General features: G+C 44.8%; 42 protein-coding genes, 2 pseudogenes and 1 riboswitch. Of the genes and pseudogenes, 15 read left to right on the top strand and 29 right to left on the bottom strand.

The genetic code is table 11. The annotated features are described in order from the left end of the window. The 11 genes and pseudogenes from AB4384_RS09085 to AB4384_RS09035 form a co-directional block, all read right to left on the bottom strand. A pseudogene (locus AB4384_RS09085) lies at positions 1–110 on the bottom strand (transposase); the annotation flags it as partial. Further along, positions 110–751: pseudogene (locus tag AB4384_RS09080) on the bottom strand (YegS/Rv2252/BmrU family lipid kinase); the annotation flags it as partial. The pseudogenes AB4384_RS09085 and AB4384_RS09080, both read right to left, overlap by 1 nt. Positions 752–770: 19 nt before the next feature. After that, positions 771–1,676, bottom strand: a complete 906-nt coding sequence (locus AB4384_RS09075; RefSeq protein ID WP_372083682.1) for a LysR family transcriptional regulator — start codon at positions 1,674–1,676, stop codon at positions 771–773. Positions 1,677–1,754: 78 nt separating this feature from the next. Continuing rightward, complete coding sequence (locus AB4384_RS09070) at positions 1,755–3,137, bottom strand: BatD family protein (RefSeq protein WP_372104188.1); 1,383 nt, start codon at positions 3,135–3,137, stop codon at positions 1,755–1,757. Further along, positions 3,134–4,846, bottom strand: coding sequence for a VWA domain-containing protein (locus AB4384_RS09065; RefSeq protein ID WP_372104185.1), 1,713 nt, complete (start codon positions 4,844–4,846; stop codon positions 3,134–3,136). The genes AB4384_RS09070 and AB4384_RS09065 overlap by 4 nt, the downstream gene beginning before the upstream one ends. Continuing rightward, a complete protein-coding gene (locus tag AB4384_RS09060) occupies positions 4,839–5,918 on the bottom strand; it encodes a VWA domain-containing protein (protein WP_372104183.1) in 1,080 nt (359 codons plus the stop codon). The genes AB4384_RS09065 and AB4384_RS09060 overlap by 8 nt, the downstream gene beginning before the upstream one ends. After that, positions 5,911–6,453, bottom strand: a complete 543-nt coding sequence (locus AB4384_RS09055) for a DUF4381 domain-containing protein (RefSeq protein ID WP_017066901.1) — start codon at positions 6,451–6,453, stop codon at positions 5,911–5,913. Before AB4384_RS09055 ends, AB4384_RS09060 begins: the two co-directional genes overlap by 8 nt. Beyond that, positions 6,454–7,416: a DUF58 domain-containing protein gene (locus tag AB4384_RS09050; RefSeq protein ID WP_372123008.1), complete on the bottom strand. Its 963-nt coding sequence runs from the start codon at positions 7,414–7,416 to the stop codon at positions 6,454–6,456. A 12-nt stretch (positions 7,417–7,428) separates the two neighbouring features. Continuing rightward, on the bottom strand, positions 7,429–8,412 hold the full coding sequence (locus AB4384_RS09045) for a MoxR family ATPase (protein ID WP_017060007.1): 984 nt from the start codon (positions 8,410–8,412) through the stop codon (positions 7,429–7,431). 149 nt (positions 8,413–8,561) lie between these two features. Then, positions 8,562–10,970 (bottom strand): tetratricopeptide repeat protein, encoded by a 2,409-nt coding sequence (locus AB4384_RS09040; RefSeq protein WP_372129356.1) that lies wholly within the window; start codon positions 10,968–10,970, stop codon positions 8,562–8,564. A 192-nt stretch (positions 10,971–11,162) separates the two neighbouring features. Beyond that, positions 11,163–12,710: an arylsulfatase gene (locus AB4384_RS09035; protein ID WP_017060009.1), complete on the bottom strand. Its 1,548-nt coding sequence runs from the start codon at positions 12,708–12,710 to the stop codon at positions 11,163–11,165. A gap of 346 nt (positions 12,711–13,056) precedes the next feature. On the opposite strand from AB4384_RS09035, the gene AB4384_RS09030 reads away from it, so the two are divergent. From AB4384_RS09030 to AB4384_RS09010, 5 genes are all read left to right on the top strand, one after another. Further along, positions 13,057–14,619, top strand: a complete 1,563-nt coding sequence (locus tag AB4384_RS09030) for an arylsulfatase (RefSeq protein ID WP_017064704.1) — start codon at positions 13,057–13,059, stop codon at positions 14,617–14,619. 350 nt (positions 14,620–14,969) lie between these two features. Further along, entirely contained in the window at positions 14,970–16,064 is a 1,095-nt protein-coding gene (locus AB4384_RS09025; RefSeq protein WP_372129355.1) for a cytochrome-c peroxidase, read from the top strand. After that, positions 16,057–18,444: an ATP-binding protein gene (locus AB4384_RS09020; RefSeq protein WP_372129354.1), complete on the top strand. Its 2,388-nt coding sequence runs from the start codon at positions 16,057–16,059 to the stop codon at positions 18,442–18,444. Before AB4384_RS09025 ends, AB4384_RS09020 begins: the two co-directional genes overlap by 8 nt. Before the next feature lie 13 nt (positions 18,445–18,457). Beyond that, complete coding sequence (locus AB4384_RS09015) at positions 18,458–18,883, top strand: hypothetical protein (RefSeq protein ID WP_372129353.1); 426 nt, start codon at positions 18,458–18,460, stop codon at positions 18,881–18,883. 106 nt (positions 18,884–18,989) lie between these two features. After that, positions 18,990–19,655, top strand: coding sequence for a DUF2057 family protein (locus AB4384_RS09010; protein ID WP_372129352.1), 666 nt, complete (start codon positions 18,990–18,992; stop codon positions 19,653–19,655). Positions 19,656–19,834: 179 nt separating this feature from the next. On the opposite strand, the gene AB4384_RS09005 is transcribed toward AB4384_RS09010, so the two are convergent. The 3 genes from AB4384_RS09005 to AB4384_RS08995 all read right to left on the bottom strand — a co-directional run bounded on the left by AB4384_RS09005 (position 19,835) and on the right by AB4384_RS08995 (position 22,767). Beyond that, positions 19,835–20,857: an adenosine deaminase gene (locus AB4384_RS09005; protein ID WP_017060015.1), complete on the bottom strand. Its 1,023-nt coding sequence runs from the start codon at positions 20,855–20,857 to the stop codon at positions 19,835–19,837. A 90-nt stretch (positions 20,858–20,947) separates the two neighbouring features. Next, positions 20,948–21,047: riboswitch (purine riboswitch) on the bottom strand. 75 nt (positions 21,048–21,122) lie between these two features. Further along, the gene (locus AB4384_RS09000) at positions 21,123–21,617 is read right to left on the bottom strand and encodes a GNAT family N-acetyltransferase (protein WP_017060016.1); all 495 of its coding nucleotides are present in this window, start codon (positions 21,615–21,617) and stop codon (positions 21,123–21,125) included. A 166-nt stretch (positions 21,618–21,783) separates the two neighbouring features. After that, on the bottom strand, positions 21,784–22,767 hold the full coding sequence (locus tag AB4384_RS08995; RefSeq protein WP_017071335.1) for a DUF2860 family protein: 984 nt from the start codon (positions 22,765–22,767) through the stop codon (positions 21,784–21,786). Between the two features lie 204 nt (positions 22,768–22,971). Here AB4384_RS08995 and AB4384_RS08990 point away from each other — a divergent pair, with 204 nt between their 5' ends. Continuing rightward, positions 22,972–23,469, top strand: coding sequence for a fasciclin domain-containing protein (locus AB4384_RS08990; RefSeq protein ID WP_372129350.1), 498 nt, complete (start codon positions 22,972–22,974; stop codon positions 23,467–23,469). A 127-nt stretch (positions 23,470–23,596) separates the two neighbouring features. Here the strand turns inward: AB4384_RS08990 and AB4384_RS08985 are convergent, their stop codons facing one another. The 6 genes from AB4384_RS08985 to AB4384_RS08960 all read right to left on the bottom strand — a co-directional run bounded on the left by AB4384_RS08985 (position 23,597) and on the right by AB4384_RS08960 (position 26,831). Continuing rightward, the gene (locus tag AB4384_RS08985; protein WP_017064710.1) at positions 23,597–23,893 is read right to left on the bottom strand and encodes a hypothetical protein; all 297 of its coding nucleotides are present in this window, start codon (positions 23,891–23,893) and stop codon (positions 23,597–23,599) included. 131 nt (positions 23,894–24,024) lie between these two features. Then, positions 24,025–24,282, bottom strand: coding sequence for a hypothetical protein (locus AB4384_RS08980; protein ID WP_048611086.1), 258 nt, complete (start codon positions 24,280–24,282; stop codon positions 24,025–24,027). Positions 24,283–24,447: 165 nt separating this feature from the next. Continuing rightward, positions 24,448–24,930, bottom strand: coding sequence for a GNAT family N-acetyltransferase (locus tag AB4384_RS08975; RefSeq protein WP_017069854.1), 483 nt, complete (start codon positions 24,928–24,930; stop codon positions 24,448–24,450). 98 nt (positions 24,931–25,028) lie between these two features. Next, positions 25,029–25,343 (bottom strand): cupin domain-containing protein, encoded by a 315-nt coding sequence (locus AB4384_RS08970; RefSeq protein ID WP_102393766.1) that lies wholly within the window; start codon positions 25,341–25,343, stop codon positions 25,029–25,031. A gap of 60 nt (positions 25,344–25,403) precedes the next feature. Further along, positions 25,404–25,907: a YgjV family protein gene (locus tag AB4384_RS08965; protein WP_372129348.1), complete on the bottom strand. Its 504-nt coding sequence runs from the start codon at positions 25,905–25,907 to the stop codon at positions 25,404–25,406. A gap of 123 nt (positions 25,908–26,030) precedes the next feature. Continuing rightward, positions 26,031–26,831: a PhzF family phenazine biosynthesis protein gene (locus AB4384_RS08960; RefSeq protein WP_372129347.1), complete on the bottom strand. Its 801-nt coding sequence runs from the start codon at positions 26,829–26,831 to the stop codon at positions 26,031–26,033. Between the two features lie 575 nt (positions 26,832–27,406). Between AB4384_RS08960 and AB4384_RS08955 the strand changes: the two genes are divergently transcribed. Both AB4384_RS08955 and AB4384_RS08950 read left to right on the top strand, forming a co-directional pair. Further along, positions 27,407–28,438 carry a PotD/PotF family extracellular solute-binding protein gene (locus tag AB4384_RS08955; RefSeq protein WP_017060025.1) on the top strand — a complete coding sequence of 344 codons (1,032 nt, stop codon included), beginning with the start codon at positions 27,407–27,409 and terminating at the stop codon, positions 28,436–28,438. A gap of 3 nt (positions 28,439–28,441) precedes the next feature. After that, positions 28,442–30,874: a bifunctional diguanylate cyclase/phosphodiesterase gene (locus AB4384_RS08950; RefSeq protein WP_029235424.1), complete on the top strand. Its 2,433-nt coding sequence runs from the start codon at positions 28,442–28,444 to the stop codon at positions 30,872–30,874. A gap of 224 nt (positions 30,875–31,098) precedes the next feature. Here the strand turns inward: AB4384_RS08950 and AB4384_RS08945 are convergent, their stop codons facing one another. Further along, complete coding sequence (locus AB4384_RS08945) at positions 31,099–32,124, bottom strand: GGDEF domain-containing protein (RefSeq protein ID WP_372129345.1); 1,026 nt, start codon at positions 32,122–32,124, stop codon at positions 31,099–31,101. A gap of 9 nt (positions 32,125–32,133) precedes the next feature. Then, a complete protein-coding gene (locus AB4384_RS08940) occupies positions 32,134–32,589 on the bottom strand; it encodes a hypothetical protein (protein WP_137000976.1) in 456 nt (151 codons plus the stop codon). Positions 32,590–33,051: 462 nt separating this feature from the next. Here AB4384_RS08940 and AB4384_RS08935 point away from each other — a divergent pair, with 462 nt between their 5' ends. From AB4384_RS08935 to AB4384_RS08910, 6 genes are all read left to right on the top strand, one after another. Beyond that, the gene (locus AB4384_RS08935) at positions 33,052–33,426 is read left to right on the top strand and encodes a cytochrome c (RefSeq protein WP_059018733.1); all 375 of its coding nucleotides are present in this window, start codon (positions 33,052–33,054) and stop codon (positions 33,424–33,426) included. Positions 33,427–33,463: 37 nt separating this feature from the next. Next, entirely contained in the window at positions 33,464–34,888 is a 1,425-nt protein-coding gene (gene ccoN, locus AB4384_RS08930; protein ID WP_017060031.1) for a cytochrome-c oxidase, cbb3-type subunit I, read from the top strand. Continuing rightward, positions 34,889–35,503, top strand: coding sequence for a cbb3-type cytochrome c oxidase subunit II (locus tag AB4384_RS08925; RefSeq protein WP_017064719.1), 615 nt, complete (start codon positions 34,889–34,891; stop codon positions 35,501–35,503). After that, on the top strand, positions 35,500–37,656 hold the full coding sequence (locus tag AB4384_RS08920) for a cytochrome c (protein ID WP_102393760.1): 2,157 nt from the start codon (positions 35,500–35,502) through the stop codon (positions 37,654–37,656). Before AB4384_RS08925 ends, AB4384_RS08920 begins: the two co-directional genes overlap by 4 nt. A 265-nt stretch (positions 37,657–37,921) precedes the next feature. Continuing rightward, positions 37,922–38,149: a PAS factor family protein gene (locus tag AB4384_RS08915; protein WP_004730426.1), complete on the top strand. Its 228-nt coding sequence runs from the start codon at positions 37,922–37,924 to the stop codon at positions 38,147–38,149. Positions 38,150–38,412: 263 nt separating this feature from the next. Next, a complete protein-coding gene (locus AB4384_RS08910; protein ID WP_004730424.1) occupies positions 38,413–38,595 on the top strand; it encodes a hypothetical protein in 183 nt (60 codons plus the stop codon). A 171-nt stretch (positions 38,596–38,766) separates the two neighbouring features. On the opposite strand, the gene AB4384_RS08905 is transcribed toward AB4384_RS08910, so the two are convergent. The 7 genes from AB4384_RS08905 to AB4384_RS08875 all read right to left on the bottom strand — a co-directional run bounded on the left by AB4384_RS08905 (position 38,767) and on the right by AB4384_RS08875 (position 48,351). Further along, a complete protein-coding gene (locus AB4384_RS08905; protein WP_372129344.1) occupies positions 38,767–40,059 on the bottom strand; it encodes an alpha/beta fold hydrolase in 1,293 nt (430 codons plus the stop codon). A gap of 396 nt (positions 40,060–40,455) precedes the next feature. Then, entirely contained in the window at positions 40,456–41,193 is a 738-nt protein-coding gene (locus AB4384_RS08900) for a DUF3726 domain-containing protein (protein WP_017066505.1), read from the bottom strand. Next, positions 41,190–43,001 (bottom strand): hypothetical protein, encoded by a 1,812-nt coding sequence (locus AB4384_RS08895; RefSeq protein ID WP_372129343.1) that lies wholly within the window; start codon positions 42,999–43,001, stop codon positions 41,190–41,192. Before AB4384_RS08895 ends, AB4384_RS08900 begins: the two co-directional genes overlap by 4 nt. A 263-nt stretch (positions 43,002–43,264) precedes the next feature. Next, positions 43,265–44,872 (bottom strand): BCCT family transporter, encoded by a 1,608-nt coding sequence (locus AB4384_RS08890; protein WP_017066850.1) that lies wholly within the window; start codon positions 44,870–44,872, stop codon positions 43,265–43,267. Positions 44,873–45,102: 230 nt separating this feature from the next. Next, positions 45,103–46,098, bottom strand: coding sequence for a membrane dipeptidase (locus AB4384_RS08885; protein ID WP_371714437.1), 996 nt, complete (start codon positions 46,096–46,098; stop codon positions 45,103–45,105). A 206-nt stretch (positions 46,099–46,304) separates the two neighbouring features. Continuing rightward, positions 46,305–47,765, bottom strand: coding sequence for an aldehyde dehydrogenase family protein (locus AB4384_RS08880; RefSeq protein ID WP_372129342.1), 1,461 nt, complete (start codon positions 47,763–47,765; stop codon positions 46,305–46,307). A 187-nt stretch (positions 47,766–47,952) separates the two neighbouring features. Continuing rightward, positions 47,953–48,351 (bottom strand): RidA family protein, encoded by a 399-nt coding sequence (locus tag AB4384_RS08875; RefSeq protein ID WP_017060835.1) that lies wholly within the window; start codon positions 48,349–48,351, stop codon positions 47,953–47,955. 157 nt (positions 48,352–48,508) lie between these two features. On the opposite strand from AB4384_RS08875, the gene AB4384_RS08870 reads away from it, so the two are divergent. Beyond that, positions 48,509–49,393, top strand: a complete 885-nt coding sequence (locus AB4384_RS08870) for a LysR family transcriptional regulator (protein WP_017060836.1) — start codon at positions 48,509–48,511, stop codon at positions 49,391–49,393. Positions 49,394–49,543 lie beyond the last annotated feature (150 nt).

Here is a 49,543-nt window from a genome sequence, read left to right as displayed (position 1 = left end):
AGGTTCTCCTTCAAGGCCGCATACAGCGGGGCGAACTTCTCACTGACTTGGATAACCCACCTTGCCATGGTGGTGCGTGATAGCTCGATACCCGACTGGGTAAACAGCGATCATCAATCAATGCATTGGGTGCTAACTCTTGTCCTCCACCCGCTAAGCGACCATTACAAAAAGCACCCACAAGGATCTCGCCGGTAAAGCTGCCTTTGTCTATGGGCAACGTGCCACTGTAGGGCTTAAAGCCAAGTGCTTTCACCACACCTGTTAGTGTATACGCACCGCCACCGAGAAAATCTTTAAGCTCGACTGGCATTTCAGCTGTGACTTCAGCACCAAAACCCGCCGCAGCGACATTCATAAAATAGCGGTCATTCGCACGCACGCTATCCACCGCAAACGCCTTGCCTTCCACCGCTAGTTCAAAAGCACCCGAAATATCGTTAGATATTCCCGTTGCGGTAGCAAAATCATTCGCAGTGCCCATTGGGACAAGCGCCAGTTGTGGTCTTTCACTGGCACGGAACAGGTTGAGCGCGTTAACGGCTTCATTCACCGTTCCATCGCCACCGACAACAATCAGACGCTTAACACCGTCGCATATTGCCTCGCTTACCAAACGAAACATGTCCGACGATTCCCAAGTCACTCTAACTTGCAGGTCAATATCATTGTCCCTCGCCGCAAAGATGGCTTGCCTTAATTCCGGGATATTGGCTTTCTTTCCGTTTAAAATCACGCGAATGCTGTCCATGGCTATGTCCTTGTATAGGCTAACTTGATAACTCTTTTGCTGCCGCTTTGATCTTAGCTCGTAACCACTTATGGCTTGGTTCATTAGTACGGCTTGGATGCCAAATCATACACATATCGAGGTCTTCCAACTCGAAGGGTAATGGTAGTGTTTTTACCGCGTACTTTTCAGCAAAACAACGCACTGATGAAATAGGCATTACTCCGATGTACTCAGAGCCTTCGATAACAGGAAGCATCTCTACAACGCCCGCTGCGCGATACACGATTCTACGTTTCTCAAGGTCACTATAGTGCTCAGAGCTTAATAAGCTTTTGCGCGCATGCCACCTAGAGACCACCACATGCTCGAGTGCTAAGAACTGTTCCATATCGATGGTATCGCCAACCGTAGGATGATCACTACTACACACCACGACCAGCTCTTCTGTAGAAATCACCTCGTACTTAAGCATGGTTCTTCCTTTAGGCGTCATATCAACAATCACGTCGTGTCTTTGCAGCCTTAAATCAGACTCATAGTCTTCGGTAAACAGAGGATGAACCTCTAACGCGATACCTGGTGCGACTTGGCTGATTAACCGCATGACTTTTGGCATCATTTCGTAGCTCGCCGCCGAGACGCAGGCAATGGAAAACACGCGGCCTGAGGTTTTAGGATCGAAGTCTCTTGATGCGGATAAGGTAGAAGTAAAGTTTTTAAGTGCAGCGGCCATTGCAGGATAGATATCAATAGCGAATGTGGTTGGCTCTACGCCTGATGTGGTGCGATGAAACAGTGGCTCATCATAGATATCTCTCAACCTTGCAAGTGCTTTACTCACTGCTGGTTGGCTTATATCCATGCGATTAGCAGCTCTAGATAAGTTCTGCTCTTCATAAATAGCGACAAATATAGGAATTAGATTTAGTTCGGTACTTTTCATACAGTTCCATATTAAAGAAACAGGTTCTCCATAGTAGAGAACCTGTCGATTATGTTCGATGCGAATGACTAAAGTTTGCTACTTAGTTCTATCTTTTAAGTCTGGCAAGGCTTTAGGGATTTTCAAGCGAGCAGCAATTGAACGAGAATTGCTTGAGTTTGATGTGTCACTGGGCAAGTTACGTAACCCTTTCCATAAACGAGTGAATACGTTTTTATCTTCACATCCTTGTTGAAGGGCTTCGCTATCTTCTAGCCAACGCTTTTGTCCATTTGATTTACCATGTTGCGCTTTATCCAGTTGCACTTTATTCAGTTCTAACTGAGAGGTTTGGTTTCGCAATTGACGGTAGATAAAGGTTCTTAATGCAGCCCAATTACCTTGCTTAACTAAACGACGTAGTACCAGCCAACTCGGTGTTGGGCGGTTTGCGTAGTAACGCTTAACCGAAACAATCAACGCAATGCAGACTAACAACACCAAACCAACACTAATAAACACCGACATGTAGGCCTTGATGAAAGATTGGACTGTGTGTTTGGCTTCAAACACTTCGCCTTTTATCACCACGTTTTCAAGGCGTTGATTCCTGCTGTCCCACCACTGAAATGAAAACTCTGGCAACGTAAATTCACCGCCCTGCTGAATAACATAAACCGTCTCCTCAATTCGACTGGAACGGTAGTTACCACGATCTTGAGTATCATCTAAACGATTAGGTTGCGGGTAAGCTTGGTACTGCTGGGTCGATTCATTGTTCAACACATCCGGCAGTAATACAGACAAACTGTCTTTGGCCTTGATGGTTACCGTTCGAGTAATGGCATCGCCTACTTTTAAGTTTTCACTCGAGCGTTGCCATTGTTGCTCTGTATCTACTTCTGTTGCAGAAAACCAAGGCGATTCATTATCAAGTAAACCTGAAGGCAACGAAGCTTCAAACTTAATTGGCTGCGTGTAAAGCGTGCCGCCAACGTTAGAACCATCAGGAGCAGAAACTTGAACGCGAACCGGCACGGTTGGAATAACAAACTCGCCAGAAGTCATCGGATAGAGCATCACTTCCCATCGTTGACGCGACCATGTAGTGCCATTGACCCGTTCCGTGTAATTAGTCGCGAGTTGGTTACGTTGCTTAGCGATCACGTTAGGGATTTCGATACTGCCGATTCGAGTCCCTCCTGTTAACCAGCGCGGCGTCGCCACCTCAATATTTAGAATTACCTGCTCATTAACGCTCACTTTAGTCGGCGTTATCTTATCGCCTGACTTTGGCTTTTCCCCTACCCAAGCGATAAGCTCAACGTCACCACTTTTTTGGAGATCGAAGATATCGGCAGCAGAAGCAACAGAAGGAGAAAACCAACTCAATATAAGAGTCATCGACAGTAACCACTTATGGGTTCTGAATCGCACTCTCTTTGATTGAATGGCTTCAAGAGCTAAATGATATCGACTCATTGGGTTTGCTCCTGTTTTGACGCTTGTTCGATGGAAGGTGCAGGGTCTCTTAATTGAATTTGGAACTTGGACTTTAAGAAGAACTTAGGGTCCGCTTCGACTCGTTTTAACCACTTATCGGCAAGCTCTTGGCTACCCAAAATTTCATTGGCATTAAGTGTTTCCTTCAACATAACTTCGGCTACCGTTTGTTCTTCTGCGCCGTCCCCCGTGCGTGGCTGGTCATCAGCTAATTCTATGGACTCCTCAAGCCCATCAGATACCGAAGAAGATGCTTGGCTTTCACTGGTGCGATTAACCTCTTCAACAATGCCGCTTAGAACCGCCAAATTGTTTTCTATATCGGCTTTCAGTTCTGGTGACAGATCGGGCTTTTCACTCAGTGATTTGAGTAGATCGCGAGCAGCAAGGTACTCTCGCTGTCGAGCTAAAGCACTGGCTGCGCTATACAAACCATAATCGGTCTTGGTTTGCAAAAAGGCACTGTGAGCTAACTTAAAATCACGAGCATAGTAATAAGCTGCGCCCTTTCTCATGGGATCCTTAAAGTGCTTTGCCGCTTCAAGGTATTCTTTCTGATTCAACAGGCGTTGACCTTGCTGGTCGGGCGTTAACCATAAGTCCCACCACCATTGAGCTGTTTTGTCCCAAGCCGTAACCGACTCCACCACAACTGGTTTCTCAGCGGTTAAGTTGACTGTTTTCGCCAAAGTGTCTGGTGAATACATGCTGCTTGTGATCATAAAACCAACGACACACCACTGCACCAGCCACCCTTTTCTGAACCACAACAACATGATGATCGCCATTGGAATGAGCAAACCATAGCCCATGTCTTTCCAAGGCATTGAAGATTCGCCGTTGAGCTGCATGTTTCTTTCAACCGCTCTGTTCAGTTGTTGGATATCCGAATCATCAACGGTCACCTCAATCACTCGTCCACCCGTCTTACTCGCTAAGTTACGCAGTGAATCTAGGTCGACTGGGTTATCGCTCACCACATTACTGTTTCCTGCGGCTAGAATGAGCAACTGATACGGATTGTCGTTAAAGAAACTCTCGTACGCCCTAATGGTGCTTGGGTTTACACCATCTGATACCAACAGTACAGAAGAGCCTAACTCACCAGACAGTTGCTGATTAATCAATGGCAGTGCTTCTTCTGCTGACTTACCTGATACCGGCATGATATCGGGTGTGATAGCCGCTAGAAACGGTTCGAATACCTTGCTGTCTTGAGTGACGGGCATCGCGACGTGTGCGCTGCCTGCGTAAACCACTAAGCCCGTATTACCGCCTTTCCGAGCCGCTAATAAGTCTCTAATCTTCTGCTTAGATCGTTCCAAGCGACTCGGTGGTAAGTCTTTAGCGAGCATAGATTCACTGTTATCAAGCACAACCAACATCGACGCTTTGTCTTCACCAAAAGGCGAAGCCTCACGCTGCCATGTTGGGCCAGAACAGATAATGATGGCGATAGTTACAATCACCACCAATAGCTTCAATGGCAGCTGCTTACGCCAGCCTGTTTCGCCAATCGTCAATGCATCACGTAAGTGTGCAGGTAGAATGTCTTTCCACGTTGGTTTGGTCTCTTCTCTCCAACGAACCCATAGCAGGAAGAACATCGGAATAAAGGCCAACAACCACAAAGGTCGGATAAAATGAAACTGGGTAAAGAACTGTTGCAGAGTGAGAGAATCAGGCATCATCCTCTCCTTTCAATTTTTTAGTTTTAGAAGCCAAAAGCGACCTTCTACGTAAAGTCGCCAGACTAAAGGCAGTCAGATACATCACAACAACAATCGCCATTAAGTAATGGTGCAGCCCCTGTTTAGGACGATAAGTGGTACTTTCATATAACTGTGGTTCTAGTTCACCGATTTGAGCGTAGGCTTTGGTCAGTTCGTCGCGGTTAAGCGCCTCAAAGGCTTCGCCACCAGACTCTTGAGCCACTCGCTTGATGGTTTCCATATCCAGAGCCACTTCACCAACGGTTTGCGGATCGCCCATCGCAATAACGTGAATTCGAACGCCCTTAGCCTTAGCAACTTTTGCGGCATCGATAGGCTCAACAAAGCTTCCGGTGTCATTGCCATCAGTTAGCACAATCACAACTTTCTCTTTCACGTTCGCATCAATACTTGAATCTTGAACCGCAGCACTTTGCTTTTCGCTTTGTTCAAACACCTTAATCGCCAAGCCAATTGCATCACCTAAGTGCGTGCTTTGTCCTGCCATCGCCACATCGGTTTGATTAAGCAGTTCAAGCCACACATCTTGGTCAGCTGTAAACGGTGTTTGTACAAACGCTGCATCACCAAAAAGAATCAAACCGAGTCGGTCCCCTTTTCGGGTAGTCGCAAAATCAGCCAACACTTCTTTGGTCGCGTCCAAACGAGATATTTTATCGCCCCGCTTAGAGGTAAAGTCTTGTTCTGCCATTGAGCCAGATAAATCGACCACTACCATCACATCACGACCTAATTGTTCGCGAACTTGCGGCTCACCAAGAATGGTTGGTTTAGCGAGCGCACACACCACTAATGCCCAAGTAATAATCAACGTGGTTCGTTGCCACCAGCTTGGTGTTAGCTGGCTTGCCCCTTCAGACGGCGCTTCACCAATCGCTTCAACCAATTCACTGAAAAATGGCACCTTGATGGCCATTTGCTTGGTTCGATAAGCTGGCACAGCGAAGTAGACCAACAAAGGCAGAGGTAACGCAATAAACCACAGCGGATGCGCAAATTCAAAGCTGGAAGATAAAACATCAAACATTGTCTTGCCCCTCAACCGTTACCTGTACATTCGGCTTGTGAAGTTTTAGCCACATCATCGCGGTTTGAATTACCTCTAAACGCTGTTCAAAGCTCAAACGCACATTAGGGTCAATTAGGCTTTGCATCCATAATTCCGAAACTTCATCGGCAAAGAACGCATTGCTGTTTTCACTCGTGTTGGCGCTAACAGGCAGATAAGCGTTCAAACGGTTCACATAAGCTTGGCCAAACAACTTGGCATTACTGCTGTCTAGGTAACGAAGCACCACTTTGAGGACTTTAAAGGTTCGTTCGGTTGAGTTCTTGTCTCTTGCATCCAGTACCATGAGTTCTTGAAGCGCTTCTTTGCGATAACGGTTATTCCACCACCTTAACGCCAAGCGATAAGCCAGATAGATAGCGACCAATAACAGAATAACGCCAAGGATCTTCCAGCCGATCGTTTGAGGAGCCCAGCTCACACTGTCAGGAATGGCGACATCATGTAGGTCGCGAAGGATATAAGTACTTGGAGGCGTATGTTCAACAGCCATTTAGCGCCCTCCCACTAGTTTCTGCAGCTGTGATATGTGATTGCCCGACGTGTCTAATTCTATATAAGGGAGGTTTTTCATCGCCATCAATTTAGCAAGGGACAGTTTCTGAAGTGCCGCTTTTTGGGCAAGGCTTTTACTTGCGAGGTTAACCTTAGATTGGCTATCCAGATTAAGTTGAAAGCGACCATCACCCACCACCCAGTTTGCGCTTGCCAGATCTTGAGGCAATGATTGTTCTAATGGATCGGTGACCATAATGGCTAAGATGTCGTTGTGTTGTTGCAGTTGCTTTAGTCGGTCAAGATGTTGCTCTTGGCAATCTCGCCAATCACTAATAAAGATTAAGGTCGATTGCTTTAATCTCATTCGTTTTATCAGTTCAATCCACTGGCTAAATCCAACACCTTCGCTATCGCTCACACTGACACCTAAGCTTTGATTAGCCTTGGTAAGATGTTTTAGCTGAGCCAACAAATCAGATTGAGAACGTTGAGCTTTGGTATGAAACAGTTTTTGGTGCGAGGCCAAAACGAAGCCGACACGATCACCATCTTTCAGCACTCGCCATCCACACAATGCCGCCACTTCGGCAGCCACAACAGATTTCATGGTGTTTTGAGACGCAAAGAACATCGAACTGCGCTGATCGACACAGATCATCACATTACGGTCTTTCTCTTCGGTATAGCTACGAACATGAGGCTTACCCGTTCGCATCGTAACTTTCCAATCGAGATTACGGATATCATCACCCAATTGGTAATGACGTAATTCTTCGAAGTTCAAACCACGACCACGGAACAAAGAGTTATGTCTGCCCGAAAGTACGCTGCCCGCTTTTAAATGAGGTAACAGTGAAAACGACTCAGCTTGAGCCTGAATTCGCACTAACCTTGAATAATCACAATACAGTCGTGGATCAAGGCCTTGCGATTTGGGAGCTTGTGTTGGCTTCGCCATGACGCCCCCTAATTATCCGATCTCAACATTATCAAGCAGTTCTTCAACCACTCTTTGATGGTCAACGCCATCGGCCAATGCATCATAAGAAAGTGAGAATCTGTGGCCTAATACGGTAGGTAGCATCGCTCGCACATCATCTAACGTGACATGGTCACGCCCTTGTAACCACGCATAAGCGCGTGCACATTTATCCAACGCAATGGAAGCACGCGGGCTTGAGCCAATCTCAATCCATTTAGACAAGTTTGATTCTGGGTAACGCTCTGGCTTACGAGTTGCCATGACCAAGGCCACAATGTAGTTCTCAACTAAATCGGAAACGGCAATGTCTGGAAGTTGTCGGCGTGCCTCAAGTACCAACTCAGGTTCAATATGTTGTGGAGTGACTAATTCTGAACTGGTTTCGCTACCCAACTCCTCACTGCGCACCAGTCGAATGATGTCACGTTCCGCTTCGTCTTCTGGGTAGTCGACCGTCACTTTCATAATGAAACGGTCCATTTGCGCCTCAGGTAGCGGATAAGTACCTTCTTGTTCAACTGGGTTTTGAGTGGCCAATACCATGAACAAGTCAGGAAGGATGTGAGTTTGGCCGCCCACGGTTATCGTGCCTTCCGCCATAGCTTCAAGCAGAGCCGCTTGTACCTTTGCAGGCGCACGGTTCACTTCATCGGCTAAAACAATGCTGTTGAAAATAGGACCCGGTTGGAAATGCAGTTGCGGCTTGCCATCAAGCTCTTGATACACCTCCGTACCCGTCACATCTGACGGCAGCAGGTCAGGAGTAAACTGAATTCGACCAAAACTGGTGTTCAGTAGATTCGCCAGCGATTTTACTGAGCGAGTTTTCGCAGTACCGGGAAGCCCCTCAAGAAGCACATGTCCATTAGTCAATAACCCTATCACCAGAGCCCGAACGACGTGGCTCTGACCGATAACACTTTTTTCTGTTTGTTCAATCAGTTGGTTTATTGCTTGTTGCGCATGGTTCATAGGTCTTCCCTTAATTCAATCTGGCTGCGTACATCCTACTCACAAGCCCCATAACTATTAGTTATACACATGATAAACAGTTATAAACGTGATAATTGGTTACAAGCGGAATAAGCAGCAAGCACGATAGCCAAGCTCACCTCATCGCTTTATTTAAACCTAGCTTTCAATTGGTTAATGGCTTCCGGCGGTGCTACTTTGCTCAATGATGAAATACACTGCTCAAACGCCTTTGGTACACCCGGTATATGGCTGTTTCGTGCCAACACTTCACACTGGGCATACAGGTGCTGTGGGTTGCGGCTAAATTGGTAAGCCTTGTGCAGTGATTGACTTGCCGCAAGCACATCAGATTTCTCCAAAGCCAATCCGTACACATACCAATATTGTGGGTCGGTTTGTGCAGTTTCAGCAGCTTGTTTAAGGTACTCCGTTGCTTGTTCGTAATCTTTCACACGAAGCAGAGATAATCCCGTGCTGTATGGTAATACACTCGATTTCGGCTGAGCTTCAATACCTTGCTTCAAGGTCGATAACGCTTTTGCTTCGTTACCTTGCGCTCGATACAAATCCGCCAAGTTGGCGTAGCTGTTTTCGAAGTAAGGCTCAATCTCGATAGCACCTTGATAGAACTCAATCGCTTTATCGTGCTGACCTAAATCTCGGTAAACGTTGCCTAGGTTAGTACGTCCAAATCCTCTATCGGCATTAAATTGCTGTATTTCAATGTACTCTTCCAATGCAGGCTTGATTTGGTCTTTCTGCAGAGGATTCATTTCTCCCCAATAACGTACCAATGCACCTGCGGTTTCTGAACGAATCGACAATACAGGGTCTTTCAGTAGCGGCTCTAGAATTTGCCAACGGTCAGTGAATAGGAAACCAGACGAGCCTTGCACAACGCCCAAACGAATCATTTCATCATCATGTTTCACCGCTCTTGCTAGCGAGATAAGCGTATTCTTACCCGTATTACCGCCCAAACGTTCTAAGCTCGATGCACGAATGATATTGCTTAAGCTAGAGTCCTGAGCCGAGTATGCCAACGCATCCTCTGCACCTCTGTGCCCTATCGAGTCAGCATAAAAGGCAACGGCAAAGTGCTGCTGATTACGATACTTAGAATCTGGGAACCACTCACCGATTTGCTTATCTGCCCACTGATCGGTTTGATCTTCATGACAGCTAGTGCAGACGTTCGGCGTTTTAATGTGTTGGCTAATATCAGGACGTGGGATATGCCAACTGTGGTCACGCCTTGGATCCACCTCCATGTAAGTCGTCTCTGGCATGTGACAAGTCGTGCATTGTGAGGCTTCGGTATTGGCTTCGTGGAATGTGTGCTTCTCAGGCGTGTATTCCGATGCAATGTGACATTGGCTACACACGGCTTCTTCCGCAATTTTTAGTTCAGCGGTATGGGGATCGTGGCAGTTAGTACATGTAACGCCTTTTTCCGCCATCACGGATTGAAGGAAAGATCCGTAAACGTAATCCTCATCGTAGATTTGACCATCGTTATGGTAAAGCTCAGGGGTAATCAAGCTCAGGCGATACTTATCAAAGAATGACCCGTTCACGTGGTCACCTGTTTCATTCAACTGAGTACGTCGGCTGTGGCATTGAGCACAGGTTTGAACTTGGTTGGTATGGATGATGTCTTTTGGTTGCAGGGTTGAATTACCCTCTTGATAGATCCACTCTTTGACCGACTTCGACAAGTCGCGATCAAAACCATAATGCGCCGAGACTGGAGCATCCTTTCTGCCGTTAGCTTTGGCTAGCTTGGCCTGCTCAACGTGCTCGCTTGCAGGGCCATGACACGCTTCACAACCGACATTAATCTCAGACCAAGTAGTGTTGTAAGTATTGCTCGCGCTGTCGTAGTTTTTCTCTAGATTCGTAGAGTGGCAATCAGCACACATGAAGTTCCAGTTTTGACCGCTATTGGTCCAGTAGAATTCATCAGTGTTGGTGGTATCCGGGTAGAGGTTAAACCAGCGTTGACCGCCTTCGCCTTCAGTGCGAGAGTCCCAAGCGAATGGAATCAACTGTACACGGCCATCTTCAAATTCAATCATGTATTGTTGTAGTGGTTCAAAGGCAAAAGTATAGCTGATTTTGTAATCTTTAAACTGGCCGTCTGGCCCTTCGATATTGACCCAGAACTCTTCGCCCTTGCGAAAAAATCGGTTGGGTTTACCGTCATGAGTGACTGCTTGATCGTTGAAATCGCCTAATACAGATTCGTCTGTAGCGTGCTTCATCGCCATATCATGATGAGAGCCCTCCCACGCTTCGACTTCTTCACTATGACAATCAACACACGCTTCCGAACCGACATACGTGGCTTTAGAGCCGATAGGTAAAGCGTCAGAGCTAACGTGTGAAGCTACAGAACTGGTCTTTGAAATATCAGAGTTGATATTAGGATCTTGCTCGTTGGCATAGGCGTTCAGACTGAACAGCGACAACATCAGTGAAGACAAGATTGCGGATAATACTGCGACTCGCTGGTGTTTCAATCCGTTTACCAGTGAGCACAACCATGCAGACATAACATTCCTTGTTTTTATACATCCTTATGCTTAATAAGGTAGACGTAAAAACAACGAATTTACAATTATTTAGTGGCAATGAGCTCCATAGTTGTGACTCGTATTCACGACCGGGATTTACTCATCGATATGCGCATAAAAAAAGAGCTCCTAAGAGCTCTTCAATCTGTTCAGTTTGACTCAAACAATGACTTACTTGTTATGAGACTCCTGAAGTTTTTCCATTACCTGATCCAAGCTAAAGCTCGCGGCTTTTTGGCGTGGCGGGTATTCAGCAAAGGTTTCTAGGAACTTGCCTACATACGCTTGTGCTGGGACGAACATATAAGCATGGTCTAACAACCAGTCGTAGTATGTGTTCGATGTAATGTCTGCGTTTTCGTATGGGTCCATACGCAGGTTAAACAGCTTAGGAAGACGTAACGTCACGAACGGTTCAGCCCAGATTTGCATGGTACCCGTTGCACGCTGCTCCATGAACACCGCTTTCCACTGGTTGTAACGAAGCGCCGCTAAATCACCATCATCGGTAAAGTAGAAGATCTCCGAACGACGGCCTTTCTCTTCTTCACCGGTTAAGTAAGGAAGGAAATTATAACCATCTAAGTGAACCTTAAATGTTTTATCACCGGCAGTATGACCTTTGAGTAGTTTCTCTTTGATTTGGTCATCACCAGCGGCGGCAACGAAGGTTGGCATCCAGTCCATATGGTGCATAATTTCGTTAGATACGGTTCCTGGTTCAATCTTACCAGGCCAACGAACCATTGCTGGTACACGGTATGCGCCTTCCCAGTTGGTGTTTTTCTCACCACGGAACGGGGTTGTACCCGCATCAGGCCAAGAGTTCATGTGAGGGCCGTTATCCGTTGAGTAGAAAACAATCGTGTTGTCTTTGATACCCAACTCATCCACTTGCTTCAATAGTTGCCCAACGTGTCGATCGTGCTCAACCATACCATCAGCGTAGTTACCGACACCAGTTACGCCTTTACTGTCGGCTTTCACGTGCGTTCTAAAGTGCATACGTGTCGCGTTCCACCACACGAAGAATGGTTTGTCCGCTTTCACTGCGCGATCCATAAAATCAAGTGCCGCGTCTAGTGTTTCTTCATCAACCGTTTCCATACGCTTACGCGTCAGTGGACCGGTATCTTCAATCTTGCCATCAGCGAATGACTTAATGACACCACGAGGGCCAAATTTCTTACGAAACTCAGGATCGGTTGGGTAATCTTCATTCTCTGGTTCTTCTTCAGCATTTAGGTGGTAAAGGTTGCCAAAAAATTCGTCAAACCCGTGTGCTGTTGGAAGGAATTCATCTTTATCGCCAAGGTGGTTTTTACCAAATTGACCTGTCATGTAACCCATAGGTTTCAGCATTTCTGCGATTGTCGCGTCTTCTGCTTGTAAGCCAATGTCTGCGCCCGGCAAACCTACTTTACTCAAACCCGTTCGTAATACACTTTGTCCCGTGATAAAGGTAGAGCGACCCGCAGTACAAGATTGCTCTGCGTAATAGTCCGTAAACATCATCCCTTCTTTCGCGATGCTATCAATATTCGGGGTTTTGTAACCCATGAGACCGAAGGTGTATGCACTCACATTGGATTGACCAATATCGTCCCCCCAAATAACCAATATATTTGGCTTTTCAGCCGCAAAAGTGGCGCTGGACGCGGCCATCATCGCTGTACCCAAAATCGCTAATCGACGTTTAGCGCCATATTTCGCTGTCATAGAAACCTCTTCGTAAGTTATTTGCATCCTGCCCTACAACGTATAGTCCATTTTTTACACATGCGCGAGATTCCCTAAGCTATTAATCTTTTTGTCATTTTTATTGAGATACGGATACAGAAATCATCGATAAGGTTTACGCCAACAAACATGATAAGGATCACACATACAAACTAAGGCTTTATTCTACGTACCCACTGGAGCTGATATTAATCAATAGGTTACCTAAGCATCATAACGATTGGTTATAAGCACTATAAAAGGACGTAACGGAATTTTGAGAATAACATTTGCTCATCGATGCGTTGTTCTAACGCATTAATCTTAAAAGTGAATCGGAGTCCTTATGGGTACTAAAATTAATAAACTAGCATTAGGTGTTGGCTTATTAGCAGCTTCTTCAGCGGCAACAGCAGCAGAAAAACCAAACATTCTTGCTATCTGGGGTGATGACATTGGTGTATTCAACATCAGTGCATACAACAACGGTATGATGGGTTACGAAACACCTAACATCGACCGTATTGCTAACGAAGGCGCACTATTTACTGACCACTACGGTCAACAATCGTGTACTGCTGGTCGTGCTGCATTCCTAACAGGTCAAGAACCTTTCCGTACTGGTCTATTGACTATCGGTATGCCAGGTTCGGACCACGGTATCCCTGATTGGGCTCCAACGATTGCAGACCTTCTAAAAGAACAGGGCTACATGACCGCTCAATTTGGTAAGAATCATATGGGTGACCAAGACAAACACCTTCCAACGAACCACGGCTTTGACCAGTTCTTCGGTAACCTATACCACTTAAATGCAGAAGAAGAGCCTGAAACATATTACTACCCTAAAGACCCAGAGTTCCGTAAGAACTACGGCCCTCGTGGTGTAATCAAGTCTACTGCTGACGGTAAGATTGAAGATACTGGCCCAATGACGCGTAAGCGTATGGAGCATGCGGATGAAGAGTTCCTAGAAGAATCTCTAGCATTCATGGAAAAAGCGGTAAAAGCTGACAAACCATTCTTCATCTGGCACAACACCACTCGTATGCACGTGTGGACTCGCCTACAAGAGAAATACCAAGGTAAGTCAGGTATCAGTATTTATGCTGATGGTATGTTAGAGCATGATGACCATGTTGGTGTGCTTCTAGACAAGCTGGATGAACTAAAAATCGCTGACAACACTATCGTAATTTACTCTACCGATAACGGTGCTGAAACGGTTTCTTGGCCTGATGGCGGCGCAACTTACTTCCACGGTGAGAAAGGTACAACTTACGAAGGTGGTATGCGTGTGCCTCAGCTAGTTCGCTGGCCTGGGACTATCAAACCTGGAACTAAAATCAACGATATCATGGGCCACCAAGACTGGATTCCTACTCTACTAGCAGCCGCTGGTGATGATAAAGTGGTTGAGAAGCTAGCATCTGACAAAGGTGCAACTTACAACGGTAAAAACTGGCGCGTACACCTAGATGGTTACAACTTCCTGCCTTACTTCCAAGGTAAAGAAGAGAAAGGCCCTCGTGACAGCATGCTTTACTTCTCTGCTAACGCTGAGCTAAACGCAGTACGTTGGAATGACTTCAAGATTTCGTTTGCTGTGATGGATGGTAACATTGTGGATGCAGTTCGTTTCCAACCAAACTGGCCTCAAGTTGTTCACCTACGTGCAGACCCATTCGAGAAAGCACCGCACGAGTCTGGTATGTACCTACGCTGGATGGCAGACAACATGTGGTTATTCGTTCCAGTAGGAAATCAGGTTCAAGAGTTTATGACGACGCTACCAGATTACCCTATGCAGAATAGCCAAGTACTGAACCCAGGTAACTTCAACCAGAATGCATACATGCTTCAAGGTAAACTTAAGCAACTAGAAGCGGCAGCAGCGCAAGCTAAATAAGCCTATCTAGGCGATGCAAACTGTATAGATGTGTATTTAACTAAGATTTATAGTAAGTACATAATCGAGTACGAAAGCCGTGATAACTCACTTGAGTTACCACGGCTTTCTTCGTTTAACGCCATTCGGCTTGATTTCATTTGAAAGAGCTTCATTCAATTCTGACTAGACCTCCCTATCAATCCCCGCTAGATAACCGCCTAAGCGATTTAATTTCCTACCACTTGTCTTGCAACATCACATATGCGCAACTAGCTTTATAAATAACACCTATCATTGGAAAGTAAAATGAAGGTGATATCAGAAGGATTCTGAGTTGCCATAATTGTCAAACTAGATGGACTAATGTTATGAAAACGCCATATTTAGCAAGAATAAGCATCACTGTCATTGTCGTTTCAGTCGCTTTGCTAGTTTATGACGCGGCCTCTTCAAAAATGCACACCTCGTTCGAACACAAAAAAAATCACGCCCATGAAAGCAATCATGATGACTCTCACTCTTCAGGGCACTCCGCCCATTCCGAAGAAAAGCACGCACATAAAACCGTCGCTTCAAGCCAACCCATATCTCCGATTCCAAACTCTCCCGAGATAAATCATGAGCTGGCCAAAATTGGTTGGGTGCTATTTAAAGACCCGAACCTTTCTTCTAACCGCAGTGTGAGCTGTGAAAGTTGTCATAGCCTGCAAACCAACGGCGCAGAGGTAATTCCAGTTTCGATTGGCGTAAACGGCGCAGGGATGAGAAATTCACTCACCGTTTTTAACGCAGTCTTTAACTATCGGTTCTTCTGGGATGGTCGAGTAAACAACCTCGGCGATCAAATTGATGGCCCAGTGCACAACGTCGATGAAATGGATTCAAACTGGCAACATATTACGGATTATGTGTCTCAATCGAAAACTTACATCGACTTATTCCAAGAACAATCAACGCCCATTGACGAAGCTTCAATTAAGGCTGCTCTTATTGAATTTATGCAGGGTTTGACCACACCCAATGCCCCTTTCGACCTGTATTTACAAGGTGACAGCGCAGCACTTTCTGAAACCGCCAAACGAGGTTGGGAAACTTTTCAAGAAGAAGGCTGTATTCGTTGCCACCAAGGTACCAACATTGGTGGAGGCATGGTGATGCGATTTGGTTACTTTGGGTTATCGAAAACAGGAGCCGAGCGAAGTGAAGACCAAGGTCGTTTTATGTTTACCGCTAAACCACAAGATAAGAATTTATTTCGTGTTGCGAGCTTAAGAAACGTGGCGATCACTGCACCCTATTTTCATGACGGGCAAACAGCCACACTCGAAGAAGCGATCAAAATAATGGGTGAAAGCCAACTCGGTAAAACGTTTGAAAAACAGACCATAAACGATATTAAAGTCTTCCTCGAATCCCTAACCGGTAACCGTCCTCAAATGTTAATGGAGTTTGAAAATGAATAAGATCAGACTCATATTTCTACTGTTTGTATCGCTTTTCATCGGCTTAATTAGCTTTATTATGCTGACCTACTCCGAGCATGAAAAGGTCACCGAATATGGAGTGCCTATTCGGCAGTTAGGCCATGAAGTATTAGAAATGCGTGATCATATCACCAATGCAGCGCTTGCGGGTATTTCCAACCCTTATCAAATGTCTGCAGATTTGGTTGCTTTAGAAAGAGAGTTGCAACTACTCAGAGAAAGTTATCAAAGCGAGAATATTCACTCTACGTTCTTTAAACACTTACCGACAGCGCAATTATTGGATCGCTTTTACGATGCTTCAATGTCGAACTTAGATACGCTAGACAACCTAGTAGGACTTAGTGTGGCTCGTCAGTTTATTTTGCAATCTTTGACTCTACAACTCACAGAGAGCAACTCAACTGATGCTGAGATAAACAACGCAAATATCGACATTCAAAGCGCGCTTCTTGCGAGTGTGTTGGTTGGGGGAATCGAAATTAACCATTCAGGTGTTAACTCCGAGCTGGCGAACCTTTATAAAACGTTTACCGAACTCAACCAACAACAAAGTCAGCTGTTATCTCAAGTACTTTCAGCACACAGCATGGAGTATATTGAACATATTGAGCATGAGTTTACCGATCTGCAAGACCAACTTAAAAGTATCATCGTTAAGCTTATTATCGTTTTGGCGTTGCTGACTTTAGCGTTCTCATTCACCATGTTTATTTTTCGAGTCTTCGAACTCAAAAGAAACAACCTCTCCTATCAAGAAGCCGCAGACAAAGCAGAAAAAGCCAGCGAAGCAAAATCTCTCTTTCTCGCTACCATGAGCCACGAGTTACGCACCCCAATGAATGGCGTATTAGGCATCGCTCAGATAATCAAGGAGGATTCACACAGCGAGAATACTCGTAAACACGCCCAAATCATCATTGACTCTGGTCAGCATCTCGTCACCATATTGAATGACATTCTTGATTTTTCTAAGGTGGAGCAAGGCAAGATGGAGTTGGAATACAGCCCGTTCTCTGTCACCGACGTCGTGACACACCTTGATAAAACATTGACACCTCTTGCAGAAGACAAAGGCCTCGCTTTTATCATTAAAGATAACATTCCTACCAATATTCAGTTGATTGGTGACTCTGCACGTACACGTCAGATCTTATTTAACTTAGCAGGCAATGCAGTCAAATTTACTGAGTCAGGAAAGGTCGAAGTAGAATTCTTGATAGCCCCTACTACTCCACCAAGCGTGAATATTTTAGTGACGGATACGGGTATTGGTATAGCAGAAGACAAGATCGACCATATATTTACCGCCTTTGAACAAGCTGAGCTTTCAACAACCCGTAAGTTTGGTGGCACAGGGTTAGGGCTTTCCATTGTTCAGCAGTTAGTCGAACTGATGGGCGGAACAATTAAGGTTTCCAGCCAGCTTGGTTTGGGCACTCAATTTAAGATCTCTTTGCCGTTAGAAATGCATGAGCTTGAAGAACAAGTCATCGACCAAACGCCAACCAAAACCAATGAGACTCTCGATGACTTCTCAGTATTGTTAGTCGAAGATAACAAGATCAACGCAATGGTGATTAGGAAGTTCTGTGAGTCGATAAACTTAACGGTTGAGAATGCCTACGACGGTTTACAGGCCTTAGATAAGTTGGCGTCAAACCAATATGACCTGATCATAATGGACAACCATATGCCCAACATGAGCGGTATTGAAGCGATTCAAAAAATCCGTGGCGAACTCAAGCTGACTACGGTTGTTTTTGCATGTACCGCCGATGTATTCAAAGAGGCCCACGATGAATTCATCGAATCAGGCGCAGACTTTGTACTCACCAAACCGTTACAGAAAAACAGCTTACAAAACGCCATCAACGAGTTTCACCAACAGTTTGAGGTCAACCGCCATCACTCCGTTAACACACACAATCTTCCAAACAAGGAAAAAAGTAACATCACGATGTTAACGCGTCATCCTAAGAACAAACTGCCACTCACAGAAGAAGAACTGTCGCGTAGCCAATTGTTAGCTAACGATGAGCTTAAATCAGACGAAAAGCTCAAATGCTTAACTTCTCTCGTTGATGAGCTAGAAAACGAAATCGATGAGTTGATAGAGCTATTTTCGGATGCCAAGCAAGATGATCTATCCAGAACATTAAAGGCGGTTAAAGCGATTGCATCAAGGTATGAAATGAGTGAAGTATTCGAGCTCGCAACCGAAGCTGAGAAGGTAACGGAGAAGCACATCATGCCCGAGGCTGAATTACTTCAGCAACTCATCAATCGCTTGATAGTCAACAGCCATCAAGCAACACGATTAATACACAAACTCCATCAGCAACGAAAAACGGGGTAAAAGAAGGTGTCATATGATAGGGAATGTAAATTTACCTAGCACTGGCCCACATTTATTCTTAGCACTCGGTGCCACAATCATTTTTGTGGTCGACTGTCATGTTCCTTTGGGCATTGCCATGGCCGAGCCCTACATAACGATAGTCTTGCTCGCAGCCACAACGAAAGATCCACTATCAGCCGTGATGTGGGCTATTGGCTGCACCTTACTTACCTTATTGGGTTACTACTTATCTGGTAGCGGCAGCGAAACCTGGTTTGTCGCCTTCAACCGAATCATTACCATCTATGCCATTTGGGTGGCGGCAATTATTCCTATTTATATCTCTTTACCTTCTCCTCAAGCCTCACTGGACGTCGATGATGACGTGACAGAGGAAAGTTCAAGATCACGCCCTCACTCGCACAGAAACCATACAATCGACACGTTCAAAAACTAGGCTTTGGTTAAGTTTCGGTGAATTTTTCCAAATCGAGACAAGGTAGCTTGAAATACTGCTTTATGCATGCGAGTGTAGAACAACTCACCTAAATAACTGTATGACTATGAAAACATTACAATCCATTGCGCTGCTTTCGACAATTATCGCAGCGCCACAAGTGTTAGCTGACGTAACAATTGAAGTTCCTTCTAGCGCAGATGCTTTAGTCGAAGTCTTAGCTGTAAATGAAGCTAAACCCGATCTTGACGGTGGTTTCTTCTCTTCGAGCAAAACGATCACCGTTCCAGATGGCGTAAACCAAATCGTTTTCAAATATCAACTGGCTTTCAGCCAAGGTAACGACCGAGAGTTTGTCGATAGCGATACCATTATTGCTACTTTTGATGCGACAGACACAGCATTGACGTTTGACATGCCTAAGTTCCGTAACACCAACGAAGCGAAAAAAGGCCTTCAAAACTTAGATTGGAAACTGGTTGATAAAAACCAAAATGCAATCAGTGTTAAGCAAGACAAACTTATCAAAGATGGCATGCAGATTGGTCGTAAGTACCCACAAGAAGCGAAGGAGTACAACCAGAAAGGCGGCATCGCTGCACTTACAGTAGGTGCTAGCGCGGGCGTAGCAGCTGCTGTCGCACAACCGGTAACGCTTCCAACAAAGATTGACGGAAATGCAGCAAATACAGCTGAAGAGATGCTCTATTTCTGGTACGAAAAAGCGGATGCTGAAACCAAGCAGAAATTCAAAGACTACGTGAACAAGTAGCTCAATGAGCTTAATTTAAAAATGAAAGAAGCTGGCAAACTGCCAGCTTCTTTTTTGTCTTCATCTAGATGATTTAGGCTTATAGAGATTAAGCAGACTCAGTCGATAACACTTTACCATCCACTTTAGTTGGCCATCCTAGCGCTTTATACTCAGCTGCTAGTAAATGGGCACAGCCGCTAGAAATTCTGGTCAGAACCAGCTTTAGCTAAGTAACCTTGAACAAGCTCTCGATATTGCTGCTTCAATGGCGCTTCAATAAAGCTCGCGTCTATCGCATTCAAACTAAACTGCGCTAACTCCTGATGCGTCATCTCATGAGCTTGGCTCACCGCATTAAAGTTATCCGACATGTAACCACCAAAATAAGCAGGGTCATCCGAGTTAATCGTTACAGTCACACCCTTTCTGAGCAGTTCGACAATGTTGTGGTCTTCCATCACATCGAATACACGCAATTTAATATTCGACAGTGGGCACACCGTCAGTGGCATTTTGGTTTCAATCAGCTCTTCGATTAGAGCTTCGTCTGTCATGCACTGGACACCATGATCCACTCGACTCACGCTGAGCATTTCAATCGCATCGACAATGTTTTGAGCCGGCCCTTCTTCTCCTGCATGCGCCACAGTCAAGAAGCCCGCTTGTTTTGCTTGTTGGAATACACGCTTGAACTTCTCTGGTGGGTGTCCTAATTCAGAAGAGTCCAGTCCAACCCCGACGATCTTATCTTGATGCTTCAATACCTCTGCGAACGTTTGAATGGCGCTCTCTTCAGATAAATGGCGCAGAAAACATGCGATGATTTGAGAGGTAATGCCCAACTCTTTATGACCCTGTTCAAGCGCACGATGAATGCCGTTAATAGCGGTGTCGAATGCAATGCCACGATCGGTATGTGTCTGAGGATCAAAGAAAATCTCAGTATGGATAACATTGTCGGCTTTACAGCGTTCTAGATAAGCCCATGTTAAGTCGTAGAAATCCTGTTCTGTGCGCAGTGCATCAGCACCTTGATAATAGATATCCAGAAATGACTGTAAATCATCAAATTCGTATGCGCGTCTTAGTTGCTCTGGGGATGAATAAGGCAGCTCAATGCCATTGCGTTGAGCAAGCTGGAAAAGTAACTCAGGTTCGAGCGAACCTTCAATGTGTAAATGCAACTCTACTTTTGGGAGCCCTTGAATAAATGCGTTCATATTTCACCTACTATGGATTTTAGGTGTGCACTTACTCTGAATAATAGACAGGAGGTTTTCTTGAACGCCATTACAAAGAGTAAGAACACAATTGTGATCTAAACCCTTCGTAATCAGCACTTTGCGGGTGCTGGTAGAGACCCCCAAACCATATCATTGGGGTTATACGAAGCAAACGGTTGCTACTATACAGAGTTTAATGGGAATTTCACTAATCAATTGCTCATTAACCGATTTCTAAAGCAGGAACCTGTTTGGTTCGATCTCAACGGTAATCTGGTCGTATTCTCGACATCAGCAACATATCGATGTACTTACCCGCTTTGAACGTACTGAGTCTTTTTGTGCCTTCTAACTGAAAGCCTACACGTTCATACAAAGCAATAGCGGCGTGGTTATCGGCATGAACCTCTAACTCAAGACGCACGAGATTAAGCCAGTTATCCGCCTGATTGATCGCTTCTTGCATTAACGCCTTACCGACCCCTTTACCATGCATATCCGGGTGAATAGCAATACCAAGACCAGCGCAGTGCCTGTCTCTTACCTTGGTGGTCATGAATAAAGTAATGTGACCCACTACTTTGCCGGAGACTTCCGCAACCAGAGTGAAATGGTCTGAATGACCAAACAGTCGCTCCACTTGTTCAGAACTAAGATAAGGCTTTTGTGAGGTGTTTTCTGAAACTGAAGGGCGGCGATAAATATCGAAAATATCTTGGCTATCCGTTGCTTCTAAATGTCTAATTTGTATTTCCAAAGCGCTTCCTTATCCTATTATTTCTATCCATAAGCTAATTTTCATATTACGGATAGCAACGGGAACCTACAACCTTTAAAGGTGTAAGTGCCCGAAATAATTAAACAAATAGTAAGACTGAACTTAAACTTCTGCTTTGATGAGTATTTTTAAAATAGTGTGAATATCAGAATTTATAATCCACACCCACACTCGCTAATACTTGCTCGGAGTTATAGAAATCGATATTAGAATCTATGCTTCTTAAACCCAGTAAAGTAATGAACGCCCAATCTTTATAGCCCATCAAACCACCAAACTCATAAGCTAAGAATGCACCGAATTCATTCTCTTCACGTACTTGCCCGTAAATCGGATTCGACTCATCATATTCACGATCACTTGCATCTAGGGTGACAACAAAACCATGACGACCGATTCTCTTCGCGTAGTTTAATTCAATACCATAACTATCGAAGCTGAGTGCTCCTCCTTCTGCGTCTGAGTGGAAATACACCATTGAAGGAACAAATAGACCTGCGTGGTTTGGTAAGATAAAGCGGTATCCTGCTTTGGCGTACACATAGGTTCTTTCCCTATCCAGCAGCACAGCATCTTCCGGAGATAAGCCTTGGCTACCAGATAGCTCTTCATCAACATCAGATTGCCCAAATGCGAGATCCGTTCGAAAACCAGTTCCACCGATATTAGTGAGCTGCAGTCGTCCTACATTACCTTTGACATCCGTTTCATTTCGATTAACGCCAACAGCATACGGATCCGTCCAAGCCTTGCCCGAGATAAGCGTAGGAAGAACAGAAAAATCCAATATGGTGCCACCAGAAAGTTGATATCGATAACCGATCTCAAACGCAATGGTACCTGTTGCAATATCCTCTCGTGTCGTACCCGCATACACTTGGTGAGTCAGCGATTCGCCAAAAGTATATTGAACAGTACCCAAAAAGCCGAGTAGCCCTTGGTTTTCACTCTCCCCTTCCTGGGTGTTGGTGGCTTGATTCGAATCTTGTTCAGTACTCAAATTACTACTGTCAGAGTAGAAACCGGCCAATACACTGAAGTTACCGCTGAAGCCTTCACTTGGAGCAAGGCCACTGTATGCAGGCATTGAAGCCAATGCAGAAAAGACTACTGGTAAAACAAACCTCATATTCACATCCATCATTTGAATAATCACCAAATAACTATAAGCATCAAAATGGAATTATAACAAGCATTTAACAATATAAATTTATTCGCTTGGCGCTGTCGATATCGCTAACCATTCACTCAAAGACACAACAAATTGATCTATCACGATTGGGCTTTCGTAATACCTCTCGAAAATAACGGACAAAACTCAAAGGAAGACAATATGTTTAATAAATTAATCAAAACCATGTCAGTGCTAGTTGCGACGCTTCTTTTTACGGCTTTTGCTCACGCTGATCACCACGGAATGAAGAAAGACATCGTTGACGTGGCGGCTGAAAACGGCTCTTTCAACACCTTGGTAGCAGCGGTAAAAGCGGCAGGCTTAGTTGAAACATTGAAAGGTGACGGTCCCTTCACTGTGTTTGCGCCAACGGATGAAGCGTTCGCTGCGCTACCAGAAGGAACGGTTGATATGCTGTTGAAGCCAGAAAACAAAGACAAGCTGATCGCAGTACTGACCTATCATGTGGTGCCAGGGAAAATAATGGCGTCTGAAGTGATGAAACTTGATAGTGCCGTAACAGTGCAAAGCGAAGCGGTAATGGTAGGAATTGATCACGGCAACGTGATGATCAACAAAGCGCAGGTCGTGATGGCAGATGTTGAAGCAAGCAATGGTGTTATCCATGTGATTGATGCTGTATTACTGCCTAAATAATAAAGATGAACACAAATCAAAGGTTCTTAGAGGGTGTGACAGGTTCACACCCTTTTGACGTTTAAATACCAAGTTAAGATCGGTATCAAACTAGCCAAGCCTGCCTTGATATAAGCAAGAACCCGGATTACATAAACAAGCGCCCGAATATCAGAAAGGCCGCCATCGATACCACCTTCGTGAAGACCACTACCCAGATGCAGTCACCAATACTAGAGTGCGTCGCTTTCCCGAGTAAGAACACAAACAGAATCAACCCTAACACCCAGCCCACTGTCGGAATCAATGACACCAGAGCAACAATTACAGCAATAGTAAGAAGGGATTTAAAATCTGCGACCACGAATGACATTTTAGAGGCGATATACATACAACATGCGGTGATTAATGCGTCCATCACAAACGCTAAAGCTTCAATACCCACTTTTCTTCCTTCACTGAAATTAGTTGAAGTGGATATTATCTCTAAAGTGATGATTTTTCTTGAAGAAGAGAACCAAAAACAGGTGAAAACTGTATCAAAAATGAGATTACCGTTCGCCTGAAGGCATAGGTTTATTTGCTCGAGTCTTCTAAGCCTTTGACCAGTGCTTCAGACCGAGTCTGATTTGCTTTTTGATAGGCATCAAAGCCATCTTCGCGTTTACCTCCGAACAAACAAAGAAACGAGTTAATGACGAATGAAAAAAATGAGATGACGACAACAAAGAGAGGAAATAACCCCGACACCCCAGCATCTAAGGCAAGAACGCCAACAGCGAAGGACAACATCGACACCAATGTATATAGTTTAGATCTACTCACATGACTCATGAACAACACTCCTTGTATTCATTCAATGTTTAGATTAGACAAATTATCTTGCACACAATTTGAACTCATCGACAATATCAATAGATCAGGAAAAGTTATCCTTAAAAAGGTTCATTAATATTTCAAACTCGGTTTCTGTATCCCTACGAACACTAGCCCGCCTATTCAACTGACTTTTCTATCTTCAACTACCTTTTCCATCACGTAATTGGTCAGCTTTACACCACGCATTTCGACTTCCTGTTCATTCACCACCTTAAAACCAAGATGCTCATAGAAAGGCCTTGCGGTAATACTTACTTCAGAGAAATATCTCGATATACCACGAACTCGACCCACAGTGAAAACATGTTCCATCAACGCTTTCCCTACCCCCTTCCCTTGATATTCGTGGTGACAGAAAAAGTGATCAATCAAGCCACTTGGTTGCAGGTCAGTATAGCCAACTACGCAACCATCGAGTTCAGCCACAAAGGGTTGTAACCCATTCATACGCTTTTGCCATAACGCAAAGTCAAAGCTACTGGGTGCCCAAGCTTCGACTTGCTGTTGAGAATAATCTCGAACATTCACGTTACGTACCGTATGAAAGAAGATCTCCCACAGTGCTTTGTCATCATTCGCTTGATAGTTTCGAATTCTAATCACAACATACTCCTTTTTGTCTTAAGTCCTTTCTGAGGTGAAAATAAACAGCTGAATCAGCAAGCTTTATAACCTAACAGCCTCAGCTTTAGAGCAAGATATCAACGATAAAACACAGCGAGCCAGATCGTCACCGCATCTTTATCCGTCCTCAGCACCTTGTGTTTTTCACCTGCGGAAATATTGAGATAATCCCCTTTAGACAAGGTAACAATGCGACCATCTTCAAACTCAATCACCCCTTGCCCATCGATCACCATCACCCACTCATGCTCATCTTGATCGTACCAACCCTCTTCAGGAGAACTGTGACCATATGAGAGTATTCTTTCGATTCGAATGTTGTCGTTGGCAATCAGGTCATTGAATATTTCATTGGGTATTGATGAAGGAACATCATTGTAAATGTTTGGCATCAAGCTCTCCTAGCTAGCATTGAATTGATTAACAACTTGGGCCTTAGCTGTACTGTAAACCTAAGCAGCGGCACTCTTTTTGAAGTAAAAACGGTAATAGCCCACCAAGTTTCTGCAGATAAACAGCGCCTCCATAACAACCGCTGTTGGCGAACCAACTAAATAATTGTGAACCAACCAAAAGCTGGTTCCGATGATCATCAATTCTCTTAATCGACGGTCATCTTTATTGAAGGCTGCAAAGGTTTGAAATACGGAGGCAAAGCAACTCAATATGCTGGTTAGCCCCGAGTAAGTCACTGCGGTTGCGACCACCGACATCGAACAAAACAAATATTTAAACTTAGACGAGGTAGAAAATGCGCTCGTCAAATAGCGAATCGTGGCAATCGTCATTAAGCTCGCCGCTGTCCATTGTTCAAGTAGGATAAAGTGACTCGAAATAAGAACGCCAGCAAAGAACAGACAAGTGACGATTTTCTTCCTTTCCTTGAATTGGAATGACAGAAGATCAAAACAAATGGCTATCGCGACTAATACTTGGGAAAGATAAAAGGCAGACACGGTGATTCCTTCAATAATAACATTCCGCCCTAGCCGCTTCTTTCACGGTGAATAATCGAATAAAACATACTAGGCGGTTACAACAAAACAGAGCAAACAGCGCTCTAAAGCTTCTATAAAAATCTAAAGCTTCAACACACCACTAATCACAGTGGTCGCAGAGCCGATTAACTTTATTCGCCCATTGGCTAAGAGCTCTGTCGACATATAACCACCACGACGAGACGCCTGATAAGCACTGAAACTGCTTTTGTTGAGCTTTTCTGCCCAGTGTTGCGTCAATGCGCAATGTGCCGAGCCAGTCACAGGATCTTCATTAACCCCAACCCAAGGTGCAAAGTAGCGAGAAACAAAATCAAGTTCCGTATTTGCTGCCAATGCTGTCACCACTACACCTCGCCCTTGAATACCTTTTAACGCATCAAAGTTTGGTGAAAGCTCCAATAACACTTGTTCGTTGGAAACTTCGATTAACTGCTTAGAGTCAAATTCTCTGAATGAAACTACTTGATGCGGATCTAAACCTAGATGTTCAAGTAGCGTGAGGTTGGGTTCAGAATCTAATGACAGTTCGGAGCTAGGAAAATCAAGCTCGATAGACGATTCACAAACGGCGGCAGATAATTCCCCAGATAAGGTGTTAAACACGACCTTATCACCTGTCTCAAGCAGTCCTTGTTCTTTCATCACATGAACCGTTGCCAGTGTGCCATGTCCACACAGCTTCACTTCGACTTCGGGAGTGAACCATTTAAGCGTCATAGTGTTAAGCGCGAGAAAAGCCGTTTCAGATACCGCCACCTCTTCAGCGATTGAAAACATTAACGACTCATCCAACGGCTCTTTTGAGATACAGACCCCGGCAGGGTTCCCTTTAAACGCTTGAGTTGTAAACGAATCTACTTGATATATCTCTAAATCCACAATGGCTCCTAAATGCACAACATTTCCCAAACCGGCAATCATGGCTCGTTGGGACATAACCTAGATATTGCTGCCCACAATAAGCACAATCACCTTGTGCTACAAGTCTTTAGCAACAACTTTATCGATACTTATTGAGAAACGAAACAAATGATAAACAAAACGTTATAGAAGTGTTTTTAGGGATAAAAGAACATTGAACATAAGAGTAAGTCGCGATGGCAAAACAAAGGAATAACGACGATTAATACGAGCGAAAACCCGAAAAAGGTAATCACCGCATCATTATTTAATGCTTAATATTTGCATAATAACTTGTAAGAATGGATATTATGATGAATATTAATTTAAATAATCCATTCACGGACAATAAACTGGAATACGTACTTGTGTTGAATACGATACGACGGAGTCATCCTTGCCTCACACGATAAAGGTTCGGTATCAAGTAGGAGTAGCAAGTTGCTATTTGCATGAAATGCATGAAGTTGAAGTTAAATTAAGTGCCTAAATTTGAATCATGTTGCAAATTTTGGGCTACGATTTAGTTATCACGTACGAAAGGGAATCCGTCAGTGAAAGCGTTTTGCGTATCAATACTTGCGTCAACATCCTTTTTGGCTAGCCCTGTATTTGGCCAACAGCATGATATTTATCTCTACAATTGGGATGAATTTTTATCTGACAGCGTCGTTACCCAGTTGAGTGATACCTACGGCATCTCACTAAAGCAGCAATATTTTTCTGACGAGTCCATTCGTGATGAAGTGCTATTGAGTGAACGACGAGGTGCGTTTGAATTGGTTGTCATTGAAAGTATGAAACTGAAAGCGCTGGCTAAACAGAACTTATTCCACAACCTGAGCGACTTGCAGCAATCCCTTTCAAGCAACTTTGACTCAAGATGGGTGGATGGGTGTGGCGAATATGGAATCCCCTACGCTTGGGGGACATCCGGCATCTTATACCGAAGCGGAAAAGTTGAGACTCCCAAGTCTTGGGGCGCTCTTCTAGACCCTGAAACCAAAACCAGCGGCCGAATCAGCATGTATTATGAGCCTACGGATTTGGTGAGTGCTGCGCTTCTGATGAATCAATTTGAGCCGTTTACCAACAACGAACAAGAACTTCGAGTCGCTTACAAAACGCTACAAGCACAGAAGCCTCACCTTGAAAGTAATGAATACGTTGTCGATTATATTCGTCATCCCGAACACTTAGCCAACATCGACCTCGCCTACGGATACTCAGGTGACAGCTATGTGCTTAATGATGCCGAACCTGAGGCATCTTGGGCCTACACAGTACCTCTAGAAGGAACAACCTTATGGTTAGAGTGTATGGCTGCAATTAACAACGGAGAGCGATCTCCACAGGCAACCACGATTCTCTCCTTCTTATCGCAACCCGAAATCGCCGCTCAAAACGCAATGGATTCATGGTTTGCAACGCCAAGTTCAAAAGCAAAAGCACTCACTTCTCAGGAGTATCAAAACGATCCCGAGCTTTTCCCGAATAAAGAAGTATTAGATCGCAGCTACCTTTATCAGCCGTTAGAACCGAGTAGCATTCAAATTCGCAATCGTATTGTCGACAGTTTGAGATAACTCATGCCAGTATTGAAGAAGCTCTATTTTGTACTTTTACCAACGCTGACATTTGTGCTCCTGATAGCAGGAATCGTGATGTACAACTTCGCATCAAATCATGCTAAGCACATGTATTTGGACAAGGTGCAATCTGATGTGAACACCGCTTTAGTCGCGGCGGAATACGAGCAGCTCGGCTTGTCCTTACTAGTTAAAGATATCGGTTCTTCGTTGCAGTTCCTCCGCTACATTCAAAATCCTGGCGACTACACGACTCTATCGCTATTGGAAAAACGAGTACTCCGAGTCTTAAGCCAGAATCACGTCAATCAATTTGGGCAACGCAATGTTTATATCGTGGACCCTAAGTTCAAATTAACGCTTTCGACTCTCAGAGCCGATCCTTTCGAGGGGCTAAAGATCCCTGACAAGATTTACGAAAGAGTCTTCGATATATACACCTCGTTAATAAGCAAAAATGAACTCTCCTACGAAGGCTTCTCTTATATCTCGATCAGTGGAGAGCTCAGATACTCGTATGTTGCAGCAATTGACCCTTACCTCCTTCCTCAAGACAAACGTGCAAGTAACAGTTTAAATCGCTACATCTTGATTGCTGACGGGCCTCTGATGCAACTCTCTAGCCTGCTAATCAAATACAATGACGATGACAATATTCAGTTCTTAATCGAGCCATCCTCAGACGCTGCCAACATTGAAAATACCCAATTCGTTATCAAATCAATTGAGCAAACCCAAGATAATATCAATGTGCAGATGACCAGCCGACATCTCATCGCGCAAGTAAATATTCGAGAACAAAAGTTCAACCATGAGAAAGCCATCATCGCTAAACAAACCTTGTTAGGTGGCTTTGGTACTCTCTTTACGATCATGTTGATCGTACATTTAGTGGTACGTTACCAACTCGTGCGACCGCTTAAAGACTTACTTCAAGAGATATCGATCGGCGGGCTCAAACTTAGATACTTCAAACGCTCATCAGGGCAAAGTGAAATTGATGGTTTAAAGAACGCGTACATAGACTCATTAACAGAGTTGAAGTTCGAAGCCGAATTCGACCAACTCACCAAGCTAGCTAACCGACGCTCTTTCATCAGACACCTTGATGTACGACTAAAAAGCTCGATGAGCCCACACTGCTATGTGGTTTGTTGGGACATCATCGATTTTCGTAAAATTAACGATCTCTACGGGGCAAAAGTTGGTGATAATGTACTGATAAGCTTAGCTAAAGCACTGAAAGAGACACTACAAAACCAACAAGCCTCTTTGGGCTTTAGTTGCAGTGATTACTCTTTAGCCAGACTGGGAGGGAATCAGTTTATCGCGATCTTGGAGATGGGTAAGAACCAAGTGATAAACGAAGAAATTGAGAACATCAACAATACGCTGACCGGCACCACCTTCCTTGACTACTATGGGTTTCGATTATCACTCGCAACAGGTGTTTTACCGCTCGACACGCCAAAGTTCGATGAGATTTGGCACCGATGCATCGATGAAATGTTAGCTAATGCGAAGTCTCATAGTGATGGCGAAAGTCGTATTGTTTATGGCGAAGAGTTGTTACATACCTTGGAACGCCATGACGTTGTAGAGAAAAGACTCTTAGAGTGCTGCGAAAGTGACAACTTTGAACTTCGCTTTATGCCTATTTTTAACGCCAAGACACTTCAGATAGATGGCGCGGAGTGCCTGATTCGTTGCCCAGCCTTATTCGATATCGATGCGGGACCAGAAGAATTTATCCCAGTTGCAGAAAAGAGTAACCTTATTGCCAGGCTCGACATGTGGGTCATTGGCACCGCGATCAAAAGCTATAAAGAGCTTTCAGAACTTCATAAATACAAGGGCACTCTGTCAATTAATATCTCGGCGATGGAGCTCTACAACCGTAATTTTGCCGACAACATCCGTAAAGTACTCGAACGTTATCAAGTGCCACCTGGCAACATTATTATAGAGATTACCGAGACCAGTTACGTGAAAAGTACCAAGCTTACGGTGCAGACTATCGAGAGCCTCAGAAGCTTAGGTTTAAAGGTCTCCCTTGACGATTTTGGTACGGGCTACACAGCGTTTAACCAACTTCTCCACTACCCTGTGGATGAGCTCAAAATTGATAAGAGCTTTATCGATAACATGGTAGACGACAAGGCCGACCGCAAGATGGTCGAATCTATGGTTAACTTAGGCCACTCTTGTGACACGCTAGTCGTCGGAGAAGGTGTTGAGTCGATAGAACAGTATCATTACCTCAGAAAAGCCAACTGTAACCTAATACAAGGCTACTTCTTCAGTCAGCCACTCACTTATCTGGAATTCATCGAGTTTGTTCGAAACCATAACCCGCAAGCAATTTTAAACCCGCAGTCTGTTAGCAGTTCGAGATCTAACGAGCGAATCGTTGCACTCACTCAAAAGCAGTAACCTTAAACCTAAACCTCAAAGCCTCTCTTCCTATTCAAGCGCGGAAAGCCACTATAGCTATAACTAGTAGTAGAACTATCTTCATCAGAGCAGGAGCTCTCTATTGGCTGCACATTGAATGAGGAGGCAAATAAAGAATGGCAAAAGCCATGATAGTGAAGCGGGAGAATGGTGAGCGTACAGTCAACAAAACCTAATGATCTAACTTATCGCTAATGCGGGGACTAGCTCTGCATTGTTGTTAATAGCTCCATCATATCTTTAGAGCTGATATTCTTCTTATGCCTTACCACAGCATCAATCATCAACTCTAAATTGCCCGCCGAGATATAGTCCTTGAGCACGTCATTGAACTTTTCCTGTATCTCATCACTTGTGTACAAGTGCTCAGGAATGAAGAATAGAAACTGACTGCCACTACTACGAAACGAGATAGTACTTTCCGGTACCTTTGCCGTCAGGGACTTAGCAGCTGAACTCACCACCAAGTCTCCATATTCAAGTCCATACTTTTGGTTTATCTCACTAAGGTTTCTGATTCTTACAAAGTAAAGGTCGAAATTACCGTTTGTTGGGTAGCTGTTCTTAACAAACTGCATGAGCGAGACTCGATTGCGAAAGCCAGTAATGAAGTCGGTAGAATGAAGTTTTCGTTTGATTGCAAAGTCGACGTAAAAAATCGCTCCTGTCACAAGCAGTAGCAACACCAGAAATACGCTGCTTATCTGATGCATCATCACCAACTTGTCGACCATTGTGGTGTTTTCTTCAATAACAGGACTTTGTAATCGAAATTTTTCGTTAATGAACTCGACCAAGGTGGTGTAGCAAATATCGACTTTCTTCTGTAGGGATTCTTTAGGTAATTGCCCTGTACTGACCAACTTGATTGACGATTCTAGCGACTTAAATTTTTCAAACTCTGCGGTAAAGTACGGCTTAAAGTTTGCTGAGCGAATAAAATTGGACGATTCAGTGCTGTTGATCAGAATATCAAAGCGACTCCAAGTAATGTCATATGCCAACCACAATTCATCATAATCGATCGTCTTTGCGTGGCTAACCATCAAGAAGTTTGCATACTCTTTGACGAGTTGAAAAACAAACCATGTGGCCTCATTTTGGCGGTTAGAAAAGCTCTTGTTGATGTCATTAATTCGAGTGACACTGTAGATATTGACGGATAGAACAACCACGGCCAAAGACAAAACAACGACTTTGATTGCGGCCATAGACAACAGCTTCTTCATAATTAGCCTCTACAGGTGAATATCACGAATCTGCCAAATCATCTTGGCATGGAAATCAGGGGTATTGGTTTCAGGGTTCGCAGAGATTGGGTAAATCAACCAAAACGGGCCTTTCTCTCTCACAGACATAAACTCCCCATTCTTTTTAATCGCAATGATGGGTTCATAGGTATCAAAATCTTCTTTGGGCACCGCAATTTTATAGTCATTCAATGCTACGAAAGTGACTTGCGGTGATATGGGTATATCCATATTTTCAAGCACTGTTTGCAACGTCACACCGCTATAAACGGTCAGACCCTCAACCCATGGCAAGGTGGTGGTAATTTCTGTCTGAGGAAGTGTTAGGAGTTGTTCTCTACTTAATGCATGCTTTTTTCCGGAGTGGTCGAACACAGTTAACTCTGAGGCTGCAAAAATCGAAAACGAGCAAAGCCAAAGCATCAACAAGAATACAGTTCTCATTCTAAACTCCATTTAAAAAGGTCACTAAATTGAGTCTAGTATAAATTGACCATTTAACTTGTACTGATACCACTTAGATTGAACGCTATCGCTTTATCCCTAATGCTCCTACACCTCGCTGTTTTTCAATAACTTCGCCGTTTCTCTGTCTCTTCCATCACCGCTCTCGTTCAGCACTCCCTACCCGCTTGACGTATTCCTTCTCAACCGTCTAGTAACAAAAACTCGTATTTTACTCTGCGTAAGTAAACCAATAAGCCCTATGAATACGTATGAAACAACAAAATTAACAATAAATATGAGCAAGTCAGTAGCGAGAATGCTGGTTGATGCATAACCTTTAATCGAACGTAAGCACCTTTAAGAGACCTAATAACGAGTTCCAGTCGTTTCTGCTTCAACAGTTGATCTCGTGCGTTGATCTTAAAAAGCTTACTCATTTCATAATCAAGGGAATCGAGAATGAGTTTGAATATAAAAAAATTTAACCCCATGGCGACACTTTCCACCCTCGTAATGACGCTGGTCATGTTTCCTGTTTCTGCCGAAGTTAACCAAGAACAATTCGAGTTAGGTAAACAAAAAGCCAAAGTGTGCATGACTTGTCATGGCGCTGATGGCATCTCAACACAAGACCCCTACCCGAACCTTCGCGGTCAAAAAGTGGGTTATCTCATCTCTTCATTGAAAGATTACCAGACTCGAGAAAGAACCAGTGGCTTAGCGATCCTGATGCAACAACAAGCCGACACCCTCTCAGACCAAGACATTCGTGACATTTCCTATTTCTATTCAGTGCTCGGCAACGAAGCAAGCTCGCTCAGCGATTCAAATTAAGTCAGCGATTCAAAATATCTAGGCAAGGAGCCTTGTTATGGAACAAGTGACAACGCAATACAGCATTAAGGTCGTGAAGTACTTCATCATCGCCTCCTTAGTGTGGGCGATTGTAGGTATGATCATCGGCGTGATTCTCGCCGCGCAATTATATTGGCCAGTCTTAAACTTTGATTCTCAATATTTCCAATTTGGTCGACTGCGTCCGCTACATACCTCTGGAGTAATTTACGGCTTCGTCGTGAATATCTTGATGGGGACGTCTTTGTACATTGCCCAGCGAACAGGCCATTGTGACTTGTTCAACAAAAGCCTTTCATGGATGGTATTTTGGGGCTGGCAATTCATCCTGTTACTTGCGGTCATTTCCTTACCCGCAGGCCACACTACCTCAAAAGAGTATGCGGAGCTTGAATGGCCAATCGACTTGATGATTGTGTTGGTTTGGGTGCTGTACGCGGTGTTGTTCTTTGGCACCCTTGCTAAACGAAAGGTCAGCCATATCTTTGTGGCTAACTGGTTCTTTGCTGCATTCATTATCGTCGTTGCAATGATTTTCATCGTGAACAACCTCGCGATGCCTGTGTTGGCGATGAAGTCCTACTCTGTGTTTGCAGGCGCTCAAGATGCGATTGTTCAATGGTGGTGGGGACATAATGCCGTCGGTTTCTTGCTGACCGCTGGTGTGATTGGTATGAACTACTATTTCATACCCAAAGCGGCGGATCGACCTATCTACTCGTACCGTTTGTCTGTGATCCATTTCTGGGGCTTGGTCGGCTTTTACACGTGGGCCGGAACGCACCATTTGGTTTATTCTTCTGTTCCCATCTGGATTCAGAACATCGGCATCGTTATGTCTTTGATCCTGTGGCTCCCTTCTTGGGCAGGCGCGTTCAATAGCGCAATGACCCTCCTACAAAATAAAGAAAAGCTGAAGTCCGACTACATTCTTTTATTCTTTTTCTCAGCGATTCTTTACTACTGCTTGGCAACATTCGAAGGTCCGCTACTCGCTATTCGCTGGTTCAACATGGTGGCACACAACACCGAATGGATCATCGGGCACGTACATTCCGCGGCTCTCGGATGGGTTGGGATGTCAGGGATAGCGGTTTTTTACTACTTCATTCCACGCTTATGGGGCCAAACCGATCTATGGTCACGACGACTGATTAAATGGCACTTTTGGCTCGCTCATGCTGGCGTCGCCATCTATGCGATAGCACTTTGGATCGCAGGCATCGGTGAAGGCTATATGTGGCTCGCTCAAAATGAAAATGGCGAACTGATTTACAGCTTTGTAGAGGCTATGGATTTTAAAGCACCTTGGTTATTCATGCGTTTCTTTGGTGGCGCGCTGTTTGTACTTGGATTGTTCTTAATGGCTTTCAACTTGTACAAAACGGTTCGTATGCCCGTAACTCATGATGCTAAACACACTGTTAATGAAGGAGCTTAAATGATGAGTAAAGACTTTACACATTCAATCGTCATTTTAATTTTGACCACTGTTGTCGTGGCCTCCTTCTCTTTATTGGTCTGGGTAGTGCCAAGCATTGTCCGTGGCGATGATATTGCCAAAGGCAGCTTAGCGATGCCTCTCACACCGATTGAGTTAGCAGGCCGAGACATATACATCAGTGAAGGCTGCCATGTTTGTCACACACAAATGGTTCGCCCTCTAGAGCCAGAAGTGAAGCGTAATGGTCGCCCGAACCAAGAAGCAGACGATATCTATGAGTTTCCTAACTTGTGGGGCTCTAAACGTACTGGTCCTGACCTCACTAACTTAGGTAGAAAGTATTCTGACCAATGGCATGCTATTCACTTAATTGACCCTCGAAAAGTCGTACCGACCTCGATCATGCCCTCTTACCCGTGGCTATTTGAGCAGACTCTGACTGGCGATGATATTAGCGCCAAAATGGAAGTGTTACGTACCTTAGGTGTGCCTTATACCGATCAAGAAATTGGTGATGCCCGTTTGCAAGTAAGAGGCAAAACCAAAGGTGAAGCTCTGATTCGCTATTTACAAAGCCTGGGTAAAGATACGTCACAGGAGGTATCACAATGAGCACATTCTGGAATCTATGGGCGGTACTCTTAACCTTAATATTCTTTGTTCTGATGGTGTCTGTTGTCGTTAAATACTGGCGTAGCAATCACAAGGCCGATCACGACCACACCATTGGCACCTTTGATGGTATTGAAGAGAAAGATGCGCCTCCACCTAAGCTGTTATTTATCAGTTATGCAGTGGCATTTCTTTTGTCTGCGGGTTATTTGGTGCTCTACCCCGGGCTTGGAGAATGGGAAGGCTTAGTCGATTGGGAACAAAGCGACGATAAGCTCAGTTCACCATCCACCACTCTCAATGAGCAATTTGCACAAACCAGCGAAACCACGTTAGAGGGATTAGCTGCTGTCCCAGAGATCGTGAACAGCGGTAGGATTCTATTCCAAACTCACTGTGCCGCTTGTCACCGCGATAATGCACAAGGTCAGAAACACTTCCCTAATCTTATCGACCAAGAATGGTTATACGGCGGCAGTGATGAAGCTGTGATCCATTCGATTGCCAAAGGGCGAAATGGAGCGATGCCGGGTTGGAGTGAAATCATGCGCCCAGACGAGGTGGCAAAAGTCTCCTACTATCTAGCCTCCCTCAACCAACGTCATACCGATGTGCCGGAGATTAAAGTCGAGCTCGGTAAAACCTTGTTCGTCCAATACTGTTCGTCTTGTCATGCCGATGGTGCTGTCGCTAACCCAGCGATTGGCGTACCTGATCTTTCCGATGATATCTGGCTTCACGGAGGGAGTATTGAAGAGATTCAGCACACCATCAATTACGGTTTGAACAACCTAATGCCTGCGTTTGATGAGCAGCTCAGTGAGAACGAGATACTCGCGCTTGGGGCTTATATCCGACACGCTGGTGACGTAGAGCAACAACGGCTCGCGAGTTTGAAAGCATCATCTGTTGAGCGCGGAGAATATCTCGCTTATGCCGGTGACTGTGTGGCTTGTCATAGTGCAGAAGGTGGCGAACCCTTTGCTGGCGGCCTACCCTTTGTCACCCCCTTCGGCACCGTGTATTCAACCAACATAACGCCACACACTACCGAAGGTATTGGGACTTATGACTTCGATGATTTCCGAGCGGCGTTAGTCGCAGGTAAAGGCAAGAATGGTTACCTGTACCCTGCAATGCCTTACACCTCCTATCAATACCTCACCGACCAAGACATGGTGGATTTATGGGAATACATGCAGTCAATCACCGCCGTGCCGCGACGCAATGATGACAACAGCATGATGTTTCCATCCAATATTCGCTTAGGTTTGCTTGGCTGGAACATCGTATTCATGGATACCGACCCTATTGATTATGAAGTGCCAGAGGAACTCAAAGGAGAAATTGAGAATGTCGATAAGTGGCAACAAGGCAAATATTGGGTCGCAGGACTTGGTCACTGTTCGGAGTGCCATACACCTCGAAATATTGCCCAAGCACTGATACCAGAACGTATTTTCCAAGGTAACTTGATCGACGGTTGGAACGCTCCTGATATTACAGCCAATGAGCTCTATATCGATGGTTGGGATGAAGCAACACTCACAGACTTTTTACACACAGGACATTCAGACAAAGGCACCGCTTTTGCGGGTATGGCTGATGTAGTGAAAAACAGCCTAAGCTTGATGACGCGTGAAGATATTGAGTCGATGTCCTATTACCTACTCAGTGGGGACATCAACAACACCATTGCCAGTGATGCCGTTCAGTTACAGCCTAAAGGGTTTGATGAAGCTGCGTATGCCAGTGAAATCTACACCACGTATCGTCAAACCTGTGGGGCCTGTCATGGTGACGATGGTAAAGGTCGCGATCCAATCGCCCCTACTCTGTTGAACAACGGTATTATCATGCACAGCGACCCATTCAATACCATTGCGGTAACGGTGCGCGGCTTGCAACCCACCTATCTCGACAAAGACAGAAATTTCATGCCAATGGCAAGTTTTGAGGATGTACTGTCGGATCAACGCTTAGCTGAGTTAATCACGTTTGTGCGTTTAAACCTTGGCGACAGAAATGAACCGGTCACGGCTGAGCATGTTCGAGAGGTAAGAGAAACACTTGAAGCAGCAGGCTATGCAGGTGGATTACACACCACACCTGAAATGTACGAAAATCGAGATAAGAACATTAACATACGATAGGCGCTGTAGCTGTGCGTAGCCGATTGGCTCAATAAACAGCGAACAGCACGTAACTTTTATCTTTGCTAACAAGCCAAAAGGAGACCACTGTGTCTCCTTTTCTTTTGCCCAAACCCGAGTTCCGACACTTTGCCGTACAACACAATTGTAACTAACTGATTACACAATTAAGCAGAGCTGCACATAATGCGATCAATCTCGCAGAACAAAGATGATACCAAGTGCATAATATGCAAAATTTTCTAAAGATGTACTAAGGACAGTTATGGATACAACTACACTCATCTACGATACGTTGGAAGGCCTATCGAGCGCAAAGCCACAGCAACACGCTCAAATCCGCCAAAATCTATATAACCAATTAGATTTATCATTTGAGAAGCAGTTGGCTTTGTATTCATCAGTTCTTGGTCCAGCAAGTGCTGGTAGATTGACCGATTTGGATAGTGCAGTGATGTCTGCACGCAAGATTGTTGGCTTAGAAAACAGCTAAGCAACCTTTAACCTATCTCAACTTTAACGCTGCCATTGTGCAGCGTTTTTTTATGGACGCTATTTACGATAAGTAAGGTTGGTTACAATAAATGCTGTTAGTTGCGATAAACGCGGTTAAGAAGATAAGTGCAGTTGGGTCTGTTTTTCAAGTTACACGCATTCTCATTTGGTTAATCTTATGTTCCATTTTTAACAGGTGTGTAACCACAATAATGGCGCTAATGTTAGTAGCACGTTAACCACACATCGGATGGAAGAATCATGAGAGTACTTATTGAATATACACAAACAGGCAAATACCGTGATCATGCGTGGGAAGCATTAACGATTCGTTCAAAAGGCGAAATTCAAGCTGTAACTCCCTCTTATGCGGCTCAGCTTATCGAACAGAACCGCGCCAGCTTATCGACCACTGAAAATCAAGATATCGTCATCCAACCTTAATGGCTTCAAGGGCTACCCCTCCTAGTTCCTTAAATCGAATAGTTCGATGACATAAAAAAACGCTGCATGGGTGCAGCGTTTTCTTGTTTCTGGCGTATCGTATTTCTAACGTAGATAGTTTCTAAAGTAGAAAGCTTCTAACGCATCTTGTTTCTAGTGCAAATAGCTTGATTACTTTGGCAGATTTTCTAACGCTTCAACCATCGTCATCAATTTATCGACAATCCTTTCGCCGTCTACTCGCAAGCCATTGTGTTCATATTCATTAGTGATCCACGCTTTCGAGTTAGGAATGTTCGCCAATGTTTCACGGCTGTAATCCAACTCAACGTACATGTCATCGGCGTAAACGGCACACACCATTGGCACTGTATTCTTGCTCAACTGCTCTGCGTTGTACAAAGTGCCCCAGTCCGACTTTTCAGCCAACATGTTCGCGGCTTCACGCAGTGGCTTCAGCGTTTCAAGTTGGTCGAACATCCATGGGTACACCATTTCACCAGTAAACCAGAACTCACTGCCCGATTGGTAGTTGAAGTGTGGGTACTGCTCACGAACACGATGTGCAGACCAGTTAGACGCTGTACCTTGACAGTAAATCGATTCATGCAAGATTGCGTAAATTGGGTTAGTTAAGTAACCCTGCTCTTGCTGCATTTGATTTAGGAAGCTGTAGCTCAGCTGTCTGTTACCGTTCACTTCAACAATCGCACTCTCCAGTGTGAAATACATTGGAAGGTTTGCTTCGCCGCCACCAAGATTAATACCTATTAGCTGGAACTGTTCAACTGTGAACACCTGACCGTTTGGCAGTCTCACATCGTTGTTGAGCAGGTAATCAGAGATCTCGCGACACATAGCTTGTGCTTGTGGGAACTGAGCAAAGAAAGCTCTGTTTTTGTCTTCTACACGCTTGTAAGTCGCACGATAAACATCGTCAGCTTCTCGTTCAATAGAAGGAATGCCGCCCGTCACATAACAACGCTGCAAGCTCTGTGGGAACAGTGACAAATAGCTCAGTGTACAGAAGCCACCAAAGCTTTGACCAATCGTCGACCATTGCTTAATACCAAACTGTTCACGAATCGCTTCAGCGTCACGAACGATGTTATCCGCTCTGAAATGCGTTAAGTATTCGACTTGTTGTTCTGGAGACAAATGCGCCAAAGTTTCATGGCTGATAACCGTGCTGTTGCCAGTACCACGTTGGTCTAGAAGCAGAACACGGTAGTTTTGTAATGCACGCTTTAGCCAACCCGATTGACCACTCACCCGTGGAGAAGGAAAACCTGGGCCGCCTTGAAAGTAGATCAACCACGGCAGCTCTTGCTCATCTTTAGCGAGATCAACCAGCTCACGTGCGAAGACTTGGATCTGTTGTCCATCTTTGGCTTGATAATCAAGTGGCAACTCGAAAGAGTGCTGACGGTACAGGGTGGTTCCATCAATAAAGTTAGCTTGCACGCTTCATTCCTTTTTATCTGATTCTAAAGTCATTGGTACGAATAAAAATGGCACCCTTTGGCACCGTAGTTAGCAAGATACGCATACTAGCTTGTAAATGAAACCGTTTGTTGAACCTGAATGTGAAGGTACTTCATTAAATCGCCAAATTAGCTTTATACGCGTAACAACTTGTGTCAAAACAGAGAGTTTAAGATGTGATCTATTGAGAAGAAGAACAAAAGTGGGACACAAATAAAAAGAGCTTAACGAGGTGAGGATACGTTAAGCTCTTTGGTTTTATCTGTTGTAAATGAGGTTTTTAGGTTGAACAAGCTCAGGCTTTAAAGGTTTAGTTTCTATAAGCCAAAGATCTATAAACTGAGCTTCTGTAACTTATAGCTCTATAAAACAAAGCTAAGAAGCCTCGAGCTCACCTGCACCTTGAATTGAACGTTGGCTGTTTTCAACAAGGATAGCCGTCGCCGTTTCTTTCAACGCGCCCCACTCTCCATCGTCAACTTCAATGCCCTCGTTCCACGCCTTCTCTTGAGTTTTAAAAAGCGCTTCCGATTCAATGTGTGTTTGGTAGCCATCTGACAAACGTTCGATATCGAAATCCTGGACGGAAAGCTCGATGGTCATATTGTGGATATGATCGTCCGATGTCAGTGGCGAATCTGATAAAAACAGTTCTGGTGCAACGCAACCACGGTTAAGCACATACAAGGTGCTCTTAGGGTTTGAGCCATTATCCCAACGTGCGGTACATGCGATGCCTTTCGCTGCCAGTTTTACAAGCTCACTGTACGCTAACCAACGGTTATGGCAGTTGTTTAGCTCGATTTTCAGCGTCTTTTTACCGACCATTTTTTCAATGGCGTAATCCATCACCACAGGAAGATGACACGCTAAGCTCGCCTTGTGCAGGTCCACTTCAACTGTGTTGTCGCTTGTCACTTGGATGTCTACAGGGCAATCGTCTTCTAGCCCCATAAAGTTGCTCGCATTGTTAAAATGACGAACACCATCCAAGCCAACCATTTGTAAATCTGCCACCATGTTCGCTATCACATCGGCTTCACCACATGTACGACGCATACCCAGAAAGGCTTTATTAACGGCCGCTACCAGTTCATTGTGAGAAACGATCATAACGATTTACCTCCATGTTGAGCGTTGATATGTGTAGGAACTTTATTTGAGTCAGCGATCTCCGCTTCACTTGGTAAGATTGGGAACACCCATTCGTCCTGATGAATTTCATCAAGCAACGGTGCACCTTGGAAAAACGTCACTCGTACCCAACGGTCTGAGCGAGGATCAAACTTAGTCGCTCCAAACATCGCTAGCTTACAACGCAGCAAATGCATTGGTGGCGAGTCTTGGTGCAGCACGTTCATTTGAATGTCGCCCATCGCCTTGTTACCTAACGTCCACACACGGCGCGCAATGGCACGATGCTGCGGTTGTTTTACCAAGAACTCTGCTAGAGAAAGCTCTGGTGTGAACTGTAATAAGGAGTGGTACAGACGGTAAGCTTGACGACCAATATCTAATGGCAGCTCACGCTCTTCACCAATTTCTTCTCCTCGAACACCGAGCCTTGGCTCTTCTTTGTCCTGAGAGCGATACCAGAACCAGTAGTTGTTATCTGCTTTCGTAAAGTCGGTGGTGATTGCCCAACGGTACTTTTCTTCTAACACAACCAAAAGGTCTTGGATCTTTTTGCCACTAGGAAGCGAGAGTGTTTCGCTACAATTCATATGCTCTTGATGGGCGTCCACTAATTCTGGGTACAATTCCATCAAGCATGAGATAAGGATTTCTTGGGCTTCCATACTCATGTGCTTAGATTGTTCAACTAACTGCGCCCATGTATCGCAATGGTTTACAGAAGCTTCTAGTGACTGTTCTGCGTGTTTTAACTCATCAACAGCGGTTTTGTTCAACTCTTGCTGGTTTTCATTGATGGTAACAACTTGTTCTAAATGACAAATCGCTTTTTTAACGTATCTACGTAGTGGCTCGATCAACGCCGTATCGGTCTGACTAGCCAACACGTCCGCCAATGCATGTTCACGGGTTGTCATCCATTGATCGACAATACTTGGGTGGTTAATAAGGTATGGCGCCATGCCTAAACCAGTCGCATTACCAACACCAAGGTAACGCTGTAATCCTCTATGCAAGGTAGTCGCTTGTTCACCGCCTTGTTGCTCCGCTAGGTAATGAACCCAATCTAGGCTGAACTCACGCAGCATATAAACAGCACACATTTGAGCACTGAACGATTGATTAAAATCTGGATTCTTTTCCAAGATTTTAAAGTCAGCAATACCAAACTTACCATTACCATAAACCGCTGTGGTTCGTAGGATGTAGCCAACTTCCGCTAGCTCTTTTGGCGTTGGTTGAACACCTTTAGCCAAGTGACTAACAATATGTTCAAACACTCGTACACTTTTGTTGGCACGCGCTAAAACAAGCACATTGTTAGGGTTACGGCCTGCTTCTTGTAGCGGTACATTCGCACGAAGTCTCTCAAGTAGGGTGACATCAACATCACCAAGAACCAGAGCAAACGTTACGTCCCACTTTTCAGCAATTACACGGTCATTTCGTTCGTCGTCTGCAATCTCATCGCAGAAAACAACCAAATGATAAACATGATTTGGCGTCTCTAGCTTATAGATAACATGACCAAAACCTCGAGCGTCTAGTTGCCACTCATGCTTAGTCACTTTCCATTGCTGTTGCGCCATTTTACGAATCAGAGTTCTTACGAAGCTGATGCGTGTTTGGTGCATAGCACCCAGTCTTTCCGGTGCCATGACGACCGTTGCGTCACGTAGTGCTGATTCAGTGTAGGTAGAACGATGTGCATCCATTTTGCTCACCACCTTATAGTTATAGGATTTTGCTAGCCATTCAGAACCGATCGTTGCTGTCTTTTGAAGCATATATAGCGACAGTATGTTGGTTAGCTTTCACGTTTTTAATCGTTATTGATATTATCGAGGCAAGCGAACTCGCCACTTATTATTTGTCCTGACTAGATCGATTGACCTAAATACGTGCCGCCCGGTGTATCTTCACCAGTACGGTTTTTATCTTCCTTCCGGAATCTTGTATCAGCCTTCTTTCAAAGGCTCACACCTTGTTTATCTTCAGTTTTTAGAGAGCTTTATCTCTACATTTTCTTCTTTATACCGGCATTGATGTTTTATAAGCCTTGATCTTTCGCCATCTTGATTGCGATTTGAGGCGCATTCCAAAGTGATGGCAGCAAGATTAAGGACACCGGTACCGCTGTGATAACTATGAATGATTGCAGCGCTGAAATACCGCCGGAACCTAGGGAAATCAGAATCAATGCTGTTACCCCCATCATCACACCCCAGAAAGTACGAATAATTGCGTTAGGCTCTGTCTCACCGCTGACTACCACACTGATGGTGTAAGTCATTGAGTCACCTGTCGTTACGATGAAGATCGTCGTCAAGATCAAGAACAGAATAGAGATAAGCATTGGCATTGGTAGTTGCTGAGTTACTGCCAGTAGCGCGCCAGGTAAATTAAAGCCTTCGAACGCTTTACTTACGCTGCCTGGGTCTGCAATTTCAAACGCAAGGCCAGAACCGCCAACAATGGTGAACCAGAAACATGTTACGAACGGTGCAATAAGACTGATGGTTGATACCAATTGGCGAATACTACGACCGCGTGAAATACGTGCGATGAAGATTGCCATCATTGGGCCGTAACCTAAGAACCACCCCCAGAAGAATACTGTCCACCAGCTCAACCAACCTTCGTCACCACGGTATGTTGCCATTGGGATGAAGTTGTCTATCATGCTGCCTACACCTTGGATGTAGCCATTGAAAATGAAGTTTGTTGGGCCGAAGATCAGAATGTAGACCATCAATGACATTGCTAAAATTACGTTGTAACGGCTTAGCATTTGCATTCCGCGGTTAAGACCACTTAATGCCGACAATGTGTATAGAACGATAGCGAACAGGATGATGATAAGCTGCGTCGTGAAGCCATCAGGAATATCAAACAGTGCGTTCAGTGCGTAGCTCACTTGCAAGCCTAAGAAGCCGATAGGACCAATGGTGCCCGCCGCTACTGCGACAATACAACATGCATCAATCAATGCGCCGGTGTGACCTTTCAATGCTCGCTCGCCTAAAACTGGGTAAAGCAAAATACGAGGTTTAAGCGGTAAGCCTTTGTCGTAGTGAAGGTGCATCACCACAATAGACGTTAAGCTACCGACAATGGCCCATGCTAGAAAACCCCAGTGCATGAAGGATTGCGATAAAGCATTCACCGCGCCTTGCTGTGCGTTTTCTTGTGCGCCGTACAATGGTGGTGGGCTAACGTAGTGAGCGATAGGCTCTGCTGCTGCCCAAAATACACCGCCACCTGCCAGTAGCGTACAGAAGATGATCGCCATCCAACGGAAGCCGTCCATTTCAGGTTTAGCGATGCCGCCTAGGATAACCTTGCCTGTTCGCCCTGCCGCCAGGCCAAGACCAATAAGAAAAGTCAGAAGAAGAAGCATTTGCCAGTAAGGACCGAATACTTTTACAGACCATGCAAAGCCCGTATTTACTAGGCTTGATAACAGCTCGCCATCAAATAGAGCAAGTGCCACGAACAGAGCGATAAAACCGCCGCTGTACCAAAGTGCTGGGTTGGATAGGCCTAATTTGTCTGACGTAGACTCAGACTCGTTTGTGTTGCTTTTTGCATTAATTGTTGTGTGTGCTTGACCCGCATTTAAGCTTGAAGATTTCACGCTATTGGTTAAATCAGACATACTCTGACTCCAGAGGTTTCTTTGCAGCTGTCATTTGAATGATGACTACAAGGGTGTATTTAACACCTGCCCTATTGTTTTTTGTGTTGGGCAGGCTAATCCATGTTTGGGTTACCGCGTTGCGAAATAGACCGTTGTTCCTTTTGAATAGTGAAATTGGTTTAAGCAGCACTTGCTTATTGAACGTTTGTTAGAAGGCTGCTAATTCGATGATGGCTCGCGAGAAACCGTTAACCCTTGGTTTGAGGCTCTAGGCCATCTTTCAAGAAGTTAAACCAGTTTTCTCCCAAGACTTGCCCAGCTTCAGACTCGCTGAAACCATGACGCATCAATCCGTTATATATGTTTTCCATACCCGCACTACCACAGAACCAAGGCAACGCATCTGGCCAACCTGAGTTGTTCGCAGAGCCTTCGCCGTAGTCCATTGCTTTAGACCAACGACCATTTCTCATCCATTCAAGAACGGCTTGAGGTTGGTTTAAGCATAGGTCACTGCCAATACCGAGGTGCTCTACGCCGACCATGTCAGCCGTAGTCGCAACCATCTGGCAGAAATCTTCCAAGGTACATTGGCTGCCGTTTGGTAGGTGGAATGGGTACAAGCTGAATCCGATTAAGCCGCCGCGTGCGGTTAGAGCTTTAATCACATCGTTTGATTTATTTCGTAGTGCATCATGAGCAAACGTTGGGTTCGCATGGCTGATACAAATAGGACGAGAAGACAAATCAATCGCTTCAAGTGTTGAGCGCTCGGCACTGTGAGACATATCGATGATCATGCCCACTCGGTTCATCTCTTCGATGGCTTGCTTACCAAAGCGAGTAATACCGGTATCGTTCTTCTCGTAACAACCTGTCGCCAGTAAACTTTGATTGTTGTACGTCAGCTGCATGATCAAAAGACCCTGCTTACGCATCACTTCGATAAGACCAATCTCATCATCGATTGGAGAACAGTTCTGAGCGCCTAAGAAAATACCGACTTTGCCAGTTGCTTTTGCAGCCTCAACATCAGCCATTGAGTGAATCGGCATGATAAGGTCTGCATTCTGCTCGAATCTTAAGTTCCACTCTGCAAAGCGAGATAAGGTTTCACGAGCTGTCTCGTGGTAAACCGCTGTAGCGTGAACTGCTGTAATGCCGCTCGCCTTTAGTGTTTGAAAATATTCTCTGTTCCAATTGCAGTATTGCAATCCATCTATAACAATCCGTTGCTGGTACATAACCACTCCTATTGAAAGCTCAGTGTTCTAGCTCGGTTTTGAAAACACGCTCAAGTAACATGTTTTCAAAAATGGGTTAAATCACTTATCTAAGTTCGTTGGCTGTTTTGGTTTGAATGTTGGCCTGACTCTGTGAATCAGGCCAATTCGATAGCTGGATAGCTAGGAAGTTAATTCAGCTATCCAATTCTTATTTAGAAAGTGGATTAGTAAGGACGCTGGTAAGCCGTCTTCACTACTGTGTAGAACTCTTTTGCGTATTGACCTTGCTCACGAGGACCGAAGCTAGACTCTTTGCGACCACCAAACGGTACGTGGTAATCCGTGCCTGCTGTTGGTAGGTTGACCATCACACAACCGGTCTGCGCTTGTTGCTTGAACATTGCGCTCGTACGTAAGCTCTGAGTGATGATGCCGCCCGTTAGGCCAAAGCGAGTATCGTTAGTTGTTGCAATCGCTTCGTCCAAGTCAGCCACTCGCATCACGCTTGCCATTGGTGCGAACACTTCCTCTTGGTTCACTTCCCAATCGTTCTTAGTGTTCAAGAACAGCGTTGGAGACATGTAGAAACCTTCGTGTTGCATGCTCAAGCGTTCGCCACCGAATGCCAGTTCACCGCCGCTTTGACGCGCTTTCTCAACCCAACCTAGGTTTGCTTCAAGCTGGTTTCCGTCAACAACTGGGCCCATGAACACACCCTCTTCCAGTGCGTGACCCACTTTCAGCTCGCTCATACGTTTAATCAGTGCTTCAACGTATTGGTCGTGAATGCTATCCATAACCACAAGGCGAGAAGACGCGGTACATTTTTGGCCTGCGCCAGAGAAAGAACCTGCAATCGTTGCATCAACCGCAGTTTGGATATCAGCATCGTCAGCAATAACAAGTGCGTTCTTACTGCCCATTTCTAGTTGGCATCGAACGAAGTTTGGCGCTGTAGCCGCTGCCACTTTACGACCCGTATCAACAGAACCGGTAAAGCTCACACCGTTCACTTCTTTAGAGTTGATCAGTGCATCACCTACTGTTGAACCGCTACCCAGTACAAGGTTAAACGTACCTGCAGGGATACCTTGGCGGTGGATGATCTCAGTAAGCGCAACCGCACTTGCTGGTGTTAGGTTTGCTGGTTTCCAGATAACACTGTTACCGAAAGCCAATGCTGGAGCAATTTTCCAAGCTGCTGTTGCTGTCGGGAAGTTCCAAGGAGAGATAATGCCGATAACGCCCACCGCTTCGCGAGTCACTTCAACAGAAACACCCGGGCGTACAGAATCTGCGTTGTCACCAATTTGGCGAAGCACTTCAGCCGCAAAGTATTGGAAGAACTGACCTGCACGGTAAATCTCACCGCGACCTTCAGCAAAAGGCTTACCTTCTTCACGAGATAGCAAAGTGCCCAGCTCATCACAACGGGCAATCAGCTCATCACCAATCGCTTGAAGCACCGTTTGCTTGCGTTCAATCGGCGTTTTTTCCCACTCTGGTTGAGCGTGTTTCGCCGCTGAAATCGCTTGTTGAACTTGTTCAGCACTTGCTTGTGCAAAGTTGCCAATATTTTCAGAAATATCTGATGGGTTAATGTTCGCTACGGTGCTTACACCCGCTTGCCATTCGCCGCCAATGTAAAGTGCGTTTTCTGCTTGAACATTCTGTAAGTGAGTCATCATTCTGTCCTTGTAACGTTAGGTTGCGGTTGAGTCTGGCAACCATCGGATTAATTAATAAATTGTTAATTTATATAGAGAATAAGTATTGATTTTGTATCTAAACGTAAAACTATTCGCTTGTATCAGTAAAGATCTGCGTAGACAAACAGCTTTGATTGGCAAATTGCCTCAGTTCACAGTCCATTTATTCAGGTTGAGACGCCGATGCATAAACCACGAACTCAACCAACATCTCTTCTCTAGCTAGCCCTGCAACAACGACTGCTGCACGATTTGGATAAGGTGCGTTGAAGTATTCTCCGTATACGCTGTTTACCGTTTTCAGGTATTCACGGTCAGTCACGTAAATCAGAACCTGCAGCACAGAATCCATCGATTCGCCTGCACACTCCAAGGTATGAACAAGGTTGTTAAAAGTCTGACGCGTTTGCGCTTCAATACCGCCTTCTACTACTGCGCCCGTTTCATCGATTGGAATCTGCGCAGTGTATAGAGTGCCGTTATTAACGATTGCCCACTCTAGTGGTGCTTTTGAAGCAAAAAGAGAGGTTTTTACTGGGTGTTTTTTAGTTTGTGCGTTCACGATTTCATCCAACTTTGTAACAACTATGTTTCAAGATAGTTAAATACTGCACCTTGACGCCTGATAAATCTAACGGTAAATTTTGTGCATTTGATAAATAAAATCTATCACCTTGCAAAAAGTAAGGTATAGCAAGGGCTAGAGAAGGATTCGCGCCATGAGTATCAAGCTACAACAGTTAAAACATTTCGTTTTGGTGGTCGAAGAAGGTGGATTTAGAGCGGCATCTCACCGTGCAAATCGATCGCAAGCGGCACTTTCGACTTCGATAAAAGAGTTGGAAAAAATACTCGGCCAACCTCTGTTTGAAACAGGCAACAAATCGACACTGACGCCTTTTGGAGAAATATGTTTGCCCAAGATCATTCAATTTCTGAACGTTTACAAAGCATTAGACAATGACTTACGCGCAGCGGCAGCAGGACAACAAGGAAGAGTTCGAATAGCGAGCGTGCCTTCGGTGGCCGCAAAACTCATCCCTAGTGTTTTAGGGGCATTTTGTGAGCAGTACCCGAATGTAGAAGTGAGTTTGATTGATGATAATGCGGCAGGGGTAGAAGCAAGATTACTCTCTGGCGAGGTGGATGTTGCCCTCGGTAATAGCTCCCATTTAGAAGAAGAGAGCATCGACTTCACGCCTTTGCTTTCTGATCCTATCGGTGTGGTGTGCCTCAAAGATAACCCTATCGCCTCTCAACGGGAAGGAATCGAATGGCAAACCTTGTTAAAGCAGCCCTTCATTCGTAACGGGACTTGCACCCTACTGGACCCAACACCTGCGCGCATGCTCAGCGAACAAGCCCTGTACTCTGTCGAGAACATTACCTCGCTTTTTTCGGTGTTAGAGCTCGGGATAGGCGTGACCACGCTACCTAAGCTGGCTTTCCCAACCAATGAAACCCGCTTGGTGTGGATTCCGCTAATTGACCCACCCTTGCAACGACAAATCGGCATTTTCAGACTGTCTGATCGTACGATCTCGCCACAAGCACAGGCTTTCCATGACTTATGTATTCAATACCTCAGTTATGAAGAGTCATAAGAGAGCCTAGATTAAGTAAATTAGGCAGCGCTCTGCTGCCATTTACTTCCTCAAAACTCGGTGTTTCTTCTCCGCACCATGCTTCTCGCACACCCAGTCCCCCATTTCACTCCTATATCATCAACATTTAGGGGCTTTGTTGCGTAATTA

This window comes from Vibrio sp. 10N.261.51.A4 (genome assembly GCF_041471945.1).
Classification (GTDB): Bacteria; Pseudomonadota; Gammaproteobacteria; order Enterobacterales; family Vibrionaceae; genus Vibrio; species Vibrio crassostreae_C.
Note: the sequence above shows the minus strand (reverse complement) of the source record. Positions and strands in the feature narration are given on the sequence as shown.

Excerpts from the sequence above, each read along its gene's own strand:
- AB4384_RS09030 (WP_017064704.1), top strand. The coding sequence starts at position 13,057 with ATGGGTACTAAAATTAATAAACTAGCATTAGGTGTTGGCTTATTAGCA.
- AB4384_RS08945 (WP_372129345.1), bottom strand. The coding sequence starts at position 32,124 with ATGAAGAAGCTGTTGTCTATGGCCGCAATCAAAGTCGTTGTTTTGTCT.
- AB4384_RS08870 (WP_017060836.1), top strand. The coding sequence starts at position 48,509 with ATGAGTATCAAGCTACAACAGTTAAAACATTTCGTTTTGGTGGTCGAA.
- AB4384_RS08920 (WP_102393760.1), top strand. The coding sequence starts at position 35,500 with ATGAGCACATTCTGGAATCTATGGGCGGTACTCTTAACCTTAATATTC.
- AB4384_RS08935 (WP_059018733.1), top strand. The coding sequence starts at position 33,052 with ATGAGTTTGAATATAAAAAAATTTAACCCCATGGCGACACTTTCCACC.
- AB4384_RS09010 (WP_372129352.1), top strand. The coding sequence starts at position 18,990 with ATGAAAACATTACAATCCATTGCGCTGCTTTCGACAATTATCGCAGCG.
- AB4384_RS09005 (WP_017060015.1), bottom strand. The coding sequence starts at position 20,857 with ATGAACGCATTTATTCAAGGGCTCCCAAAAGTAGAGTTGCATTTACAC.
- AB4384_RS08915 (WP_004730426.1), top strand. The coding sequence starts at position 37,922 with ATGGATACAACTACACTCATCTACGATACGTTGGAAGGCCTATCGAGC.
- AB4384_RS09065 (WP_372104185.1), bottom strand. The coding sequence starts at position 4,846 with ATGCCTGATTCTCTCACTCTGCAACAGTTCTTTACCCAGTTTCATTTT.
- AB4384_RS08995 (WP_017071335.1), bottom strand. The coding sequence starts at position 22,767 with ATGAGGTTTGTTTTACCAGTAGTCTTTTCTGCATTGGCTTCAATGCCT.
- ccoN (WP_017060031.1), top strand. The coding sequence starts at position 33,464 with ATGGAACAAGTGACAACGCAATACAGCATTAAGGTCGTGAAGTACTTC.
- AB4384_RS08880 (WP_372129342.1), bottom strand. The coding sequence starts at position 47,765 with ATGACTCACTTACAGAATGTTCAAGCAGAAAACGCACTTTACATTGGC.
- AB4384_RS09075 (WP_372083682.1), bottom strand. The coding sequence starts at position 1,676 with ATGAAAAGTACCGAACTAAATCTAATTCCTATATTTGTCGCTATTTAT.
- AB4384_RS09035 (WP_017060009.1), bottom strand. The coding sequence starts at position 12,710 with ATGACAGCGAAATATGGCGCTAAACGTCGATTAGCGATTTTGGGTACA.
- AB4384_RS09045 (WP_017060007.1), bottom strand. The coding sequence starts at position 8,412 with ATGAACCATGCGCAACAAGCAATAAACCAACTGATTGAACAAACAGAA.
- AB4384_RS08970 (WP_102393766.1), bottom strand. The coding sequence starts at position 25,343 with ATGCCAAACATTTACAATGATGTTCCTTCATCAATACCCAATGAAATA.
- AB4384_RS08990 (WP_372129350.1), top strand. The coding sequence starts at position 22,972 with ATGTTTAATAAATTAATCAAAACCATGTCAGTGCTAGTTGCGACGCTT.
- AB4384_RS09055 (WP_017066901.1), bottom strand. The coding sequence starts at position 6,453 with ATGGCTGTTGAACATACGCCTCCAAGTACTTATATCCTTCGCGACCTA.
- AB4384_RS09070 (WP_372104188.1), bottom strand. The coding sequence starts at position 3,137 with ATGAGTCGATATCATTTAGCTCTTGAAGCCATTCAATCAAAGAGAGTG.
- AB4384_RS09060 (WP_372104183.1), bottom strand. The coding sequence starts at position 5,918 with ATGTTTGATGTTTTATCTTCCAGCTTTGAATTTGCGCATCCGCTGTGG.
- AB4384_RS09015 (WP_372129353.1), top strand. The coding sequence starts at position 18,458 with ATGATAGGGAATGTAAATTTACCTAGCACTGGCCCACATTTATTCTTA.
- AB4384_RS08910 (WP_004730424.1), top strand. The coding sequence starts at position 38,413 with ATGAGAGTACTTATTGAATATACACAAACAGGCAAATACCGTGATCAT.
- AB4384_RS08925 (WP_017064719.1), top strand. The coding sequence starts at position 34,889 with ATGATGAGTAAAGACTTTACACATTCAATCGTCATTTTAATTTTGACC.
- AB4384_RS08940 (WP_137000976.1), bottom strand. The coding sequence starts at position 32,589 with ATGAGAACTGTATTCTTGTTGATGCTTTGGCTTTGCTCGTTTTCGATT.
- AB4384_RS09050 (WP_372123008.1), bottom strand. The coding sequence starts at position 7,416 with ATGGCGAAGCCAACACAAGCTCCCAAATCGCAAGGCCTTGATCCACGA.
- AB4384_RS08890 (WP_017066850.1), bottom strand. The coding sequence starts at position 44,872 with ATGTCTGATTTAACCAATAGCGTGAAATCTTCAAGCTTAAATGCGGGT.
- AB4384_RS09020 (WP_372129354.1), top strand. The coding sequence starts at position 16,057 with ATGAATAAGATCAGACTCATATTTCTACTGTTTGTATCGCTTTTCATC.
- AB4384_RS08895 (WP_372129343.1), bottom strand. The coding sequence starts at position 43,001 with ATGCTTCAAAAGACAGCAACGATCGGTTCTGAATGGCTAGCAAAATCC.
- AB4384_RS08980 (WP_048611086.1), bottom strand. The coding sequence starts at position 24,282 with ATGAGTCATGTGAGTAGATCTAAACTATATACATTGGTGTCGATGTTG.
- AB4384_RS08950 (WP_029235424.1), top strand. The coding sequence starts at position 28,442 with ATGCCAGTATTGAAGAAGCTCTATTTTGTACTTTTACCAACGCTGACA.
- AB4384_RS09040 (WP_372129356.1), bottom strand. The coding sequence starts at position 10,970 with ATGTCTGCATGGTTGTGCTCACTGGTAAACGGATTGAAACACCAGCGA.
- AB4384_RS08885 (WP_371714437.1), bottom strand. The coding sequence starts at position 46,098 with ATGTACCAGCAACGGATTGTTATAGATGGATTGCAATACTGCAATTGG.
- AB4384_RS08900 (WP_017066505.1), bottom strand. The coding sequence starts at position 41,193 with ATGATCGTTTCTCACAATGAACTGGTAGCGGCCGTTAATAAAGCCTTT.
- AB4384_RS09025 (WP_372129355.1), top strand. The coding sequence starts at position 14,970 with ATGAAAACGCCATATTTAGCAAGAATAAGCATCACTGTCATTGTCGTT.